Raw genomic sequence first — 41,084 nt, 5'->3', positions numbered from 1 at the left:
GTGGCCTTACGCTGTTTACCAAGTGGCACTTGGCAGTGTGGCAGTTACTTCTTTGCCGGCCAAAGAAGTAACCAAGAAAGGCCGTTCAAGGGGGCCATACACAGTGCCGCTCCTAGCCAGATGGCCCCCTTGAAAATCCCCTCTTATATCCCGTTTTCCGCTTCGGCCGCCTGCGGGCGGCGTTTTGTTTTTGGCTGGGCGGTTGGGCATAGCTAGCAGCGGACGCTTCCCCGGCTACAAGTTGTTTTTACAGTACCCCGATACTTCAGCTGGCATATCAGCTGACACCGATTTTGAAGAAGCTTAACGCTCCCAGTCATTCACTCTATATTTCAGCTTAATGATGTTGCCTATTTTGCAGGCTGATAACTCATCGTTCGATTACCACCGGCATCTTTTCCCGACGGCCTTTGTGGTTGATTGCTTTGAATATCTCTACAAAGAGCAGCGGCATCAGAGCCATCAGCGCGACGATCTCCCACTGCAGGAAATTCAGGCAGGATACCTTGAAGATGCCCGCCAGCATCGGTATTGATACGACCGACACCTGCATCAGGCAGCAGATGATAAACGCGCCGATCATAAACTTGTTGGAAAACAGGCCAATTTTAAAGAGCGAATGATCGCTGCGGGTGTTGAAGGCATGCACAAGCTGTGACAGGCTCAGCACACAAAAGGCCATCGTGCGGCCGATGACCGGCTCCGCGCCGGTATCAAAGCAGATGCGGCCGATCGTAAACGCGGCCAGAGCCAGCATTCCGATGAAAATACCTTCTATTATAATGGTAAAGGTCAGTCCATCCGCAAAGATGCTCTTTTTCGGACAGATCGGCTTCTGTTTCATGACATCCTGGTCGATCCCTTCCACACCCAACGCGAGGGCCGGCAAAGAATCGGTCACCAGATTGACCCATAAGAGCTGGATGGCCAGCAGTGGGGACGGCAGATCGAACAGGAACGCCACAAAGATCAGCAGGATCTCCCCGATGTTGCTGGACAGCAGGAAATGGATGGACCGCTTGATATTCTGATAGATGCCGCGGCCTTCCCGGACCGCTGAGACGATCGACGCAAAGTTGTCGTCGGTCAGAATCATGTCCGCCGCGCTTTTTGCGACATCGGTGCCGCTCTTGCCCATCGCGCAGCCGATATCCGCAATCTTCAGCGCAGGCGCGTCGTTTACGCCGTCACCGGTCATCGCCACGACCTCGCCGCGCGCCTGGAACGCTTTGACGATCCGCGCTTTGTGCTGGGGCGCGACGCGCGCAAAGACCGTATACTGCTCGATAACCCGGATGAGCTGTTCCTGGCTGATGCTGTCAAGCTCGGCCCCGGTCATAACCTTGCCGCTTCCCAGAATGCCGATTTCCCGGGCAATCGCCGTCGCGGTCAGCGCATGGTCGCCGGTGATCATGACCGGCTTGATGCCCGCGCGCCTGCAGGTCAGAACCGCTTCCTGCACCTCGGGACGCGGCGGGTCGATCATTCCGATAAAGCCGCTGAAGATCAGGTTCGTTTCCATGCCTGCGGTATCCTTCATATTCGGCAGGGCGTCCAGGTCCCTATAGGCGACCGCGATCACCCGCAGCGCCTTTTTGGCCATCTGCTCGTTGACCGACACAAGCTCCCGCTTCTTGGAATATCCAAGCTCGCGGACATTCATTTCTCCCGCATAGCCGGTACAGCGCTCGAGCAGGATATCCGGCGCGCCCTTGGTGATGACGCGGTACTTCCCGTCCGGCAGCCTGTGCACGGTGGTCATCATCTTGCGTTCGGATGAAAACGGGATCTCCCCCACCCGCTTATACTGCTTATCCAGCGTCGGCTTGTAAAGCCGGTTGTCGAGCGCGGCTTTGACCAGCGCCGTTTCGGTCGGGTCCCCCTCCAGCTCGGAGTCGGTCACCGCCGTGTTGTTGCAAAGCGCGGCCAGCGTGATGATCTGCGTATATGCTTTCGAACGGGCTTCGGCCCGCTTATCGGCGGTCTGCACCTCGACCACGGTCATCCGGTTCTGGGTCAGCGTGCCGGTTTTATCCGAACAGATCACACTGGCGCAGCCGAGCGTCTCCACCGCCGGAAGCTTGCGGATGATCGCGTTGTGCCCGACCATGCGCTGTACGCCGATAGCCAGCACGACCGTCACGACGGCGGGCAGGCCCTCCGGAATTGCCGCCACCGCGAGACTGACCGAGAGCATAAACATCTTAAAGGCCGGGATGTGCTGCATCAGTCCCAGCACAAAGATCACAAAGCAGATGATCATACAGGCGATGCCAAGCACCTTGCCGGTCTTTGCGAGCCTTTTTTGCAGCGGCGTTTCCGGTGTGTCGTCCTCGTCGATCATCCGCGCGATCTGGCCGACCTCGGAGTGCATGCCGGTGTCAACGGCAATCGCCCAGCCGCGGCCGGTCACGATGATGCTGCTGGAGAGCAGCATGTTCCGCCTGTCCCCAATCGCGGTCTTTTCACCCAAAAGCAGCGCCGGGTCCTTTTCTACCGCATTGGATTCCCCGGTCAGCGCGGATTCCTCCACCTTCAACTCGACTGCCTCAAACAGCCGCGCATCGGCCGGCACATAATCCCCCGCTTCGAGAATCAGGATATCGCCGGGGACCACCTCTTCGGTCGGAATGGTCACCTGCGCGCCGTCGCGCAGCACCCGCGTGGTGGGCTCGGACAATTTCTGCAGCGCTTCGATCGCCTTCTGCGCCTTGCTCTCCTGAATCAGGCCGAGCAGCGCATTGCAGAACACGATGACCAGAATGATGAGCGGATCGACGATGTCGGTCTCCCCCTGCAGGACCGAGGTGAAGAAGGAGATGCCGGCCGCGATCAGCAGGATGATCACCATGAAATCGGAAAACTGTTCGGAGAAGCGCCGGATCAGGCTCTTTCTTTTCTTCTGCTCCAGCCGGTTATAGCCGAACTTTGAGAGCCTTTTCTTCGCCTCTTTGGAGCTGAGCCCGGTATGCAGGTTGGTTTCCAGCTCCCTGGATACGGCGTCAACGGTCTTATTGTACCAACTCAAGTTGTATTCACCTCTGTTTTGATAATGTCTGTCACAATTCCTGTCCCACTATTGTCATATATATGTGTTGTCCCCTTTCGGATATGACAGCTCAGCCCGATCAAATCCACCTGTTTATTCGACAACATGCACAAAATACGCATCGCAAATTCAGATGGTTTATCAATGGAATTCATTAGCGATTTAATGTATAATAGTAATGAAGAAATTGAGGAATTTTGTAGTAATTTGTCGCACCATGCAATTTGATTCTTTTCGCCAACCGTCACATCAAGCTTGATCCATCCTCAATTTTTCTATTCTTCTTCGCTGGCGTCCTCGACGCCAGTTTTTTTATGGAAAATTCTCATTCGTTATCTGGAAATTGCGTTTTTTATTTCCTGTGCATAAATGGAAACGGTATCTTTTTATCAATTTTACACAATTTACACGAAGCTTCTTAGCGAATCTGTCAATAGCAATTTAAGTCAATCTCCGATATAATGTAACAAGGCATCTTGGAATTTTCACAATTCGTTTTGATTTTATCACTGGGCCCCGGCCGGCAGACATCTTGGATACATAGAAAATATCTGTTCAGAACGCCTGCCCGGAACCGGTGTTAAGATAAAATAAAATCAAGGAGTGGATCAAAAAATGAAAAAAAGCAAATCGGCCGCTAGGATTGCCGCCTTAGCTACCACTTTGGCAGTCCTGTCTTCCTCCCTCGCCCTGACAGCTTTTGCTGACGTCACATGGACCGGCAGGGAATGGAATTCTTCGGCCAGCCAGTTCTCCAAAGTGGAGAACCTGCATGTGGGACGCGAGGATCCGCGTTCTTCATTCTTCTCATTTAAGGATGAACAGAAGGCACTTGACTCCCAGCAGAACATGCTGCAGCGAGACCTTTCCGGGGCGGCATACCAGTCTCTAAATACCGCTGCGGGTCAGGAATGGAAATTCTACTTTGTCACCAACCCTTCTGCCCGTGCAGGCAGGCCGGATAATGAGAACATCACGAATGCCGGCTACAACGACGGCGACTGGGATGTCATCACGGTTCCGAAGAGCTGGGAGGCTTCCTACAACGAGGACAAGACCTTCCGCTACAACGCGCCGCAGTACACGAACACCGACTACCCCTGGATTGCCCAGAATCCGGCGCCGAGCAAGCCGAACGCGCCGCAGCAGTTCAATCCGGTCGGCATGTACCGCACCAAGCTGAATGTGGACGAGTCCTTCAAGGGCAAAAATGTCTTTCTGACCTTTGAAGGCGTGGAATCCGCCTGCTATGTCTGGGTCAACGGACATCAGGTCGGCTACAGCACCGACTCCTTCACCAGCAAGGAATTCAAGATCGACGAATACCTGAACTATGACGGCAACGATACGCTGGCTGTCGAGGTGTTCAAGTGGTCCAGCGGCAGCTGGTACGAGGATCAGGATATGATCCGTCTTGCCGGCATCTTCCGCGATGTGTACCTGACCGCCAAAGAGGACGTTGAAATCCGCGACTTCACGATTGTGCCGAAGAAAACCACCGACGGCATCGATCCCGCAACCGATTACAACGACTTCGATCTCGACATCTACACCAGCATCCGTGACCTCGGCGCTTCCGATGAGCTGAAAGACGGTCTTTCCGTCGACGTGGCGCTTTATGATCAGGAAGGCCGGAAGGTCTCTGACGAAAGCTTCGCTTCGAAGGACCTTTCCAAGGAAGTCGGCAGCTTTGACGCCACCGATTCGCTGGGCAGGCCGACCAAGACGCTGAAGCTCTCGGCCCGCGTTCTGAACCCCGCGAAATGGTCCGCTGAGTACCCGAACCTGTACAAAGCGCTGATCACACTGCGCGGCAAGGACGGCAGCGTCATTGAAACCACGGCTTACCGCTTCGGTTTCCGCGTCATCGAGATCAAAAACCAGGGAACTCAGAACGCACAGATGATCCTCAACGGCCAGCCGATCCTGCTGAAGGGAACCAACATCCACGAGATGTCCCCGGATACCGGCCGCTATATCGACGAGGAAACGATCATCAAGGACGTTGTGCTGATGAAGCAGTACAACTTCAACGCGATCAGGATGTCGCACTACAGCCATGACTTCCGCTACTATGACCTGGCGGACGAGCTGGGACTTTATGTCTGTGACGAGTCCAACCTCGAAACCCACGGCGACCGCTCGATTCCGGGCAGCAATCCGGATTACCTCCCGTCGGCCATCGACAGGGTTGCCAATATGTTCTACCGAACAAAGAACTTCCCGAGCGTCGTCATCCACTCGCTGGCAAACGAAGCCGGTTCCGGCGAAAACTTCCGCGAGATGGCAAAATGGCTGAAAGGTCAGTACACCGGCACGCCGAGCTTCTATGTCGACGACATGCTCAAGGGTGACCTGCAGATGCGTCCGATCCACTACGAAGGCGACAACGATAAGGCGGATATAAAATCCAACATGTATCCTTCGATTCAGCAGGTACTTACCGAATCCAACGTCAACAAGCCGTATGTCGCCTGCGAGTACACCCATGCAATGGGCAACTCCAACGGCTACTACAAAGAGTACTGGGATGCCTTTGAATCCAAAGACAACATCCAGGGCGGCTTTATCTGGGACTGGGTTGACCAGACCGTCAACACCTACCTCGAATCCGGCTACGCGCCTTCCCAGAATTCCACCGGCGCCGTCACCATCTCTGAGATCAAATCTCAGGACAAGAACCAGTTTGTCACCAAGCTGACCGGCGGCCTCGACGCGCTGGCTTCCACTGGTGTTTCCGGCGCCGCTGACGACTTCGCTCTGCGGGGCGTCGCCTATACCGAGCCGACACCTGAAGCGCTGAACCTGAACAAATCGCTCACGCTGGAAGCATGGATCTTCCCGGAGGAGAACACCACTGCCCCGCGCGTCATCATGGCGAAGGGCGACAACCAATTCCAGCTCAAAGCGGTCAACAACACGATTCAGTTCAACACCGTACAGGGCGGCTGGAACGAGCTTGAATACAAATATGACCAGTCCACCTGGCTCAACAACTGGCATCATGTGGCGGTCACCTACGACGCAGCCACCAAGACCGCCACGATGTACTATGACGATATGAGCACACCGGCATCCACCAAGGTCTTTGACAAGGCCAATGCGGACGGCTCCTTCCAGCAGTCCGGCCAGAACTTCGCAATCGGCCGCGACACCCAGAACAGCGGTTCCCGCGACTGGACCGGCCTCATCGACAACGCGCGCGTCTACGACAAAGCGCTTTCGGCTGAGGAGCTCTCGAACGAAGGCCGCACAGAAAACGATGAAAACATCGTGCTGTGGCAGAACTTCAATACCAAAGGCGAAACCAGCGAAGAGGGCGGCAGCACCGATCTGACCACCCATATCATCTCGTCCCAGGACAAATACCAGACCGAAACCGTTCTGCTCAGCGGCGACAAGGCTCTTACCAAAGCCGGCGTATCCGGCGCGGAGAGCGACAAGGCGCTCAGCGGAGTCGCGGTCGCCAACAAGAATGTCAGCGCGCTGAACATCAACGGCACCATCACACTGGAAGCCTGGGTCTACCCGGACGGCGGCACGGGTCCGCAGAACATCCTCGCAAAGGGCGACAACCAGTTCCAGCTGAGAACCATCAATGGCGAAGTCCAGCTCATGACCTACTTTGGCGGCTGGAATACCGTCGGCGTCAAATATGACGATTCCAACTGGGCAAACAACTGGCATCACATCGCCGCGACCTATGAGCCTTCCACCCGCACCGTCTCGATCTACATCGACGACATGTCCGCACCGGCTGTTTCCAAGGTTGTCGACAAGGCCGACGCCAACGGCAGATTCGCGCTCAGCGATCAGAAATTCGCAGTCGGACGCGATACGCAGAATGCCGGACGCGACTGGAACGGACTCATCGACAACGCACGTGTCTACAATAAGGTTTTGACGCCTGCCGAGCTGCAGAACGAAGGCAGAACCGCCGGCGATGACGGCGTCGTCTTCTGGCAGGACTTCAACGGTGAAAGCACGCCGTTCACCCCGATCGTGGACGAAGGCTACTGGGGCTTCGGCGGTGACTGGGGCGACGCGCCGAACTCCAACAACTTCTGCCAGAACGGCATCGTCAGCCCGGACAGGGTTGCGCACGGCGCCATGGTGGAGATCAAACGTGTCCATCAGGACTATGTCATGAACCTGAACAGCTTCGATAAAGACAGCGCATCGATCAGCATCCGCAGCCGCGCGCTGTTCGCAAACGCTTCGGATTATGACTTTGTATGGCAGATCACCGAGGACGGCAAGGTCATCCGTGAGGGCAAAGATGTTCTGGACATCGCGCCGCTTTCCACGGAGGATATCACGCTGAACTTCGATGAGATCACACCGGCTGACGGCAAGGAATACTTCCTGACCGCGAAATTCCTCCTCAAAGAGGCCACCGAATGGGCCGCCAAAGGCCACGAAATCTCCGCGGAGCAGCTGGAGCTTGATTTCGCCAGCGCACCGCTGCAGGCTTCCGACCTTTCGAAGCTTTCGGATGTCAACTATACCGAAAACGACAGCAATTATGTCATTTCCGGCAACGACTTCACCCTGACCTTCAACCGCGCGGCAGGTACGATTTCCTCGTTCAATTACAAGGGAACCGAGCTGTTTGCTCAAGACGATATCAATGGACCGGAACCGAACTTCTGGCGTCCGCCGAACGACAATGACCGCGGAAGCGGCGTCTTTGGAAGAACCGCATCTGCCTGGCAGTTTGCCGGACAGAACCGCAGCGGTCTTTCCACCAAGCTCGAGACCATCGGAACCAAGGCCGTCCGCATCACTGTGGAAGGCAATCTGGCTCCGTCGACAGGCTCGGCCACCTATTCCCAGATCTTCACCGTTTACGCGAACGGACAGGTTGTTGTGGACAACACCATGACGCCGTCCGGCTTCAACGGAAACGACATTCTGCCGGCAGTCGGCAATGTGATGACGCTCGGCAAGGACTTTGAGAACATCACCTGGTTCGGACGCGGCAGCGATATCGACGGCATCGTATCGGACAACTATGCCGACCGCAAGACCAAATCCTTCGTCGGCGTCTATTCCGGCACCGTCGAAGAGCAGTTCACCAAGTATGGCAAGGTCCAGTCCTCCGGCAACAAGACCGATACGCGCTGGGTCGCGCTGACCAACAACGACGGCACCGGTCTGATTGCGAGCAGCATCGGCGATCTGTTCGAAGTAAACGCACAGCACTACACCCTGAGCGAACTGAGCTCGCTGGGCACCAAGCATCCGTACGAAGCGGAAAAGACCGAAAACGTCGTCCTGAATCTGAACCATGTTCAGATGGGCGTCGGCTACGACCCGGGCTGGCTGGACAAGGGCTGGTATGAAGAAAAGGATATGCCTCGTCCTACCCACAGCTATCAGTACAGCTATAAGCTGTCCCCTGTTGAGGCGTTCTCGGCCGACAAGGCAATGGACATCAGCGATGAAGTGCTGAATCCAGAGCCGATTTCGGATATTCTGATCGACGGCGTTTCCATCGGCGACTTCAATGCCGCTCAGGAAGCATACACCTACACCTCTCCGAATACCCGCAGAACACCTGAAACCGTCGCCGTCAAGACCACGCGGGATGACGTCAAGGTTTCGATTCAGCAGGCGTCTTCCTTCTCGGATGACAGCAAAGCAGTTATCACCGCGGAAAGCTATGGTGTGAAACGCACCTACACCGTCACCTTTAGCAAACAGTACGGCGGCGTCAGCTACCTCGATGAACTCGACTGGGTCAGTGAAACGCACGGCGCTGAGAGGACCAATAAGAACCTGTCCTGCATCGGCAACCCGCTGACCGTATTCCAGGGCGGAGAAGCCAAGGTTTTCGAGCACGGTCTTGGAACCCATGCGGATTCCACGATCATCTATGATCTGACCGGCAAGGGCTACAGCACCTTCTCCTCCTTCATCAACTACGACTACGAGGTCTACAGCAGCAACGTCGGCAATCGGGGCGGCATCCAGTTCCTGGTTTATGTGGACGGCAAGCTGGCCTATCAGTCCGATGCGCTCCAGAAAGAGGGCACCGGCACACCGATCGAATCTCCATATGTCAACGTTAACGTCACCGGCGCGAAGGAACTCAAGCTGGTCGCCAAAACCATGGGCGGCGACCTGAGCAACGCACACGCCGACTGGGCGGACGCGAAGCTTGTAAGCACGCCGTCCGCTCTGGAACCGAAATCCGGCGTCGAGATCCTCCCAGAGGATATTCTGGCCGCCGACAAGGGCGCCACTGCCGGACAGATCAAGGATCTGTTCACCGTCACAGGCGGCGAAGTCCAGATTGTTGACGAGAACGGCAGCATCGTTTCGGACGACACCGCAGTCGGTACGGAATATCAGGTACAGGCTGTTGTCGACGGTGATGTATCCGACACGGTCACCCTCAGCGTCAAGGGCACCATCACCGGCAATACCGCCGGCGTGCAGGATCTGCTTGCGATCAAGTCCTTCATCCTGGGCCGTTCTGATCTCTCCGCGGCACAGACCCTGGCCGCTGACCTGAACGGCGACGGCATCATCAACATCTTCGATCTGGTCGCTCTGAAATTCGAAATTCTCAGAGGTTAACAGATCATCCTTCAGCACTACAAAGGACCGGCAGTTTTGCCGGTCCTTTTGTTTTTTCTATTCTTTGCGGGATTGTTTTAACACATCTCAGTTCAATCAAAATAACGGATATTTTTGTTTGGCAACGCCTATCCCTACTCTTCTTCGAATAATCCCGCCGTTTGTCCTGTCATGCAGCGCGCTGTTTCATAAGCGCATAGAAAGCATCCGTCAACCTGCACAGCGGAGAATTTTTATTCCGGCGTGCAATCTTTGATTTATTTTGAAAAATCTCTTGACTCTGACGTTACGTCATAGGGTATACTGTGAAACAGAAGGGAGGCATCACGATGGAAAAAACAGTCCGTGAAGTCAGCAGGCTGAGCGGTGTCAGTGTGCGCACACTGCATTATTATGATGAAATAGGATTGCTGCATCCGAGCCGGGTAACCGATGCCGGTTACCGGTTATACGACGAGAAAGCGCTTTCCCGCTTGCAGCAGATTCTGTTCTTCAAGGAACTCGGGTTTCCGCTCAAGGAAATCCGTCAAATACTGGACGATCCTTCCTTCGACGAATATAAGGCGCTTGAATCCCATCGCCGCCTGCTGCAGATGCAGCACGAGCGGCTGGACAATTTGATCCGCCTTGTAGACCATACCCTGAAAGGAGAAAATCATATGGAATTTAAACCATTTGATAAAACAGAGATTTTAAAAGCACAGGAGCTTTACGCCAAGGAGGCAAAGGAACGATGGGGAGACACCGACGCCTACCGGCAGAGCACCGCGAAGACCAGCGGATATACCGACACACAGTGGGAACAGATATCCGAAGAATTTGAAAAGATCTATCAGGCATTTGCGGAATGTATGGAACTTGAACCATCCGATTCAAAGGTCCAGCAGCTGGTTGCCGGCTGGCAGACCTTCATCACCGACCACTTCTACACCTGCACAAACGAAATCCTGGCAGGACTCGGAGAAATGTATGTTGCGGACGAACGGTTCCGTGCCAACATTGACCGCTACGGCGACGGGCTTGCTTCATTCATAAGCCGTGCCATCGCGCACTACTGCAAAGACTGATTCTGTGATACCAAACTTCAATGATTTGCCGATGTCTCCCCTATCCCGCAGGTTTTCTTTTTCCGCCGGATATGATATAATGGTGGAATAATGAAGATGATTGGAGCATAACGATGCAGCAGAAGAACCATAGTTTGACCTGCGGTCCCGTGGAAGCCGCCTATCTTGCCCAGCGGGATCCCGAGCTTGGAAAGGCCATCGAGCGTATCGGGCCGGTACGGCGTGAGATGTCGCCGAATATCTTTTCCTCGCTGATCAACAGCATCGCCGGTCAGCAGATTTCCGGCAAAGCATTGGAAACGATCTGGGGACGGATGCTGAAATTGCTGGGGGAACCCACGCCGCAGGCTGTCTGCGCGCATACGGCTGAAGAGCTTCAGAGATGCGGCATCAGCCATCGCAAGGCCGGATACATCCTGAACGCGGCCCAAGCAGTCGTTTCCGGACAGCTTGATTTAGACCGAATCGATGAGATGGAGGACGGCGAGGCCTGTCGTTACCTGTCTTCCCTGCACGGCGTCGGCATCTGGACTGCTGAAATGCTGCTGATCTTTTCGCTCGGACGACCGGATGTCCTGAGTTTCCATGACCTTGGCATCCGCAAAGGCATCATGCTGCTGCATGGGCTTGACAGCCTGGATAAAAAGGCGTTTCAAACCTATCGGGAACGGTATTCTCCCTATGGAACCGTGGCGTCGCTTTACCTGTGGGAAATTGCGTCCGGCAGGTAGTACGAACTGTTTGCGCCATCCTATCATACAATAAAGGAAGCGATCAGACAGGGAGGTGTCACGGTGCATTTAAAAAACAATCAAATCACGGTCCGGGAGATCATGGGCAATCCAAAAGCGCGCAGGCTTTTTCAGCAGGAATTTCCGAAGGAATTCCCAATGGTGGTTGGCAGCCCCATGTTTTACATGGTACAGAATATGACGCTGGCAAATTTGCTCCAAATGTCCAAAGGACATATCCCGCAGAAAAAAATTCAACATATTTTGGAAGAGCTTAAAAAGATCTAGTAAACATAAACGGCCTGTGTCCAGGAGACTGGATACAGGCCGTTTGAATCATCCGGCACAGCAAAGATTTACTTATCTGCTTTTATCTGATATAATAATACTAGACAGGATGTCTTTTATTTGATAGAACCGTATGCATTCATCTGAAAATGGAGATATATTGAGAAAAGGAGTCTTGCAAAAATGTTGGATCTTATTAAAACACAGGCGGAGCAGGCGGTAATTCAGCTTTTGAAAGCCGCAAAACTGCAGTCCGGCGACCTGTTTATCGTGGGATGCTCCACCAGCGAGGTTGGCGGACATCAGATCGGCTCATATTCCAGCATGGAAATCGCCGCTGCTGTCTTCGCGGGTATTTACCCGATTTTAAAAGAACGCGGCATTTTTCTGGCGGCACAGTGCTGCGAACATCTGGGACGGGCCATCGTTTTAGAGCGTAGGGCGGCTGAACGGTATCATCTGGAGGCAGTCAATGTTATCCCGCAGCCCAAAGCCGGAGGTTCCTTCCCCACCACGGCATATCAGCATTTTGAAGACCCGGCAGTGGTCGAAGAAATACGCGCACACTGCGGTATGGACATCGGCGGAACGCTGATCGGTATGCATCTGAAACGGGTGGCGGTTCCGGTCCGGCTGTCAATGACAAAGATTGGTGAAGCCAATATCGTCTGCGCAAGGACCAGGCCGAAATTTATCGGAGGCCCCCGCGCGGTTTATGATGAAAATCTGATGTAAGTTCACGACACAGAGACGCCGGCAGCAGAGCTTCCTATATTGCCGGCGTCCCTATAGGAAAAAAATTTCTTGAAAGCACTTGACGAATCGCTCAAAAAAGTGTAGAATAGATGTCAGTGATTTGGAGATATAGCTCAGTTGGTCAGAGCGTTCGGTTCACATCCGAGAGGTCGTGGGTTCGAGCCCCTCTATCTCCACCATCTTTACCTAAGACGGATATCAGCGTACTTTGTATGCTGATATCCGTTTTTTCTTTGTCTTCGGATTGATTGACATCGATGCGCTCGATGAGCAGATGCACCGCCTTCTCGTCCGGATTGGCTTTGAGCGATTCCAGCCAGTCTATTTCATTCTTGAGTTTCCACGATGATTGCTGAGGATCTGTAACTTTCTGCCCAAAATAATCTTGAAACATATATTGCTTCAGCGGCCGTGATGACAAGCCGCAGGACAAGCCCGCCCGCATGGCGCAGTTTCAAAAACCTGTCGACACTTGTGGAACCGACCAAACATCTCCTGCACCTTCTGGGCATTCCCGTATATCTTCCGGCCGCCGCGGTATCGACAGCTCAGAACCTTTACAGAAGACCCGTGCAGATACAGAAGGGCCGGTCAGTTTACAGCTGACCAGCCCTTCTGTATGGGATTTGTTTGGGGAATTCAGCTTTCCGGGGGATGGAAAGCTGATACGAACATATTCTGATCTATAGAAATGTTACTGGATATCTTCAAACAACACCATTGTATGGTGTTTTGAATTGATTGCGCCAGAAATGCATCATTTTCTATTGCATCCTTTAAGCGTGGGGATATGGCGCCTGTGAATAGACCAAACTCAGGCTTTTGCAAGCGCAGCGCCAAGTTTACGGCATTCTTTTGCCGCTTCATCGTCAGGCGCTTCGTTGGCGATCACAAAATCCGCCGCCAGCGTGACTCCGTCCGCGATGACACGCTCTTCCCAGCTGCGCATCCACTCGCCGTCGCCCCAGCCATATGAGCCGAACAAAACGATTTTTTTACCCTTCAGATCATCTTCCACCGATGCAAACATCGGTTCAAACTCGCTTTCCTCCAATTCTTCAGCCCCCATGGAAGAGCATCCAAACGCGATCCTGCTATATTCTTTCACCATGTCCGGCGTGAACTCGGATGCGGTGAATAACTGCGCTTCGGCCCCGGCTTCCTTGATACCATCCGCGACAAAACGCGCCATGGACGCGGTATTGCCGGTTCCGCTCCAATATACGACTGCGATTTGTTTCATATAGACACAACCTTTCTGAAATGATGATTTTAATATCAGACAAATTTGAGTGCCAACCTCCATGTGACCTTGGGCTGAAAAATGACAGGACTGGGAACAGAATGATGTGTTCAAATTTTTACTGCCGTGGTGAGCTGCAGGACGGACCTGCCCGCGCGGAACAGCTTCTTGTAAACCTGCCGGCATTTCTGGAATTTACAGAACATCCTCTTCGCCTCCTGCTCATCCCCGTATACCTTCCAGCAGCCGCAGCACCGGCAGTTCCGGCCTTCATTTTCGATGAACCCTGTCACATCATGCAGCGGGTAGCCGAGAAACAGGCCGATTTCATGCGGGAAGTCGCCGACCTGCGCAATCCTTCCGCCCAGATGCCGCAGCGCCCCGTTCAGATCGTTGCAGTCGTATCCCAGCGGCGATAAAAACGCCGCGACTCCCGGCCTTTGAAGGTCATTAGCCAGCCGGTTTGGGCGGTAGACCAGCACCAGCGCGCGGTTCTTGTTCCGATAAAGCTGACGGCACTGGACGCCGCGTGCGTTCAGCCGCGTGTCCCACTGGCGCACATGCTTGGAGATGTCCTGTCCATTGGAACAGGCAAGGCCGAACAGGTTCGCTGTTTTGAGGCCGGCAAGGGTCGGGGAGCAGTGTTCGATCAGCAGCGAGTCAAACATCTGCAGTCCCCCTTCCCACAGGCGGATACACAGTGCTGCCGCAGGATGTCCTTCAACGCGGCAATGCTGCTGGTATGCGAGCGCGCAACGCTGACGCTTGCGCGTCTGGCCTCGCTGAGCGCACAGGCGGTCATCTTATGGGATACCGTCCCGGTAAACAGGATCAACAGGTCGGGCGTGCCGATCTTCTTTTTCATCGCGGCCTGCATCTGTGTAAACACCTTGGCCTTGCAGTCGTACGCTTTGCAGGTCTCTTTATATTGGGTGATCATCCTGTCGTTTCCGCCAATAATTACTATGCTCATGTGACATCTCCTTTCAGTTAGCCACCACTAACTTGCATGTAAAAAAATTAGCCATTATGCGTATATTAAAAATGTAGTTCGATACAATAGTTAGCTTTAGCTAACCAATTGCATTTATATTAGCACAGATTTCCTGATACGTCAAGTGCCTTTTTTAATTATTTAAAACCCCGGGCGGTTGAGCTATCAAATACAGGAATCCTTAGAAATACGGAACAGGAATTTTAACAGAAAGCTGATAAAAACGGGTTTACCAGCTTTGATCTCATCTTCGGCAGATTTACGCCTCATTTTCAGCAGAGCGGAATTGCTGTCAAATTTTTCGGAGCGATCCATGCAGATCGGCCGGTCTCCCCTTCTGCCCTTTGACGCGGCCGCACCTCTGCGGATCTTATAAATCCTTGTCTGAACACGCCGTCAGCCGCCGGCGGCAGATGGATGTCCTTGATTGACAGGCCGCGCCGAAAGTACTATAATAATCTTTAAAGGGAATGGTCCTTAAAACGGAAATAAACATTCAGGGCGTGTGGGGAGATCTTCACACGCCTTTCGTGAAAGTACAAAGGAGCACACTATGAACGACATTCTGATGCTGTCCCAGGAACAGCTCAAATATCTGCAGCTTCTGGCGCAGAAGTACCCGTCGAAACAGGCGGTCTGCACACAGATCATCAACCTGCAGGCGATATTGAACCTGCCGAAAGGCACCGAACACTTCATCAGCGATCTGCACGGCGAATTCGAAGCGTTTGCGCATATCCTCAACAACTGTTCCGGCGTCATCCGCGAAAAGGTGGAGCTGGTTTTCCGCGACATCCTCAACAAATCCGAACAGTCCGATCTGTGCACGCTGATCTATTATCCGAAGGAAAAGCTCGAGATGGTCGAGCGCGAACGGCGCGATACCCCGCAGTGGTATGAAAATACGCTCCAGAACCTGATCGAGCTTGCCAAGCTCCTGTCCTCCAAATATACCCGCTCGAAGGTGCGCAAAGCGCTGCCGGAGGAGTTCAGCTATATCATCGACGAGCTGCTGCACGCCCAGCCGGATGAGGACAACAACCAGCTCGTCTACCATGAAAAGATCATCGATACGATCATCAAGACCGAAAGCGGGAGCGACTTTATCCTGGCTTTGGCCGCGCTGATCAAGCGGCTGGCCGTCGACCGGCTGCACATCGTCGGGGATATCTTCGACCGTGGCCCGCATGCCGACCGGATTCTGGACATGCTGATGGAATACCATTCGCTCGATATCGAATGGGGCAACCACGACATCCTCTGGATGGGAGCGGCCGCGGGGAGCGCGGCATGCGTCGCGGCAGTGATCCGCAACAACATCGCCTATGGAAATATGGAGGTTCTGGAAAGCGGCTACGGCATCAGCCTGCGAAGCCTCATGCTGTTTGCCGAGAAGACCTATCCGGAAATGGAGCTGTCCGCCGCCGCGGTGCGCGCCGTTTCTGTGATGCTGTTCAAGCTGGAAGGACAGATCATCCGCCGGCATCCGGAATATGGCATGGAGGAACGGCTCCTGCTCGACAAGATGGATTTGCAGAAGCAGACCGTGCGCATAGCCGGCGAGGAATATGCGCTGCGCGACGCCGTCTTCCCGACCGTTGACCTGGAAGCGCCTTACGCGCTCACCGAAGAGGAACAGCTTGTCATGGATGAACTGCAGCTTGCCTTCCGCAACAGCGAACGGCTGCACCGGCATGTGTCGTTCCTGTACTCCCACGGCTCGATGTACAACTGTTACAATCAAAACCTGCTGTTTCACGGCTGCATCCCGCTGGATGAGGACGGCAATCTGGAAGGCGTCACCTTCGGCGGCAGGACCTATCAGGGCAAGGCCTATATGGACTATGCCGACCGTATGGCGCGGCAGGCCTATTTTGATGAGGAAAGCACCGACTGTTTGGATTTCATGTGGTATCTGTGGTGCGGCAAACGCTCGCCGCTGTCGGGGCGGACGATCAAAACCTTTGAACGCGCTTTCGTCGCGGATGAAAGCACCTGGGAAGAACCGAAAAATCCTTACTATACATATTGCAGCACCGAACAGACCTGCAGCATGATCCTGCGCGAGTTTGGGCTGTATGCGGCCCCGTCCCATGTCATCAACGGGCATACGCCGGTCAGGGTCATCAGCGGGGAGAGCCCGGTGCGGGCAAACGGAAAGCTGATCGTGATTGACGGCGGCTTCTGCAAGGCCTATCAGAAATCCACCGGCATAGCGGGCTATACGCTGATCTACAATTCCCACGGCATGCGCATCAAGGCGCACCGTCCGTTTGAATCGGTCGAAAAGGCGCTGGAGGAAAACAAGGATATCGAATCCCAGACCGAGGTGTTCGAGACCGAACGCAAACGCATGATGATCGGCGACACCGATATCGGTATCGAGGTCGCGCAGACCATCGACGACCTGCACGCGCTGCTGGCCGCTTACCGGGAGGGCATCATCACCCAGGAGCTGGAGGCCGCCGATTATTAGGGCCATCCGCCGGTGAAGCCGGGACCCGGTAATACCGGCAGGGCGTTTGCCCAAGGCCTCTGAAGCGCGGATGTATATTCGTGCCGTCTGTCGGCATACGCACAGATGTTCTAAAAGGCGGCCCGTTCAGGCTGTTCTTTTCTGCCATCCTGATGACTTGCAAACAGACGGCCGATATGATAAAATAAAAACAGTCCTATCAATATGGAAAGATACGGTTCGAAAGGCCGCGCGGCCAAGTAGATTAATAGGGAAGCCGGTTGGAATCCGGCACAACCGCCATTACTGTGTTTGACGTATCGGAAACGGATGCCATTGGGGCAGGTGTGCTCTGAGAAGGCGTTTCCGGCGGGAGCTTTGTTCTCCCCGTCATCAGTCAGGAGATCTGCCGTATTTTTTACAGGTTACTGCGTCCTTGGGCGATGAAGAGGTGCAACCGACTTTGACTGATCTGCCGCTGCGGCAGCACGGAATATCGTATCTGAACGTTTGTGCTGCCGGGGATTGATTTACTGCGGCGGTTTCATAGAATTCGTTGTGCTTTCTCATACGGGAAAGCACTTTTTTTGTGTTGGAAAACATCTTTTACCCATCGCGCCGTTTGGCCGGGTCCGGGAGTTTCCCGGCCAGAGAAAAGCCTCTTAAAAGGATGACGCAACTCCAAAGGAACAAAAACAGACACATTTATGGCTTTGTCAAGTTAACATGAAAAAACAGTTCTGCAGTTGCTTTCTTCTCCGCCGTAGGTGGGGAAGAAGGCCAAAAGGGATGGAATCTTCATGGAACAAGCGTCTCTTCAAGCTTTTTCATATGTTTACTTCACAATGCCGCATTTATGAAAGGGAGTTTTTATGATGAAATCATTGCGAAACCGCCTGCTCGCGTCCTGTATGGCCCTGCTGGCCACCGTCTCCTGCATCTCCGTTTCCGCCGCCGCACAGGGAGCGGATGCCGCACAGTCCTCCGTCCTGCCGGCGTCACAGAATGCCGTATCCGCCGTATTGGCGGACAATACGGCACAGTGGCCCAATTTCCGCGGCAGTGACGACAACATTGCACGCACCGATGCGAAGACCGCGCGCAGCGCCGGGGAAGCCAAGCTGAACTGGACGCTTGAACTGAAAGCGTCCACCGACTGGTCCACCGCCATCTCCGATCCGGTTATGGTGAATGATCAGCTCTATTATGCTGTCGGCAGCCGGCTGTTTGTGGTGGACAAGTCCGGTTCCATCGTTAAAAAGACCGATCTCGACGGCACCATCGACTACACCTGCCGCCCGCTGTATCTGGATGGAAAGGTGGTCATCCCGCTGGACGACGGCAGCCTGCAGGCGCTGGACGCCAGTACGCTCGAAACCGTCTGGACCGCGGACACACCGGCCGAATGGGCGCCTGAGGGCGATCCCTGGCGGCATCAGCCCCTGACCACGCTAACCAGCCAGGACGGCTATATCTACGCGGGCACCGCCTGCGCGGACTGGAGCAGCAGCTACTACGGCGTTTACCGCTGCATCGACGGCGATACCGGAGCGGTGGTCTGGGTGCATGAAAACCAGAACGCCGGCTATTACTGGAGCGGCGCCGCGCATCTGAACGGCGCGGTCATTGTCGCGGGAGACGACGGCAACCTGATCTCCCTGGATGCCAAAACCGGTGACGAGCGCGCATCGCTTGCGCTCGGCGAAAAGGTCCGCACAACCGTCGTCCGAAACGGCGACGAGGTCCTGATGGTATCGGTCGACGGCACGCTCCACAAGGTCAAGGTTCTGGAGGACGGCACGTTCGGCGCGCATACACAGGTCAATTTCTCCGCCTACAGCACCAGCACGCCGGCCGTTCATAACGGCATGGCTTATGTCGGCGGACAGAAAGCGGATTACAGCGGCGTGTTCAGCATCATCGACCTTTCCACCATGCAGATCGTACAGACTGCGGCCGCACCGGCCGACATCAAGTCCGCCCCGCTGCTCTCCACCGGACATGCCGGAGAGGTCTATGCCTACTTCACTTCAAACGCCAATCCGGGCGCGCTGTATGCCGTGAAATACGGTTCCGATGAAGCCGAAGCGAGGGTTGTCTTCACGCCGTCGGGCGACGATCAGAACTACTGCATGGCCAGCGTGATCGCCGACGAAAACGGCACGCTGTACTACACGAACGATTCCGGAAAGCTGTTTGCGGTCGGTTATAACGGCGGCGATAATTCCAGCGACACCTCCTCCGACGTGTCGTCGGAAAGCAGCGTCTCCGAAGGTACTTCGCAGGGCGGCTCCTCCGAACTGCCCTCTTCGAGCATTTCAAGCGCATCCAACAGCAATTCCGATGGACAGAGCAGCTCGAACCCGGCAAGCTCTGTTCACAGCGCAGGCACACCGGCCACCGGCGACCATTCGGTCAGCATGGTCCTTCTGATTGTCCTGGTCGCGGCGGCGGTCATCGCGGTTGTACTGCTGGTCGTCCTGAGAAGCAAATCCAAAAAGAAGTAATCCGTCCTTTGTTCCTTTTTCCGCCGCCCCATAAAGGATTGAGGGCGGCGGAAGCTTTCACAGGGAGCATAGGAATACATATCCTTCATGAACACCAAAAAACTGGAGGAACCTAGATGAAACAGTTTTTAACCTGTCTTGCCGGCATCCTGCTGGTTCTGTCGCTGCTGGCCGGCTGCTCAAACGCGCCTGCGGAAGCTGCGGGCGCGTTGTCCGGCGCATCCGTCTCCGACAATTCCCGGACATTCGGCACGGCGTCTTCATCCCTGCAAAGCGATGCCGGACCGTCCTCCGCTTCAAGCGAATCCCAGACATCCGAACAGGACGTCCCCGACGCGCAGGATGACACAGACCCGGACAGCCGCGCTTCAAGCGCAGCCGCTTCATCCTCGGGGAAAAATAAGCAGCCGTCCGCTTCGAACTCGAAGGCGCCCGCCGGCGCCGCATCCTCCAAGGCTTCGGAAGCCTCCCGCGCGCCCTCCAAAGCGCCGGAACCCTCCAAGCCCTCCGGCGGCAGTTCGAAGGTGGAATCCAACACCATCTCCGTTTCCCTGTCGGTGGAATGCCATACCGCGGTTGCAAAGGGAAACGCGATTGCGCAATCGGTGTCCCAGAACGGCGTGATCCTGGGAAGCACCTCGATCACGCTGGAGAAGGGCGCGTCGGTGTACGACGCTTTGAAGAAAAGCGGTCTGGTGATCGGCGCGTCGTCATCCGCGATGGGCACCTATGTCTACTCGATTCAGTCGCTGGCCGAAAAGGCCGTTGGTTCCAAGAGCGGATGGATTTACCGCGTCAACGGCATTGTCAGCGGCAAGAGCTGCAGCAGCTACATCCTGCAGGACGGAGACGCCGTGCGCTGGCAGTACACCTGCGACAACGGCAACGATTTATGATATGAAAAGACATCTCTTCACCCACTATCATCCGGCGGTGATCTTCCTGTATTTCGCGGGGGCGATCATCCTTTCCATGTGTACCATGCATCCGTTCTTTGTGCTGCTCTCCTTTCTGTGCAGCGGATGCTACTGCATCTATCTGAGGGGGCTGCGCAGTTATCTGAAGGGGCTGCGCTGGTATCTGGTCATGATGCTGATCATCGCGGCCGCAAACGCCCTGTTCAACGGGCTGGGGCTGTCGGTGCTGTTCTATCTGGGCGGACGGCCCATCACGGTGGAGGCCATCCTCTTCGGGCTCTGTTCGGGACTCATGCTGATCAGCGTGCTGCAGTGGTTTTCCTGTTATCAGCTTGTAATGACCAGCGACAAGTTCATGAGCCTGTTTGGCGGAAAGCTGCCGACCATCTCGATGATGCTGGCCATGGTGTTCCGCTACATCCCGGATACCATCCGCAAATCGCACGAGATCGCGGCCGCGCAGCGGTCGCTGACCGGCGGGGAAAAGCAGGGCCGCAAACAGAAGATGGCCCAGGGGGTGCGCATCGCGTCGATCCTGATGAGCTGGAGCATGGAAAACTCGCTGGAAACAGCGGATTCGATGCACAGCCGCGGATACGGAAGCGGCAGGCGCAGCCACTATGCCAACGAGCGGTTTACGCTGTACGACGGCGTTTCGGCGGCAGTCCTGCTGGCATTGCTCTTACTCAGCATCCCGGTTCTGTTTCTCTGTGCAAACCGGTTTCAGTTTTATCCGCTGCTGTCCCCGGCAGATTTTCCGCTGTGGTTCAGCCTGCCTTACGCGATTCTGCTCTGTTATCCCCTGCTGCTCGAAGGAAAGGAGGCGGTACTTTGCCTGCGATATCGTTTCTAGATTACAGCTTTACCTATCCCGGTGCGAAAAGGCCCGCGCTGCACTCGGTCCATTGTGCGGTGGACGCCGGCGCGTTCGTTCTGCTGTGCGGCCCGACCGGAAGCGGCAAAACGACGCTGCTGCGCAGCATCAAGCCCGAAACCGCGCCCGCCGGAGCGCACAGCGGAACAATCACAGTCCTTGGACAGGACCGGGACAAACGGGACAGCCGCGGGCAGGCTTTGCGCGTCGGCTACGTCGCGCAAAGCCCCGACAACCAGCTTGTCATGGACTGTGTCTGGCACGAGCTGGCGTTCGGGCTGGAGAACATGGGCCTTGAATCCCACATCATCCGGCGCAGGATGGCCGAAACCGCCAACTTCTTCGGCATCGGGGACTGGATACAGAAAAAGGTGTACACTCTCTCGGGCGGGCAGAAGCAGATTTTGAACCTGGCGTCGGTGATGGCCATGCAGCCGGATATCCTGCTGCTGGATGAGCCGACCGCGCAGCTCGACCCGATTGCCGCAAAGGAATTTCTGCAGATGGTCAAGCGCATCAACGAGGAGCTTGGCACAACGGTGATCCTGTCGGAGCATCGTCTGGAGGATGTGCTCCCGGTTTCCGATACGGTCCTGTATATGCTGGACGGCCGGCTGGAAGCGCAGTTGCCGCCAGCGGATTTTGTCCGGTGGGTCTACGCAGAGCAGCGCGGTTTTGCCGAAGCGCTACCCGCCTGCGTGCGCACGGCGCGAAAGCTTGGATGCCGGCGGGACGACCCGCTGTGTGTCAGGGACGGCCGCACCTGGCTGGGGGAAAACCGGCGAGATGTCAAATGTATTTCCAAGGATGCCGCGGCACAGAACGATGAGACAAGTGCCGAAGCGGCGCTGTCCGCCAAAAACCTCTGGTACCGGTATGAAAAAAATGAAGCGTTTGTGATCCGCGACGCCGCCTTGGCACTCCACAGGCAGGAAATCCATGCGATTGTCGGGGGAAACGGAAGCGGCAAATCCACGCTGCTGCAGCTATTGTGCGGCACCTTGAAGCCGAACCGCGGCCGGGTAAAGCGTGAGGGCACCGCAAAGATCGGGCTGTTGTCACAGGACCCGAAATCCCTGTTTACGGCGGATACGCTTTATGAGGAGCTGCGAGAGCTTTCATCCTCCCATCATTACGGTAAAGATGAGATTGACGGCATGATGGAAACCTTCTCGCTGACCGCGCTCAAAGACCGGCATCCATACGATCTTTCCGGCGGGGAGATGCAGAAGGCGGCGCTTGCCAAAATCCTGCTGCTTTCTCCGGACATCCTGCTGCTGGACGAGCCGACCAAGGGCATCGACGCGGCGGCGAAGAATGAGTTCGGCGATATTCTGACCTCGCTGAAGAAGGATGGCAAAACCATCCTGATGGTGACGCATGACGTGGAATTTGCGGCCCGGATTGCCGACCGCTGCTCCATGCTGTTCGACGGCGCGGTTTCCTGCACCGATTCTGGAAGATCCTTCTTTTCCTCGAACATCTTTTACACGACCGAGACCAACCGCATGACCCGCGGCTTCGCAGACGGCTGCGTCACGGTGGAGGATGTGGGCGTATGACAAAGCTGCTGAAAATCATAGAACCGTTGATGTTGTGCCTGGTTCCGATCGTGCTGCTGCTCTGCGCATTCTTCCAGCTTCCGTTCACATCGCTGCTGATACTTCTGACAGCGGGAGCGGCCATCGTCCCGTTTTTTCTGCGATTTGAACGGCAGCAGCCGCGTCCGCGCGACATCATGCCGATTGTCGTGCTGTCTGCCATTGCCGCGGCCGGGCGCATCATCTTCGCGCCGTTTCCGAATTTCAAACCGGTTTCGGCCATTGTGATCGTCAGCGCCATCTGCTTTGGAAAGCAGAGCGGCTTTCTGACCGGCGCGCTCGCGGCGCTCGCATCGAATATGTTCCTCGGACAGGGGCCATGGACCCCTCTGCAGATGTACGCCTGGGGGCTGGTCGGTTATCTGGCCGGGATGCTCAACGAGCATGGATGGTTTCAAAAGCCGGCCGCCGTATACATCTACGGGTTTCTCTCCGCGCTGGCCTACGGTCTGATACTGGATTCCTGGTATATCGTCGGTTTCGTCAGCCCGATCACCTGGCAGTCCGCGCTGCTTGGATATGGCGCCGGGCTTCCATTCTCGCTTTCCCACGCCGTCGCAACGGTTGTGTTTCTGATTCCGATCCTAAAGCCCTGGTGCAGGAAAATCCGGCGCATCATTGTCAAATTCGGCCTGCACTGCTGAATCAGCCTGATAAAAGGAACCAAGCTGCCGGGACTATCTGTTATGAAGGGTCATCGTCAAGAAACATCTGATGGAGGATCAAGGCTTGACAACTGGCAAAAATTACGGTATAATATCTCAGAAATAAGGGAGTAGTCAGCGTGTAAACGTGACAAAGCCAACATACTGGAACGCAGTTCCTGGTTTTGTATGAAATGACGAGACTTATCTGTCCGGCGGCAGATGGGTCTCTTTTTATGTCCTCTGCTCCATATCCTTCCGCGGCCGGATAAAAAATGAGGGGGATACGACATGAGTTTATGGGAATTGTTTATCATCGCGGTCGGGCTGTCCATGGATGCCTTTGCGGTATCGGTCTGCAAGGGGCTGTCCGTCGACAGGGTGCGGCCGAAGCATGTTCTGACTGCCGGCGCGTATTTCGGCGCCGCGCAGGCGCTGATGCCGCTGATTGGATTTGCGCTGGGCGTGCAGTTTCAGTCGCTGATCACCAATGTGGACCATTGGATTGCGTTTGTCCTGCTGGCCTTTATCGGCGGCAACATGGTTTTGGAATCCCGCAAAAAGGACGAACCGTGTTCCTGTTCGTTTCAGCCGAAGGCCATGCTTCCGCTGGCGATTGCCACCAGCATCGATGCGCTGGCCGTCGGTGTGACCTTTGCGTTTCTGAAGGTGGACATCCTGCCGGCAGTCGGGTTTATCGGCGTCATCACATTCGTGCTGTCGGCTGTGGGGATCAAAATCGGCAACCTGTTCGGCTGCAGATTCAAATCGGGAGCCGAGCTGTTCGGCGGCATTGTGCTGATTTTAATGGGAATTAAGATTTTGCTGGAGCATCTGGGCATATTCGGCTCGTAAACAGAGGAAGGACGTCCGCGGTCATGACTGCGGATGTCCTTCCTTTGTTTAAATACCTCAGTATGGTTATGTTTATGAAAATACAACTTTGGGCTGGGGGCGTTGCAACGAAGCGGCCCAGAATCTTAACTATATTTTCCAGTTTTATTTGGCACGGTGGGTATTGTTTCGCCGTGGTGCGGTGGTGACACTGTGTTCGCCAAGTGCCACTTAGGACCAGATGGCCCCCTTGAAAATCCCCTCTGATATCCCGTTATTTGGTTCGGCCGCCTGCGGGCGGTTCTGAGTAAAAAACGCTTCTGCGATCGTAGAACGCCGTAGGCGATTGCTCCACCGCTAGGTGGTCGGCCGCCTGCGGGCGGCGTTTTGCTTTTGGCTGAGGTGGTTGGGCATAGCTAGCAGCGGACGCTTTCACGGTTATAGGCGGCTCCTATGGTACCCCAATACTTTGGCTGGTACGTAAGTTTACAGCTAACTCAAATGGTACGACATTTTTTAGAAAAATTCTTCTAAATATCTTTAAGATCGTTCCCAAAAAGTTCAGCCATCTTCATTTTTCGTCGTTAGTCGTCACATACTGAAAAGTAGAAATCAGTAAACGGAATTCAGCGTCCTGCTTGGCAAAACAACAACCTTTGCGGCATAACTCAACACTCAGCATAAATATAGCCATTCTTTGATTTTTGACAGGCTGAAAGGACATCCGCAGGATGACTGCAGATGTCCTTAATCTTTTTTATGGGGTGCCTTATATGTATGAAATCGATCCATTGAAATGCTCAGTCTTTACCATGCGATCAAAGGCATCATCCCGCTGACGGTAGACCTATCTGACCGGATGGCGCAGAATTGTTTTCAGCCGTTCAGGAGCTGTCCGGCGCGGGTCGCCGAGGTAAATTTCGTGATGCCGTCTTCCCGCCGCGCTGCAGTCGTCCGTCAGTCCCTGCTGAGTGATAAATGCGCCCAGGGCATCGATGGAACGCTGTTCCTCACTGTACGGGCCGACGTGCATGATTTGAGCGCACAGCCCTTCCTCATAGGTCTCGAGCCGCACACGGCTGAAATCCAGGTCGGGATGCTTTTTCTTTGCCTGCTCGCAGGCCCATTGAAGCACCTCCGGCGTCACAAATTCCGGCATCCGCAGCATGGAGGTCCATTTCCATGCATGCCGGTTATCGGAAAAACCGGTCGTCCCGCAGTCCCAGAGTCCTTCCAGCGGCGGCACGGTGAAATCGGTATAGCCCTGCGGCTGCCATTCCCCCATCTTTGCCATCTTGATGGTGAACGCAATCGAATACAGGAGCTGAACCGCCTGCTGATACGATGCGTCTTCCGGTGCGCCTGTGCCGTCCACCATCAGATACGGGATGGGCGGCAGTTCTATGACAGCCGGCTGCTGTTTAGCAGAATAGAATGCGCGGTCCATTTTTTTAAAGTCCAGTTTATCGGTCATATCGGTCGATCCCTTCTATTCAAAATCTTGCTGTTATCATAATCTCAGTAAAATTTCAGCTGGTTGTCCTCATATCCCAGCCGGTAAGCACGGATGATGTCCGGCATCTTGTAGAGGATCCCCTTCTCATCACAGCGGGCGGTGAACAGCTTCCAAAGCGGTTTCGCGCGGTCGCTGACGCATTGATACTGATAGGGGTACCGGCGTTCGTACCGTTCGCGCAGGCCATCCTCCGGGAACAGCTCCTGCAGCTTGGAAAGATACCATTCCCGCTGATTTTGACGCATGGTCATGCCGAATGCCGGATAGATGAACCGCACGCCTGCATGCGCCGCCCGGTCAATAATCCCCAGCACATTTTCCGGGGTGTCCTCGAGAAACGGCAGAACCGGCATCATCAGGATTCCGGTAAAGATGCCCCCGGCGCTGAGCTTCTCCAAGGCGGCGAAGCGGGCGGACGACACGCTGACATGCGGTTCGACGCGCCGGCACAGCTCGTCATCACAGGTGGTGACGGTCATCTTGCACAGTACCGGTGAAATTTTGCGGATCTCCTGCAGGACATCGACATCCCGCAGGATCAGATCGCTCTTGGTCGCGATCGCCGCGCCGAATTCGTATGCGCTGAGCAGCTCCAGCGCGTGGCGGGTCAGCTGCAGGTCCCGTTCCAGCGGGTTGTATGGGTCGCTCATCGAGCCGGTCGCCACCACGCCCTTTTTGACCTTGCGGCGCAGATCGTCGCGGATGATGCGCAGCGCGTCCTCCTTGACGCGCACCTGGTCAAACCGGTCGATGCGGTAGCAGTCGCTGCGGCTGTCACAATAGATGCATCCGTGGCTGCACCCGCGGTAGATGTTCATGTTGTAATCGACGCCGAACCATCCGTTCTGGACACGGTTCACGATGCTCTTTGCCGGGACATATTCAACCATCCTGTCAGTCCGCCTGCTTCCAGCGCTTCAGGGTCGGGAACCATGCTTCCAGCCCTTTTGTTGCTTCTTCGCGGTCCTGATACATACCGGAGTCCATTCCCATATTCACGCAGAAATCGATCATCTCATCCATGGTGCATGCATTGGTGAAAGCGCCGTTTTGGTAACAGTAGGTGCAGTAATCCTCCTCGAGGCTTCCATCGGCTTTGGTGCCGAAATGCTCAGCATCGGTCATCGGCATGCCGCAGCTCTGGCAAAAGATTCTTTCATCCATGATTGGACACTTCCCTTCTTTGTTTCTGACACGATTATAGCAGATAAAACCGGACACGTTCTGTCATATTAAAAATTCTTTCTAAAATCTATGTTTCTATTCACAAAACGCCGCCTATTCAGAATGGCCGGCATCCGGCAGCGTATCTTCCCGGCAGGCTTCGAGAATCCGCAGAGCTTCCCCGCACAGGGTCTGCCGGACATGTTCGGGGGAAAGCACCTTCACGCTTCCGCCGAATGAAAGCAGATGCCCGTAAACCCAGTCGTCCAGCGGCCACCAGGTTTCGACCAGCAGACGGCCGTCCTCCTGCTTCTCGATCTGCGCGGCATGGAAATCATCGTAAACCCGGTACGCCACTTCCGGGGAAAACAGCAGCTTCAGATGGACAACCTGATGCGGCTTTGCACTGGGCATATACAATTGAGGCGGCGTTTCCCTGGGTTTGAACCGTTCATCGGTCAGCTGGACACGCTCCATGCGGTGCAGCTTAAAGGTGCGCATCTCCTGCTTGTCCAGGCAGAATCCAACCAGATACCAGGCGTTGTTTTTAAAGCACAGCTTGAGCGGCTGGATCTGGCGCCTGCTCTGCTCACCCATCGTGTTGTAATAGATGAAGCGGATCACACGGCGCTCCAGAATGCTTTGCTTGAGAACATCGAACCGCTCGCGTTCTCCGTCCATATTGCCCCAGCTTGAGAAGTCAACCTGAATCCAGTCCGCCTGTTCCCGCTGAAAAAATCCCTTGAGATGCTTGAACAGGGCATCGTCCTGTACGGCGCCGGCCGCCTTCATGCTTTGCAGGGCAAACAGGATTTCATCCTGTTCCTCTTTGGAAAGGATGGATTTGTTGAGCACATAATCCTCCATCAGCCGGATGCCGCCGCCGCGCCCCTTTTCGGCATAGACCGGGATGCCGGCCGCGCTCAGCGCATCGATGTCGCGGTAGATGGTACGGGGCGACACCTCAAACCGTTCGGCAAGCTGCGCCGCGGTCATGCCCGGACGTTCCAGAAGCAGGTAGACGATTTCAAACAGGCGGTTTTTCTGCATGGCATTTCCCCCTTTTCATTCTTTTCAGTATACCACAAAATCCGCCGCCTTAAAAGCCGGGGATGCCTGTAAATGTGCGAAAAAGAAGAAGCCTGATATTCCCGTCAGAAGATCTGCCGTCATTGCCGCATGTGGCGTACAGAGTGTCAAACCTGATGCTCTGCCGAAAGATATGCTGTCATTGCAAAACGCGGTGTACAAAAAGCTGCTGTGTGCCGGCACAGCTGCCGGATACATACACCAATGTCCACCGGGTTTCATGGCTCATAAACTCAAACCGCTGTACAGAAGATGGATTTTCCACATAGAAAGGACATAGAAAAGGATCCGAAGCTGGATGCTTCGGATCCTTTTTGATCGGATTTACGCACGTTTAATCGGGATCTGTATTTCGGTGAGCCAGTCGGCCGGGTCTTCGCGGTTCCATTTGCCGTCGATATAGCATTCGCGCGGGTTTTCCGCCAGCTCATAACCGTTCTGCTGGACCCAGTTGAGCGCCCAGGCGTAGGCTTCGCCGATGGTTTCATAGGGGCCGCGGTGATAGACACAGACCGCTTCGACCGGTTTGATCTCCTTAAACTTGATGATATCGGTCTCCACACCGGCGCTCACAACCTGCTGCGCATATTCCAGCGCGATGTTCTGATGCTTGAATTCCGGGTCCAGATAGGTGACATAGCCGTAATCCGGCTCGGTGCAGCGCATATTCGGATTTGCCGCCAGGCATTCGTCTGCGGAGCTGAGAATGAACGCTTCGATCTTGGAAAAGTCTTCGATGACGCCCCGTTTGTAATAAACCGTGCCGGCCGGAAGCTGTTTGATCATCGCCTGATACTTCATAAAAAATTCCTCCTCGTGAACAGATAAGATGGATTCTATCCTCGAGAGCTGTTCAGACAATTCCCGCACCTGCGCGCTGACCGACTCACGGTGCCGGGAAAGGACACTCTCCAGCTCGCCGGAGTCCAGCACGCGTTTGATATCTGAGATGGACAGGCCGGTCTGGCGCAGCGCGGTGATCATGCACAGGTCCAGCAGCTGTTCGGTCCGGTAGTACCGGTAGGAGTTTTCCGGATTCACCGAAGCTGGCTTCAGCAAACCGACCTCGTCATAATAGCGCAGGGTCTTGATGGTGGTTTTGGCCAGCTTGGAAAATTCTCCGATACGATGCATGGAATCGTCCCCTTTCTCTCGATGTCTCCATCTTACATGCTCCCCTAACGGGAGAGTCAAGCATTTTTTAATTTTTTATACCAATAATGCGCAGTTAAATCAGCACGATAAACTGGAAATTGTATTATTCGACGGTAACTTTAAATCTACATTTTTCAGCACCGCTTAAGACAGTTTCTATTATTTCCACTTCTATGTGCTTTTGGGGCATCATATTTTGCAAAATATATATCATACTCTGTCTGGAACATTCACAAAAAGCAGCCTCTTTTCCTCCATCCAATGCTTCCTGACATACGCATTTGGGATAACCCATTTCATAGATGTGCCCCTTTTCAATCTCCTTTGCAAAGAAAAACTCAGTTTCGCCATATTTCTGACAAAATGTATTCAAATCGAAGTTACACTCTTGAAACCACTGCATGTAGATAGGCAATACAGTATCCTTGACACAATTTATTGCTTTTGCTCTATAATCCATTTTTTCCTCCTACAAGTTTACAAAAACTAAACTTAATTATTTTCATAGGGTTATCACTCTGAAATTCTATTTTGTCGTCCTGCGCCTTATCCGCCTTAGGCGAACAAACACATAACCAGCTATTTTTATTTTCATATTGGCTCATGGAAATGTCAAATATCTTAAATCGTTTCATTATTTCATGCTGCTGTTCATAACTCTGTTTATTCGCTTGGGCACCATTCGGGCACCATATTATCCTTTGTAGAATTGCATTGCATACAGCAAAAATACTGATTCCATGGGCTTTTCCGGCTGAAAAAAGAATTTTCTCGCCGCCGAATATTTACTATGTTTTATCAAGTATCATTTTGCGGAATCAGGATGCCGTCATTTCTTTTTGGGCTTTTTATGCAGTTTCAAGATGATACCGCGCTTTTGGGCAATCTCCTGAAAACAGGATGCGGCGAACGCGGCCTTTTCCTTGACAGGTGCATCGGTGTCAGTCCCCGATGCAAGCCGCTTCATGACAGATATGACGTCGCCCAGCTCAAGCAGGTTCACCGCTACGCAGTAGAAGGTCTTTTTCCGGCCGTCATTGTAGTTGTCCAGAAGCTCCCGCAGCAGCACAGCTTTTTCATCCAGTTCAGACTGGTATGCCTGAACGCCCATCCGCTGCGCTTTTTTAAGGTCCCTGACCATATTTCTGTGTGTGATGAATGAATCATACTCCGTCACGCCATCATATTTTTCACAGGGGAACGCATCACACATGAAACAATATTCCACCCCTTCATGCTGCTGGCTGCACCTTATAATGGCGCACGGCTGATGCCCCTCTCCGCCTCCGCAGCCCGGGCAGTAATGATTCAGATGCATCGGGCACAACGCGCAGTTCAGGCCGCACAATGAGAACCGAGGGTTTTCTCTGCGATAATTTTTCATCCGTACTCTCCCACCTACTTGATCGCTTTTTATACCGATTGAACAGGTCTGCCGATATCAATCCGGCCCTTCATCACAAAGGTGAAAGGCCAGACAAACCACTCTGTACGCAGCATCTGAGTCCGTTGCCAGAATCTCATCATTCGTTTGTTTTCTGACAGGCTGCTTTCCGATGCATGATGAAAAGCAGCCTCCTGTGACAGCCATTAATTCCACCTTGATGCAGACCTGTGTACAGGACTGTTCGAACCGTACAAATTCTTATACCTTGTTTGTCATCATTCGGTTCTGTTTGTCCTTTCAAAGGTGTGGAAATATGCTTTGAGATCCTGCTTGGTCTCTTCGGGCAGATCATGCCATCGAATCCCCTGAATCGCACCCTCCAGCCCCTGTAGTCTTGCTATACACGCGGAATCGTCGATCATCCGGATGCGCCGGAACGCCTCTTTGCTGCCCATTTCTATGAGCTGCTCCGGGGTATCGACGCCGATTTGATGGAGCTGCTGCTCCAATACCTTGCCGATGTTCGGCAGCTTTGACAGTTCTCCCATGCCGTTCTCCTCCTTAATTTATCGAAATCTATCGGATTTCCGTGCAGATATCGGTTATCTGCGCTTCACAGTTTTCTTCAATAAAATGGATAATCCTTTCAGAAAGCTGGTCGGCTGTTTTCTGGTCCGGCACGATCGCCGCTGTGGCGATCACCGCTGTCTGATGCAGGTCCTGCCGTGCGACTTCGGCGGCCGACAGATGAAAATGATGCCGCAGCTTTGCGAGGATGCTCTGCACCACCATCCGCTTATCCTTCAGGGAATGCGCCCACGGCAGGTACAATGTGACTTTTATGGCAGAAATCAGCATCATCTGTTCACCTCTTTCATTGATCGGCAATTGCCCGCACCCGTTTTTGATCCCGTCATTCTCACCGGTCATGCCGATGATTTTAACTAATATTTATTCTGGCAGCCTGGACACAAGCATCGATTTATGATGCGCTTTCATATTGGCATTGGCCCACATCAACAGCCCATCATTTCTCATAATCTCATGATCTTCATTGATCATGCCGACGACTTGTCCCAGTCTTCATTCTGGCAGTCTGGAACAGGTATCGACTTATGATGCTTGTTTAACGGCACAGGCCTCAAGACAGGTCAGCAGGTGCCGTGCTCATATTTCTTATGCGTCTTGGAAAACCGTGGGATGGTAAACTGTATACGGCTCGGATTGTAGTCGACGCCCGCTTTACGCGCCTGGCTGTGCTGGTATCTTCGTGCAATCCTGTAGACATGCCCGTTCTTTAAAAAGCGCGCGCCGGTCTGCTTGAAATAAAATGGAACATCAAATTCCATGCACTGGCGGCGCAGATCGAGAATCCAGTTGTAGCTGCACAGCCGCGCTTCCTCCCCGGATTCTCCTCCGGCAATCACCTGCTCAACCCAATCCCCCAGATAGGGACGCAGGTCGATCGGTTCCAGCAGCGGCTCACAGACAATGCCTTTATGCTTGATGGGCGCATCCCGAAAGATCGGAAGCCGGAAATCCGCCCGATCCTGATTTTCCACCGTACAGCAGATTTCCACGTTGTCATAGCCGTCTCCCCAGTCATCGGGCTTGCAGGCTTCCAGCCGGTCGATGCGCTTTGTCACGAAGATGAAGTATAAATCGCTGCGTTCGCGCATCATCCGCCACGCTTCGCCGCGCCAGGAGTCCGCATCCCTGACCAGGAAATCCGAGGTGAAGCAGGTGTACACCGTTTCGCCGGATGGAACCTTGTATTCCCCGGACCGGCTGCGGCTGATCGGAAGCCGGAAATCCCCATTTTTGCGCACCAGCGTGCTTTCCTTGCCATGCCGCTCGTCCATGCGGTATACATAGCAGTTGAGACATCCGGGACTGATCTTGTGGCAGCCGTGCCATGGGTTCCATGAGACCGGCATCACTGCCCCTCCTGCAGATAGGCCAGCACTTCAGCCGCATTGCTGTCCGGCTTTGCCTTCTCATAAACCTTGATGATTGTACCGGCTTCATCGATGATGAAAGTGCTTCTCACAACACCCATAAAAACCTTGCCGTACAGCTTTTTTTCCTGCCAGACATCGTATGCCTGAATGGCCTCCAGTTGCTCATCCGACAGCAGCAGGAACGGCAGGGCGTACTTTTCGGCAAACCGCTGATGGGAACGCTGACCATCCCTGCTTATGCCGATGAGCACCGCACCGGTCTGCTTCATCTGTTCGAACACATCCCGGAACGCGCAGGCCTGTTTCGAACATCCGGGCGTATTGTCCTTTGGATAGAAATACAGCACGACCCTGCGGCCCGAATAATCGGACAGCCGGTGTATGGCGCCGTTTTGGTCCGGCAGCGCAAAATCCGGCGCCTTTGCTCCCTCTTTCAGCACAGCTCTTCTCCTCCTGTCTGCTCATCCCGCAGGAATACGTAGTTGTCGCGGGATGACAATTCCTCTATGTACCGATATCCTTCCCAATCGAACGCCTGCAGCTGCTCGGGCCTTTCCAGCGCATGTTGAACGGCATAGCGCGCCATGCGTCCCCGCGCCATCTTTGCCATGGTCGGGAGCGTTCGGAGCTTCGTCCCCCTTCCGCGTCACAAACCGGCAGGTGATGAACCGGTCATCGGGAGAAAGGTAAGGCGTGACCATCTTCGCGTACTCTTCCGACGCGAGATTGACCACCGCTTCCTTCTCCCGGAACAGTTCGCGGTAAATCCGGTCTCCCCAAAAGCGGTACAGGCTCTTCCCATCCACCCTGAGCCGGCACTGCATTTCAAGCCGGTACGGCTGAATGCCGTCCAGCGGCCGCAGCATCCCGTAAAAGGCACTGAGCAGCCGGATATACGCATCTGAGCGTTCCAGCTCCTGCCGGGTGAAGCTTTCCGCCTGCAGATACTGATACGCAAGCCCATGATAGCTCAGAATGGCAGGCTGTCCGGAAAAGGCGTTGTCATAACGCTGGAAATCCTCAAACGCCTGCAGCGCGATGCCGGGATTGACGCGCATCAGGCTTTCCAGCTGCCATGCCGTATAGCCCTTCAGCAGCTGCGCAAGCCGCTGTGTCTGCTGCGGGAACAGCGGCACGGTTGTCCGGCAGCTTTCCAGGATGCCGCGCTTCATGTTTTTGGCGGGTGACAGGATCAACTTCATCGGCGGATTCCTCCATCGGTTTCAGGATAACGGTTTTAACTCATTATATACCATTCCGCCCCGCTTTTCAACCTGCGGGCTGCTGGAACCATCTGGATTGATCATGATGAACGCCGCGGCATATCCGCCTTGTTTTGAAGAAGATGAACGACCGGCAGCACTGCATCCGGCTTTGATGCCGGTCATGTTTCATCTATCATTGCCGGATGAAACAGTCTGCCGTAAATCAGCGGGAGAAAACCCGTATCCGGTGTCCACGGCTGTCCATATCCATAAGCTTGTCTGATCCATATTCCCTTGTTGTCGTTTCGATGAGAATATACTTCCGCGATACACCCCGGCCATCTATATCGGATATGCCCTGCTTTACCCGCACGCCTTTGCCTATATGAGAATAAGCTTCTGTATGTTGAACCCGAACAGCCGAGGTTTTCATTTTTATATTTATTAGAGGGCAGCTTGTCATGGACCATGGTCTCCAGCCGTCCCGCGGTTCGGCTTCCATTCCCTCATATGGGATTTCATCATACCGATTGCTGTCATATGGGGACGGTTTTTGTAAAAACCTTCTGATTCGACGGTTGTCAACCGAATCCGATTGTGTTATAATGAATAAAAATCTGATTACTTGGAGTGTATATTGATGTCGTTTAAAAACTTACTGGTTGCACAGTCCGGAGGACCCACCGCAGCGATCAACGCGACGCTGGCCGGCGTCATTATGGAAGCCATGCAGCACGAAGAAATCGGACGTCTTTATGGTGCCTTAAACGGCATTGAAGGATTCCTGCAGCGCAGAATCATCGACCTGCGGGAACAGCTTTCAGATCCGGCGGATCTGGAACTGCTCAAGATCACGCCGTCGATGGCGCTGGGCTCCTGCCGGTTCCGTCTGCCGGAAATCGGCGACGACCGCCAGATCTTTGAAGAGATGCTCCATATTTTCCGCGAATATGAAATCGGTTATTTCTTTTATATCGGCGGAAACGACTCGATGGATACAGCCTATAAATTGAACGCATATTTTAAAGAGGTCGGAGAGGATATCAAGGTCATTGGGCTTCCCAAAACCATTGACAACGACCTCCCCGAAACCGACCACACGCCCGGTTACGGCAGCGCGGCGAAATATATCGCCACCACCATGACCGAGATCATCAGCGACTGCGAGGTCTATCACATGCCGGCGGTCACCATCGTGGAAATCATGGGACGGGACGCCGGCTGGCTGACCGCCGCCGCCGCCATGCCGCATCTGCTGGGCTGCGACGCCCCGCATCTGGTTTATCTGCCGGAGGCCCCGTTTGACCCCGACCAGTTTGTCGCGGATGTCACCGAGCTGCAGAAGGACCACAAGGCGATTATCATCGCGGTATCCGAAGGCATCCGGTTTGAAAACGGCCTTTATGTCGCCATGGACGAACAGAGCGGCATGACCGATGCGTTCGGCCACAAATACCTGGCAGGCTCCGGAAAATATCTGGAAAAGCTGGTCATGCGTGAGTTCGGCTGTAAGGTTCGTTCGATCGAGCTGAATCTGCCGCAGCGCTGCGCGGGACATCTGCTCTCCAAAACGGATATCGAGGAATCGGCCATGGTTGGACGTGCGGGCGTAAGGTGCGCGCTGGAAGGCCATTCCGGCCAGATCATGATCATACGGCGCACCTCGAACGATCCATATGCCATTGAAATCGGACACTGCGATATCCAGGATGTCGCCAATCTCGAACGCAACGTTCCGGATGCCTGGATCAACGAAGCGGGCAACGGCATCACGGATGAGCTGTACGACTATATGGAACCGCTGATTGAAGGCGAACTGGACCATCCCACGGTAAACGGTCTCCCCTGCCACTTCCGGTTCGATAAAACCGATATCGTTTCAAAGTAACATCAAAACGGCTGAAATTCGGAAAACGGATTTCAGCCGTTCATCGTTTAACGGGCATATTGGTCGGACATTGAAAGCCGCGTGTTCAATCGGCCTTGGCCGTAACGGGAACACCACGCTGCCAGCTTTGGTGAGAAAGGAAACCGCCTGAAAAGACAGTATCCTTCAACGCGATAACGGTGCCATTGCATCCTTTCCGCCGAGCATGAATGGAAAAACCTTTTTTCAGCTCTGCCGCACAGGCATACGGCTTTTTTCTGTTCCGGATCAAGGCATACCGAATGAATGGGAGTGTATTGTTTTTCTTTTGCAGACGTTTCAAGGTAAAAACAATGCCTGTCAGCTGAAGACCTGTCCGCCGGACGGCTTCCAACAATTTCATATTGAAAGCCAAAGCAACACCACCGTGCGGAGGTGCGTCAAATGGGCCTGAAATGGGCTTTTCTCATATTTTCTATGCCGCGGTTATTTTAAATAACATTATCTCAAATAATGTGCGAATTATTTATGTTTTTACCAGATTTTGTTTTGCAAATGCAGGGCCGATCATGTATACTACTAAACATAAAGAGTGTGATCCATGAACAATGTGGATGGCCCTTTATATGATTGCACCACAATCTTTTAAAAAGAGTATAACCTCCGAACGACGGAAGTTATACTCTTTTTATTTGCTGCCTCAGCCTCGATACTGCATGAAGGCAAATGTGGGAAGCATACTAAGGTTAAATCAAAATGAAAAGGATGGATGTTATGTTTAAAAAATGTACCGCGCTCGCTTTGATGCTGTTTATGCTGCTGACTGGATGTTCCGCAGGAAACGCATCGGGTTCCGGCGGTCTGAAGGACAGCGCGACCCTGCAGGAAATCGTGGACAAGATCGATACGGAGATCGGCATTCAGATGCCAAGCGAGCTGGATGAACAGACCCTGCAGGATTTGTTCGGCGTCAAAAAAGAGGATGTCGAGGAATTCTATGGCAAATTCGCCATGGTGATGAACTCATCGGACAATGTCATTGCGATCAAGGCAAAGGACGGCAAGGCTGAGGATGTGAAAGCCGCGCTCGAAAAGCGCAAAGAGGATGTGATCCAGAGCTTTGAACAGTATCTGCCGGATCAATACGAGAAAGCGCAGAAAGGGCTTGTCATCACCAAGGGCAACTATGTATTTCTGGTTATCGTTGGGGAAGCGGAACAGATCGATCAGGATATGAACAAAGCCAAAGAAATTGTTGACAGCTATTTTTCCTAATGCTTCGGCACAAACCATCTGACAATATGAAACATAACAGCGGGCGTGCTCTATGGAAAGCATGCCCGCTGTTTTTCATCCGCGTCCACAGCTCTTCGAAACGTATCTGTATGGATGGCTTTGCGTTTTTCGACAAAATCAGGTATAATGGTACTATTCTATTTTATAAAGGCGGGAGAATCATGAAACGGGAAACGGTACTGATCACCGGCGCTTCGCGCGGCATTGGAGCCGCCGCGGCACGCCTGTTCGCGTCAAAAGGGCTGCGGGTCGCCATCAACTGCAGCGCTTCGATGGACCGGGCGCAGTCCTTAGCGGATGAGCTGCGCGCACAGGGAGCCGACGCGGCCGCATTCTGCGCGGATGTGGCCGACCGGAAAGCTGTAGAAGGCATGTTCACGCGGATTGCCGAACAGCTTGGCCCGGTCGATATTCTGGTCAACAATGCCGGCATCGCACAGCAGAAGCTGTTTCAGGACATCAGCGAAGCGGATTGGGACCGGATGTTCGAGGTCAATGTCAAAGGCGTCTATCATTGTGTCCAGGCCGCGCTGCCGCATATGATCCATCAAAAGAATGGATATATCGTAAACCTTTCCTCCATCTGGGGAATCTGCGGCGCATCCTGTGAAGCGCATTATTCCGCCGCAAAAGCCGCCGTCATCGGCTTATCCAAAGCGCTGGCCAAGGAGCTTGGGCCTTCGGGCATCCGGGTCAACTGTGTGGCGCCCGGCGTGGTGGATACCCAGATGAACGGCATACTGGACGCCGCTGCGCTGGAAGCGCTGAAGGAGGAAACCCCGCTTGGAATGCTGGGCAAGCCGCAGGACATTGCCCAGTTGATCGTCTATCTCTGTTCGGATGCCGCCGGCTTCATCACCGGGCAGGTACTGAGCCCGAATGGAGGCATTGTCATCTGACCGGAAAGGAGAAGCGAATATGGGAAACGACAAGTATCAGGTTTTAAAGGATTACTTCGGCTATACCGCCTTCCGGGAGGGACAGGAAACGTTGATTGACGGCATCCTTTCCGGAAGGGACGCATTGGGCATTATGCCGACCGGCGCGGGAAAATCGCTCTGCTTTCAGGTGCCCGCACTGCTGATGGACGGCGTGACGCTGATCATCTCCCCTTTGATCTCCCTGATGAAGGACCAGGTGAACGCATTGAACCAGAGCGGCATTCCGGCCGCGTTTTTAAACAGCTCTCTGACGGCGGCTCAGTATCGGTCCGCGCTTGAATACGCAAAAAGCGGGCGTTACCGAATCATCTATGTGGCTCCGGAGCGGCTGATGACGGAATCCTTCCTGGACTTAACGCATCATGTCAGGATTTCCATGGTCGGCGTGGATGAAGCCCACTGCATCTCGCAGTGGGGACAGGATTTTCGTCCCAGTTACCTGAAAATCCGCACCTTCATCGATCAGCTGGAAGAACGCCCGGTAATCAGTGCGTTTACAGCCACCGCTACCGACGCGGTAAAAGACGACATCGTAAAGATTTTGGAATTGGAGAATCCGGTCATGGTGACGACCGGATTCGACCGAAAGAACCTCTATTTTGAGGTGCAGAAACCGCGCGATAAATTCACCAGTGTCCTGACCTATCTGGAGGAACATCCCGATACCAGCGGGATCGTCTACTGCCTGACCCGTAAAAATGTTGAGGAGGTCTGCGAAAAGCTGTGTGATGCCGGTTATAAGGCCACCCGCTATCATGCCGGCCTTTCCGATGAGGAGCGCAAACGGAACCAGGATGATTTTCTGTATGACAACAAATCCATCATGGTGGCGACCAACGCATTCGGCATGGGCATCGACAAATCCAATGTATCGTTTGTCATCCATTACAATATGCCGAAGAACATTGAAAGTTATTATCAGGAAGCCGGCCGCGCGGGACGCGATGGTGAGCCTGCCGACTGCATCCTGCTGTACAGCGGGCAGGATGTCGTAACCAATCAGTTTTTGATCGAGCACAGCTCGGACAATGAGGAGCTGGATGACGAGCTGTCCGAACAGGTCCGGGAAAAGGACCGGCAGCGGCTGAGGGCCATGACCTTCTACTGCAGCACCAACGAATGCCTGCGTGAGTACATCCTGCGTTATTTTGGAGAACGCAGCGCGAATTTCTGCGGCAACTGCTCCAACTGCAATCAAAACTTCGAGGATGTCGACATCACGGTGGACACACAGAAAATTTTATCCTGTGTCAAGCGCATGGGCGAACGGTACGGCGTTAAAATGATCGTGGATACCCTGCGCGGCAGCAAAAACGAGCGGCTTTTATCCTTGGGGCTGGATCATCTGTCAACCTATGGCATCATGAAGGAGACGAAGGAGCAGAGGCTGCGGGAAATCATCCAGTTCCTGCTCCTGCACGATTATCTCCGTTCATCTGACAGTGAATATCCGGTCTTATGCCTAGGTTCCAATGCTCGAAAAGCTTTGTTTGACGCAGAGAAAATCCAGATGAAGCTGCCGAAGGAAGAGGCGCCAAAGCCCAAAAAGGCAGCGGCATCACAGCTGCCGCCTGAAAACAAAGTGCTTTTCGACCGGCTCAAAAAGCTACGCGCATCCATTGCATTCCGTCAGAGTGTTCCGGCTTACATCGTATTCACCGATGCGACATTGCGGGAAATGGCTGCTGTCGTACCGCAAACTGAAGAGGAATTGATGGATATTTCGGGTATCGGTCAGCGCAAATTAGAGAAATATGGGGATACCTTCCTTTCTGCCATCCGGGAATTTTTACAGGATGAAGAGAATTGAACATCCGGTTGATCATACATAAGAAAAAAGACAGTCTCCTATTGTGGCTATACAGCGACAGGAGACTGTCTTTTTTAATGCAGTCTGTTTTCTGTGATGTTTAGATGCAATGAGTACGGCAAATGTGGTCTGATAAAAGTTCCACAGCAAAAGGTTCTTCATCCATGCACCCACGCAGAGTGCAACGGGGTGGAAGGAGAAGAAAGAGACCATTGTCAGGATTTCAATTCACGCACCCACGCAGGGTGCGACTTTTTGCAATGGGAATATGATCATTTCACAACGTTATTTCAATCCACGCACCCATGCAGGGTGCGACGATAAACCGGTCAAGACAGGGGAAATCTATCCGACATTTCAATCCACGCACCCACGCAGGGTGCGGCTGATCCGGATGATCAACGTAATATTCATTGATAGATTTCAATCCACGCACCCACGCAGGGTGCGACACCGGAACGACAGCGACGAGTATAACCCTTGCCGATTTCAATCCACGCACCCACGCAGGGTGCGACTAAAGCAGATATAATGCCGCAGGCAAGCCAGCAGACATTTCAATCCACGCACCCACGCAGGGTGCGACTGGTTATTTCTGGTGAAGATGAGTTGGATGAGTAATTTCAATCCACGCACCCACGCAGGGTGCGACTGGCGGTTGGGGAATTGTAGACGGTCTTGTCTTTATTTCAATCCACGCACCCACGCAGGGTGCGACTGTTCGCAAAATCAATCACCGCATACGGATCGGCATTTCAATCCACGCACCCACGCAGGGTGCGACGCGTTATGGCATTCACACGATTGGAGACCTGGCTAATTTCAATCCACGCACCCACGCAGGGTGCGACCAAAACAATACTACGCCGAAATCTGTTCGGCAGATTTCAATCCACGCACCCACGCAGGGTGCGACCCACTCGCTTTGGACACAAAGGATCAAAGAGAGGATTTCAATCCACGCACCCACGCAGGGTGCGACCCTCGTTATTCTCCAAATTCATTTGGTATCCATCATTTCAATCCACGCACCCACGCAGGGTGCGACTGCGCAATACTCGGTTCAAATGATCCATTTACTGATTTCAATCCACGCACCCACGCAGGGTGCGACTGTTCCAATCAATTCGATCCGCATCCGTTGCATT

General features: G+C 53.9%; 34 protein-coding genes, 1 tRNA gene, 1 pseudogene, 1 CRISPR repeat array and 1 riboswitch. Of the genes and pseudogenes, 17 read left to right on the top strand and 19 right to left on the bottom strand.

Features of this window, described 5'->3' with window-relative positions:
• Positions 1-370 precede the first annotated feature (370 nt).
• Positions 371-3,028 (bottom strand): calcium-translocating P-type ATPase, PMCA-type, encoded by a 2,658-nt coding sequence (locus BN348_RS05800; RefSeq protein ID WP_040196859.1) that lies wholly within the window; start codon positions 3,026-3,028, stop codon positions 371-373.
• Positions 3,029-3,664: 636 nt separating this feature from the next.
• Between BN348_RS05800 and BN348_RS13090 the strand changes: the two genes are divergently transcribed.
• The 6 genes from BN348_RS13090 (at position 3,665) to BN348_RS05770 (ending at position 12,655) form a co-directional block, all read left to right on the top strand.
• Positions 3,665-9,634 (top strand): glycoside hydrolase family 2 TIM barrel-domain containing protein, encoded by a 5,970-nt coding sequence (locus BN348_RS13090; RefSeq protein ID WP_082020819.1) that lies wholly within the window; start codon positions 3,665-3,667, stop codon positions 9,632-9,634.
• A 329-nt stretch (positions 9,635-9,963) separates the two neighbouring features.
• Entirely contained in the window at positions 9,964-10,701 is a 738-nt protein-coding gene (locus BN348_RS05790; RefSeq protein ID WP_040196858.1) for a MerR family transcriptional regulator, read from the top strand.
• Positions 10,702-10,814: 113 nt separating this feature from the next.
• Positions 10,815-11,432 carry a DNA-3-methyladenine glycosylase family protein gene (locus BN348_RS05785; protein ID WP_040196857.1) on the top strand — a complete coding sequence of 206 codons (618 nt, stop codon included), beginning with the start codon at positions 10,815-10,817 and terminating at the stop codon, positions 11,430-11,432.
• A gap of 102 nt (positions 11,433-11,534) precedes the next feature.
• The gene (locus BN348_RS05780; RefSeq protein ID WP_156136432.1) at positions 11,535-11,720 is read left to right on the top strand and encodes a hypothetical protein; all 186 of its coding nucleotides are present in this window, start codon (positions 11,535-11,537) and stop codon (positions 11,718-11,720) included.
• 183 nt (positions 11,721-11,903) lie between these two features.
• A complete protein-coding gene (locus BN348_RS05775; RefSeq protein ID WP_040196855.1) occupies positions 11,904-12,455 on the top strand; it encodes a TIGR01440 family protein in 552 nt (183 codons plus the stop codon).
• A gap of 123 nt (positions 12,456-12,578) precedes the next feature.
• A tRNA-Val gene (locus BN348_RS05770) sits at positions 12,579-12,655 on the top strand.
• A gap of 635 nt (positions 12,656-13,290) precedes the next feature.
• Here BN348_RS05770 and BN348_RS05765 read toward each other — a convergent pair.
• From BN348_RS05765 to BN348_RS05755, 3 genes are all read right to left on the bottom strand, one after another.
• Entirely contained in the window at positions 13,291-13,719 is a 429-nt protein-coding gene (locus BN348_RS05765; RefSeq protein WP_040196854.1) for a flavodoxin, read from the bottom strand.
• A gap of 110 nt (positions 13,720-13,829) precedes the next feature.
• Positions 13,830-14,387: a DUF3793 family protein gene (locus BN348_RS05760; protein WP_040196853.1), complete on the bottom strand. Its 558-nt coding sequence runs from the start codon at positions 14,385-14,387 to the stop codon at positions 13,830-13,832.
• Positions 14,369-14,692: a DUF2325 domain-containing protein gene (locus tag BN348_RS05755; protein ID WP_052446758.1), complete on the bottom strand. Its 324-nt coding sequence runs from the start codon at positions 14,690-14,692 to the stop codon at positions 14,369-14,371. Before BN348_RS05755 ends, BN348_RS05760 begins: the two co-directional genes overlap by 19 nt.
• Before the next feature lie 574 nt (positions 14,693-15,266).
• Here BN348_RS05755 and BN348_RS05750 point away from each other — a divergent pair.
• The 7 genes from BN348_RS05750 (at position 15,267) to BN348_RS05720 (ending at position 24,566) form a co-directional block, all read left to right on the top strand.
• Positions 15,267-17,189, top strand: a complete 1,923-nt coding sequence (locus tag BN348_RS05750) for a fructose-bisphosphatase class III (RefSeq protein ID WP_040196852.1) — start codon at positions 15,267-15,269, stop codon at positions 17,187-17,189.
• Positions 17,190-17,387: 198 nt separating this feature from the next.
• Positions 17,388-17,596, top strand: a riboswitch (cobalamin riboswitch).
• A 447-nt stretch (positions 17,597-18,043) separates the two neighbouring features.
• Positions 18,044-19,675: an outer membrane protein assembly factor BamB family protein gene (locus BN348_RS05745; protein ID WP_197068289.1), complete on the top strand. Its 1,632-nt coding sequence runs from the start codon at positions 18,044-18,046 to the stop codon at positions 19,673-19,675.
• A 116-nt stretch (positions 19,676-19,791) separates the two neighbouring features.
• Entirely contained in the window at positions 19,792-20,571 is a 780-nt protein-coding gene (locus tag BN348_RS13085) for a DUF4430 domain-containing protein (RefSeq protein ID WP_052446757.1), read from the top strand.
• Position 20,572: 1 nt separating this feature from the next.
• Positions 20,573-21,445: an energy-coupling factor transporter transmembrane component T gene (locus BN348_RS13875; RefSeq protein WP_052446756.1), complete on the top strand. Its 873-nt coding sequence runs from the start codon at positions 20,573-20,575 to the stop codon at positions 21,443-21,445.
• Positions 21,424-23,028, top strand: a complete 1,605-nt coding sequence (locus BN348_RS05730) for an ABC transporter ATP-binding protein (protein ID WP_040196850.1) — start codon at positions 21,424-21,426, stop codon at positions 23,026-23,028. The genes BN348_RS13875 and BN348_RS05730 overlap by 22 nt, the downstream gene beginning before the upstream one ends.
• Positions 23,025-23,711, top strand: coding sequence for a DUF6580 family putative transport protein (locus BN348_RS05725; protein WP_040196849.1), 687 nt, complete (start codon positions 23,025-23,027; stop codon positions 23,709-23,711). The genes BN348_RS05730 and BN348_RS05725 overlap by 4 nt, the downstream gene beginning before the upstream one ends.
• Positions 23,712-24,002: 291 nt before the next feature.
• Positions 24,003-24,566, top strand: a complete 564-nt coding sequence (locus tag BN348_RS05720) for a manganese efflux pump MntP (protein WP_040196847.1) — start codon at positions 24,003-24,005, stop codon at positions 24,564-24,566.
• Positions 24,567-25,392: 826 nt separating this feature from the next.
• On the opposite strand, the gene BN348_RS05715 is transcribed toward BN348_RS05720, so the two are convergent.
• From BN348_RS05715 to BN348_RS13870, 14 genes and pseudogenes are all read right to left on the bottom strand, one after another.
• Positions 25,393-26,019, bottom strand: coding sequence for a GyrI-like domain-containing protein (locus BN348_RS05715; RefSeq protein WP_040196846.1), 627 nt, complete (start codon positions 26,017-26,019; stop codon positions 25,393-25,395).
• Positions 26,020-26,063: 44 nt separating this feature from the next.
• Positions 26,064-26,951, bottom strand: coding sequence for an SPL family radical SAM protein (locus BN348_RS05710; RefSeq protein ID WP_040196845.1), 888 nt, complete (start codon positions 26,949-26,951; stop codon positions 26,064-26,066).
• Positions 26,952-26,955: 4 nt separating this feature from the next.
• Positions 26,956-27,225, bottom strand: a complete 270-nt coding sequence (locus BN348_RS05705) for a zinc ribbon domain-containing protein (protein ID WP_040196844.1) — start codon at positions 27,223-27,225, stop codon at positions 26,956-26,958.
• A gap of 114 nt (positions 27,226-27,339) precedes the next feature.
• Positions 27,340-28,275, bottom strand: a complete 936-nt coding sequence (locus tag BN348_RS05700; RefSeq protein WP_040196843.1) for a helix-turn-helix transcriptional regulator — start codon at positions 28,273-28,275, stop codon at positions 27,340-27,342.
• A gap of 363 nt (positions 28,276-28,638) precedes the next feature.
• Complete coding sequence (locus BN348_RS05690) at positions 28,639-29,448, bottom strand: MerR family transcriptional regulator (protein ID WP_040196841.1); 810 nt, start codon at positions 29,446-29,448, stop codon at positions 28,639-28,641.
• Positions 29,449-29,572: 124 nt separating this feature from the next.
• Positions 29,573-29,929: a hypothetical protein gene (locus BN348_RS05685; RefSeq protein ID WP_040196840.1), complete on the bottom strand. Its 357-nt coding sequence runs from the start codon at positions 29,927-29,929 to the stop codon at positions 29,573-29,575.
• A gap of 369 nt (positions 29,930-30,298) precedes the next feature.
• Complete coding sequence (locus BN348_RS05680; RefSeq protein ID WP_040196839.1) at positions 30,299-30,853, bottom strand: DUF3795 domain-containing protein; 555 nt, start codon at positions 30,851-30,853, stop codon at positions 30,299-30,301.
• Positions 30,854-31,131: 278 nt separating this feature from the next.
• On the bottom strand, positions 31,132-31,404 hold the full coding sequence (locus tag BN348_RS05675) for a TfoX/Sxy family protein (protein ID WP_040196838.1): 273 nt from the start codon (positions 31,402-31,404) through the stop codon (positions 31,132-31,134).
• 28 nt (positions 31,405-31,432) lie between these two features.
• The gene (locus tag BN348_RS05670; RefSeq protein ID WP_320408667.1) at positions 31,433-31,717 is read right to left on the bottom strand and encodes a DUF503 domain-containing protein; all 285 of its coding nucleotides are present in this window, start codon (positions 31,715-31,717) and stop codon (positions 31,433-31,435) included.
• 290 nt (positions 31,718-32,007) lie between these two features.
• The gene (locus BN348_RS05665; protein ID WP_052446755.1) at positions 32,008-32,793 is read right to left on the bottom strand and encodes a DUF5131 family protein; all 786 of its coding nucleotides are present in this window, start codon (positions 32,791-32,793) and stop codon (positions 32,008-32,010) included.
• On the bottom strand, positions 32,793-33,257 hold the full coding sequence (gene bcp, locus BN348_RS05660) for a thioredoxin-dependent thiol peroxidase (RefSeq protein ID WP_040196837.1): 465 nt from the start codon (positions 33,255-33,257) through the stop codon (positions 32,793-32,795). The genes BN348_RS05665 and bcp overlap by 1 nt, the downstream gene beginning before the upstream one ends.
• A complete protein-coding gene (locus BN348_RS14415; RefSeq protein WP_420885254.1) occupies positions 33,251-33,403 on the bottom strand; it encodes a hypothetical protein in 153 nt (50 codons plus the stop codon). Before BN348_RS14415 ends, bcp begins: the two co-directional genes overlap by 7 nt.
• 61 nt (positions 33,404-33,464) lie before the next feature.
• A pseudogene (locus BN348_RS05655) lies at positions 33,465-34,019 on the bottom strand (YaaA family protein); the annotation flags it as partial.
• Positions 34,020-34,040: 21 nt separating this feature from the next.
• A complete protein-coding gene (locus BN348_RS13870; RefSeq protein WP_156136430.1) occupies positions 34,041-34,205 on the bottom strand; it encodes a hypothetical protein in 165 nt (54 codons plus the stop codon).
• Positions 34,206-34,662: 457 nt separating this feature from the next.
• Between BN348_RS13870 and BN348_RS05650 the strand changes: the two genes are divergently transcribed.
• A complete protein-coding gene (locus BN348_RS05650) occupies positions 34,663-35,910 on the top strand; it encodes a 6-phosphofructokinase (RefSeq protein ID WP_040196836.1) in 1,248 nt (415 codons plus the stop codon).
• An 85-nt stretch (positions 35,911-35,995) separates the two neighbouring features.
• Here BN348_RS05650 and BN348_RS05645 read toward each other — a convergent pair whose 3' ends face one another.
• Positions 35,996-36,304, bottom strand: a complete 309-nt coding sequence (locus BN348_RS05645; protein ID WP_040196835.1) for a hypothetical protein — start codon at positions 36,302-36,304, stop codon at positions 35,996-35,998.
• Positions 36,305-36,663: 359 nt separating this feature from the next.
• Between BN348_RS05645 and BN348_RS05640 the strand changes: the two genes are divergently transcribed.
• The 3 genes from BN348_RS05640 (at position 36,664) to recQ (ending at position 39,936) form a co-directional block, all read left to right on the top strand.
• Positions 36,664-37,164, top strand: a complete 501-nt coding sequence (locus tag BN348_RS05640) for a DUF4358 domain-containing protein (protein ID WP_040196834.1) — start codon at positions 36,664-36,666, stop codon at positions 37,162-37,164.
• Between the two features lie 179 nt (positions 37,165-37,343).
• Positions 37,344-38,084: an elongation factor P 5-aminopentanone reductase gene (gene ymfI, locus BN348_RS05635; protein ID WP_040196860.1), complete on the top strand. Its 741-nt coding sequence runs from the start codon at positions 37,344-37,346 to the stop codon at positions 38,082-38,084.
• Positions 38,085-38,103: 19 nt separating this feature from the next.
• Positions 38,104-39,936, top strand: coding sequence for a DNA helicase RecQ (gene recQ, locus BN348_RS05630; protein WP_040196833.1), 1,833 nt, complete (start codon positions 38,104-38,106; stop codon positions 39,934-39,936).
• Positions 39,937-40,156: 220 nt separating this feature from the next.
• Positions 40,157-41,050: direct repeats of the CRISPR family, unit length 32 nt; unit sequence ATTTCAATCCACGCACCCACGCAGGGTGCGAC.
• Positions 41,051-41,084 lie beyond the last annotated feature (34 nt).

This window comes from Candidatus Soleaferrea massiliensis AP7 (assembly GCF_000820765.1).
GTDB lineage: Bacteria > Bacillota > Clostridia > Oscillospirales > Ruminococcaceae > Soleaferrea > Soleaferrea massiliensis.
The sequence above is the reverse complement of the archived record's forward strand: the minus strand, read 5'-3'. Positions and strand labels throughout refer to the sequence as shown.

What these genes read in the sequence shown, in the direction of transcription:
- BN348_RS13090 (WP_082020819.1), top strand. Translation starts at nt 3,665, where the DNA reads ATGAAAAAAAGCAAATCGGCCGCTAGGATTGCCGCCTTAGCTACCACT.
- BN348_RS05790 (WP_040196858.1), top strand. Translation starts at nt 9,964, where the DNA reads ATGGAAAAAACAGTCCGTGAAGTCAGCAGGCTGAGCGGTGTCAGTGTG.
- BN348_RS05785 (WP_040196857.1), top strand. Translation starts at nt 10,815, where the DNA reads ATGCAGCAGAAGAACCATAGTTTGACCTGCGGTCCCGTGGAAGCCGCC.
- BN348_RS05780 (WP_156136432.1), top strand. Translation starts at nt 11,535, where the DNA reads ATGGGCAATCCAAAAGCGCGCAGGCTTTTTCAGCAGGAATTTCCGAAG.
- BN348_RS05775 (WP_040196855.1), top strand. Translation starts at nt 11,904, where the DNA reads ATGTTGGATCTTATTAAAACACAGGCGGAGCAGGCGGTAATTCAGCTT.
- BN348_RS05765 (WP_040196854.1), bottom strand. Translation starts at nt 13,719, where the DNA reads ATGAAACAAATCGCAGTCGTATATTGGAGCGGAACCGGCAATACCGCG.
- BN348_RS05760 (WP_040196853.1), bottom strand. Translation starts at nt 14,387, where the DNA reads ATGTTTGACTCGCTGCTGATCGAACACTGCTCCCCGACCCTTGCCGGC.
- BN348_RS05755 (WP_052446758.1), bottom strand. Translation starts at nt 14,692, where the DNA reads ATGAGCATAGTAATTATTGGCGGAAACGACAGGATGATCACCCAATAT.
- BN348_RS05750 (WP_040196852.1), top strand. Translation starts at nt 15,267, where the DNA reads ATGAACGACATTCTGATGCTGTCCCAGGAACAGCTCAAATATCTGCAG.
- BN348_RS05745 (WP_197068289.1), top strand. Translation starts at nt 18,044, where the DNA reads ATGAAATCATTGCGAAACCGCCTGCTCGCGTCCTGTATGGCCCTGCTG.
- BN348_RS13085 (WP_052446757.1), top strand. Translation starts at nt 19,792, where the DNA reads ATGAAACAGTTTTTAACCTGTCTTGCCGGCATCCTGCTGGTTCTGTCG.
- BN348_RS13875 (WP_052446756.1), top strand. Translation starts at nt 20,573, where the DNA reads ATGAAAAGACATCTCTTCACCCACTATCATCCGGCGGTGATCTTCCTG.
- BN348_RS05725 (WP_040196849.1), top strand. Translation starts at nt 23,025, where the DNA reads ATGACAAAGCTGCTGAAAATCATAGAACCGTTGATGTTGTGCCTGGTT.
- BN348_RS05720 (WP_040196847.1), top strand. Translation starts at nt 24,003, where the DNA reads ATGAGTTTATGGGAATTGTTTATCATCGCGGTCGGGCTGTCCATGGAT.
- BN348_RS05715 (WP_040196846.1), bottom strand. Translation starts at nt 26,019, where the DNA reads ATGACCGATAAACTGGACTTTAAAAAAATGGACCGCGCATTCTATTCT.
- BN348_RS05710 (WP_040196845.1), bottom strand. Translation starts at nt 26,951, where the DNA reads ATGGTTGAATATGTCCCGGCAAAGAGCATCGTGAACCGTGTCCAGAAC.
- BN348_RS05705 (WP_040196844.1), bottom strand. Translation starts at nt 27,225, where the DNA reads ATGGATGAAAGAATCTTTTGCCAGAGCTGCGGCATGCCGATGACCGAT.
- BN348_RS05700 (WP_040196843.1), bottom strand. Translation starts at nt 28,275, where the DNA reads ATGCAGAAAAACCGCCTGTTTGAAATCGTCTACCTGCTTCTGGAACGT.
- BN348_RS05690 (WP_040196841.1), bottom strand. Translation starts at nt 29,448, where the DNA reads ATGCATCGTATCGGAGAATTTTCCAAGCTGGCCAAAACCACCATCAAG.
- BN348_RS05685 (WP_040196840.1), bottom strand. Translation starts at nt 29,929, where the DNA reads ATGGATTATAGAGCAAAAGCAATAAATTGTGTCAAGGATACTGTATTG.
- BN348_RS05680 (WP_040196839.1), bottom strand. Translation starts at nt 30,853, where the DNA reads ATGAAAAATTATCGCAGAGAAAACCCTCGGTTCTCATTGTGCGGCCTG.
- BN348_RS05675 (WP_040196838.1), bottom strand. Translation starts at nt 31,404, where the DNA reads ATGGGAGAACTGTCAAAGCTGCCGAACATCGGCAAGGTATTGGAGCAG.
- BN348_RS05670 (WP_320408667.1), bottom strand. Translation starts at nt 31,717, where the DNA reads ATGATGCTGATTTCTGCCATAAAAGTCACATTGTACCTGCCGTGGGCG.
- BN348_RS05665 (WP_052446755.1), bottom strand. Translation starts at nt 32,793, where the DNA reads ATGCCGGTCTCATGGAACCCATGGCACGGCTGCCACAAGATCAGTCCC.
- BN348_RS14415 (WP_420885254.1), bottom strand. Translation starts at nt 33,403, where the DNA reads ATGGCGCGCTATGCCGTTCAACATGCGCTGGAAAGGCCCGAGCAGCTG.
- BN348_RS13870 (WP_156136430.1), bottom strand. Translation starts at nt 34,205, where the DNA reads ATGACCGGCATCAAAGCCGGATGCAGTGCTGCCGGTCGTTCATCTTCT.
- BN348_RS05650 (WP_040196836.1), top strand. Translation starts at nt 34,663, where the DNA reads ATGTCGTTTAAAAACTTACTGGTTGCACAGTCCGGAGGACCCACCGCA.
- BN348_RS05640 (WP_040196834.1), top strand. Translation starts at nt 36,664, where the DNA reads ATGTTTAAAAAATGTACCGCGCTCGCTTTGATGCTGTTTATGCTGCTG.
- recQ (WP_040196833.1), top strand. Translation starts at nt 38,104, where the DNA reads ATGGGAAACGACAAGTATCAGGTTTTAAAGGATTACTTCGGCTATACC.